This is a genomic window from Rhodanobacteraceae bacterium (genome assembly GCA_024234055.1).
Classification (GTDB): domain Bacteria; phylum Pseudomonadota; class Gammaproteobacteria; order Xanthomonadales; family SZUA-5; genus JADKFD01.
Window position 1 is genome coordinate 1 of record JACKOW010000010.1, and the last position, 57,671, is coordinate 57,671.

Annotated in this window: 44 protein-coding genes; 25 read left to right on the forward strand and 19 right to left on the reverse strand. The window is 65.3% G+C overall.

Annotated features, from left to right (window positions below):
• Positions 1-398: 398 nt before the first annotated feature.
• Positions 399-1,031, forward strand: coding sequence for a glutathione S-transferase family protein (locus tag H7A19_15415; protein MCP5476219.1), 633 nt, complete (start codon positions 399-401; stop codon positions 1,029-1,031).
• A 308-nt stretch (positions 1,032-1,339) separates the two neighbouring features.
• Here the strand turns inward: H7A19_15415 and H7A19_15420 are convergent, their stop codons facing one another.
• Positions 1,340-2,578 (reverse strand): A1 family peptidase, encoded by a 1,239-nt coding sequence (locus H7A19_15420; protein ID MCP5476220.1) that lies wholly within the window; start codon positions 2,576-2,578, stop codon positions 1,340-1,342.
• Between the two features lie 163 nt (positions 2,579-2,741).
• Here H7A19_15420 and H7A19_15425 point away from each other — a divergent pair, with 163 nt between their 5' ends.
• Positions 2,742-3,482: a DUF1223 domain-containing protein gene (locus H7A19_15425; GenBank protein ID MCP5476221.1), complete on the forward strand. Its 741-nt coding sequence runs from the start codon at positions 2,742-2,744 to the stop codon at positions 3,480-3,482.
• Positions 3,483-3,576: 94 nt separating this feature from the next.
• Here H7A19_15425 and H7A19_15430 read toward each other — a convergent pair whose 3' ends face one another.
• Both H7A19_15430 and H7A19_15435 read right to left on the reverse strand, forming a co-directional pair.
• Entirely contained in the window at positions 3,577-5,712 is a 2,136-nt protein-coding gene (locus H7A19_15430; protein ID MCP5476222.1) for a winged helix-turn-helix domain-containing protein, read from the reverse strand.
• Positions 5,713-6,161: 449 nt separating this feature from the next.
• Complete coding sequence (locus tag H7A19_15435; protein MCP5476223.1) at positions 6,162-6,878, reverse strand: DsbC family protein; 717 nt, start codon at positions 6,876-6,878, stop codon at positions 6,162-6,164.
• Positions 6,879-7,140: 262 nt separating this feature from the next.
• Between H7A19_15435 and H7A19_15440 the strand changes: the two genes are divergently transcribed.
• On the forward strand, positions 7,141-8,382 hold the full coding sequence (locus tag H7A19_15440; GenBank protein ID MCP5476224.1) for a hypothetical protein: 1,242 nt from the start codon (positions 7,141-7,143) through the stop codon (positions 8,380-8,382).
• 289 nt (positions 8,383-8,671) lie between these two features.
• On the forward strand, positions 8,672-8,947 hold the full coding sequence (locus H7A19_15445; GenBank protein MCP5476225.1) for a hypothetical protein: 276 nt from the start codon (positions 8,672-8,674) through the stop codon (positions 8,945-8,947).
• Positions 8,948-9,119: 172 nt separating this feature from the next.
• Here H7A19_15445 and H7A19_15450 read toward each other — a convergent pair whose 3' ends face one another.
• The gene (locus H7A19_15450; GenBank protein ID MCP5476226.1) at positions 9,120-10,658 is read right to left on the reverse strand and encodes an amidase; all 1,539 of its coding nucleotides are present in this window, start codon (positions 10,656-10,658) and stop codon (positions 9,120-9,122) included.
• Positions 10,659-10,838: 180 nt separating this feature from the next.
• Between H7A19_15450 and H7A19_15455 the strand changes: the two genes are divergently transcribed.
• The 5 genes from H7A19_15455 to H7A19_15475 all read left to right on the forward strand — a co-directional run bounded on the left by H7A19_15455 (position 10,839) and on the right by H7A19_15475 (position 16,229).
• Positions 10,839-12,422 (forward strand): glycosyltransferase family 39 protein, encoded by a 1,584-nt coding sequence (locus tag H7A19_15455; GenBank protein MCP5476227.1) that lies wholly within the window; start codon positions 10,839-10,841, stop codon positions 12,420-12,422.
• Positions 12,397-13,098, forward strand: coding sequence for a phosphatase PAP2 family protein (locus H7A19_15460; GenBank protein MCP5476228.1), 702 nt, complete (start codon positions 12,397-12,399; stop codon positions 13,096-13,098). Before H7A19_15455 ends, H7A19_15460 begins: the two co-directional genes overlap by 26 nt.
• Before the next feature lie 97 nt (positions 13,099-13,195).
• The gene (locus H7A19_15465; protein MCP5476229.1) at positions 13,196-13,798 is read left to right on the forward strand and encodes a hypothetical protein; all 603 of its coding nucleotides are present in this window, start codon (positions 13,196-13,198) and stop codon (positions 13,796-13,798) included.
• A gap of 28 nt (positions 13,799-13,826) precedes the next feature.
• Entirely contained in the window at positions 13,827-14,657 is an 831-nt protein-coding gene (locus H7A19_15470) for a hypothetical protein (protein MCP5476230.1), read from the forward strand.
• A 618-nt stretch (positions 14,658-15,275) separates the two neighbouring features.
• Positions 15,276-16,229, forward strand: a complete 954-nt coding sequence (locus H7A19_15475) for an acyl-CoA desaturase (protein ID MCP5476231.1) — start codon at positions 15,276-15,278, stop codon at positions 16,227-16,229.
• Between the two features lie 77 nt (positions 16,230-16,306).
• Here the strand turns inward: H7A19_15475 and H7A19_15480 are convergent, their stop codons facing one another.
• A complete protein-coding gene (locus H7A19_15480; GenBank protein ID MCP5476232.1) occupies positions 16,307-18,019 on the reverse strand; it encodes a carboxypeptidase regulatory-like domain-containing protein in 1,713 nt (570 codons plus the stop codon).
• 130 nt (positions 18,020-18,149) lie between these two features.
• Positions 18,150-19,082, reverse strand: a complete 933-nt coding sequence (locus H7A19_15485; GenBank protein ID MCP5476233.1) for a hypothetical protein — start codon at positions 19,080-19,082, stop codon at positions 18,150-18,152.
• Between the two features lie 154 nt (positions 19,083-19,236).
• Here H7A19_15485 and H7A19_15490 point away from each other — a divergent pair, with 154 nt between their 5' ends.
• The 4 genes from H7A19_15490 to H7A19_15505 all read left to right on the forward strand — a co-directional run bounded on the left by H7A19_15490 (position 19,237) and on the right by H7A19_15505 (position 23,961).
• Positions 19,237-20,640 carry a peptidase M64 gene (locus H7A19_15490; GenBank protein MCP5476234.1) on the forward strand — a complete coding sequence of 468 codons (1,404 nt, stop codon included), beginning with the start codon at positions 19,237-19,239 and terminating at the stop codon, positions 20,638-20,640.
• A complete protein-coding gene (locus H7A19_15495; protein MCP5476235.1) occupies positions 20,640-21,029 on the forward strand; it encodes a DUF2721 domain-containing protein in 390 nt (129 codons plus the stop codon). The genes H7A19_15490 and H7A19_15495 overlap by 1 nt, the downstream gene beginning before the upstream one ends.
• A 241-nt stretch (positions 21,030-21,270) precedes the next feature.
• Positions 21,271-22,422 (forward strand): D-2-hydroxyacid dehydrogenase, encoded by a 1,152-nt coding sequence (locus tag H7A19_15500; protein ID MCP5476236.1) that lies wholly within the window; start codon positions 21,271-21,273, stop codon positions 22,420-22,422.
• 234 nt (positions 22,423-22,656) lie between these two features.
• Entirely contained in the window at positions 22,657-23,961 is a 1,305-nt protein-coding gene (locus H7A19_15505) for an MFS transporter (protein MCP5476237.1), read from the forward strand.
• A gap of 190 nt (positions 23,962-24,151) precedes the next feature.
• Here the strand turns inward: H7A19_15505 and H7A19_15510 are convergent, their stop codons facing one another.
• A complete protein-coding gene (locus tag H7A19_15510) occupies positions 24,152-25,198 on the reverse strand; it encodes a COX15/CtaA family protein (protein MCP5476238.1) in 1,047 nt (348 codons plus the stop codon).
• Positions 25,199-25,418: 220 nt separating this feature from the next.
• Here H7A19_15510 and deoC point away from each other — a divergent pair, with 220 nt between their 5' ends.
• The gene (deoC, locus tag H7A19_15515) at positions 25,419-26,177 is read left to right on the forward strand and encodes a deoxyribose-phosphate aldolase (GenBank protein ID MCP5476239.1); all 759 of its coding nucleotides are present in this window, start codon (positions 25,419-25,421) and stop codon (positions 26,175-26,177) included.
• 277 nt (positions 26,178-26,454) lie between these two features.
• Here deoC and H7A19_15520 read toward each other — a convergent pair whose 3' ends face one another.
• Both H7A19_15520 and H7A19_15525 read right to left on the reverse strand, forming a co-directional pair.
• On the reverse strand, positions 26,455-27,108 hold the full coding sequence (locus tag H7A19_15520; GenBank protein ID MCP5476240.1) for a response regulator transcription factor: 654 nt from the start codon (positions 27,106-27,108) through the stop codon (positions 26,455-26,457).
• A complete protein-coding gene (locus H7A19_15525; GenBank protein MCP5476241.1) occupies positions 27,101-28,258 on the reverse strand; it encodes a sensor histidine kinase in 1,158 nt (385 codons plus the stop codon). Before H7A19_15525 ends, H7A19_15520 begins: the two co-directional genes overlap by 8 nt.
• A gap of 150 nt (positions 28,259-28,408) precedes the next feature.
• Between H7A19_15525 and H7A19_15530 the strand changes: the two genes are divergently transcribed.
• The 5 genes from H7A19_15530 (at position 28,409) to H7A19_15550 (ending at position 34,088) form a co-directional block, all read left to right on the forward strand.
• Positions 28,409-28,840, forward strand: a complete 432-nt coding sequence (locus H7A19_15530; protein ID MCP5476242.1) for a DUF2141 domain-containing protein — start codon at positions 28,409-28,411, stop codon at positions 28,838-28,840.
• 16 nt (positions 28,841-28,856) lie between these two features.
• Positions 28,857-29,585, forward strand: a complete 729-nt coding sequence (locus H7A19_15535) for a hypothetical protein (GenBank protein MCP5476243.1) — start codon at positions 28,857-28,859, stop codon at positions 29,583-29,585.
• 426 nt (positions 29,586-30,011) lie between these two features.
• Positions 30,012-30,908: a glycine--tRNA ligase subunit alpha gene (glyQ, locus tag H7A19_15540; protein ID MCP5476244.1), complete on the forward strand. Its 897-nt coding sequence runs from the start codon at positions 30,012-30,014 to the stop codon at positions 30,906-30,908.
• 146 nt (positions 30,909-31,054) lie between these two features.
• On the forward strand, positions 31,055-33,223 hold the full coding sequence (locus tag H7A19_15545; GenBank protein MCP5476245.1) for a glycine--tRNA ligase subunit beta: 2,169 nt from the start codon (positions 31,055-31,057) through the stop codon (positions 33,221-33,223).
• 166 nt (positions 33,224-33,389) lie between these two features.
• Entirely contained in the window at positions 33,390-34,088 is a 699-nt protein-coding gene (locus H7A19_15550) for a peptidoglycan-binding protein (protein MCP5476246.1), read from the forward strand.
• A 472-nt stretch (positions 34,089-34,560) separates the two neighbouring features.
• Here H7A19_15550 and H7A19_15555 read toward each other — a convergent pair whose 3' ends face one another.
• Positions 34,561-36,216 carry a tetratricopeptide repeat protein gene (locus tag H7A19_15555; GenBank protein ID MCP5476247.1) on the reverse strand — a complete coding sequence of 552 codons (1,656 nt, stop codon included), beginning with the start codon at positions 36,214-36,216 and terminating at the stop codon, positions 34,561-34,563.
• A gap of 170 nt (positions 36,217-36,386) precedes the next feature.
• Here H7A19_15555 and H7A19_15560 point away from each other — a divergent pair, with 170 nt between their 5' ends.
• Positions 36,387-37,592, forward strand: a complete 1,206-nt coding sequence (locus tag H7A19_15560; GenBank protein ID MCP5476248.1) for an acyl-CoA dehydrogenase family protein — start codon at positions 36,387-36,389, stop codon at positions 37,590-37,592.
• A 189-nt stretch (positions 37,593-37,781) separates the two neighbouring features.
• On the opposite strand, the gene H7A19_15565 is transcribed toward H7A19_15560, so the two are convergent.
• Positions 37,782-41,177 carry a hypothetical protein gene (locus H7A19_15565; GenBank protein MCP5476249.1) on the reverse strand — a complete coding sequence of 1,132 codons (3,396 nt, stop codon included), beginning with the start codon at positions 41,175-41,177 and terminating at the stop codon, positions 37,782-37,784.
• A gap of 280 nt (positions 41,178-41,457) precedes the next feature.
• On the opposite strand from H7A19_15565, the gene H7A19_15570 reads away from it, so the two are divergent.
• Entirely contained in the window at positions 41,458-41,955 is a 498-nt protein-coding gene (locus H7A19_15570; GenBank protein ID MCP5476250.1) for a DNA-deoxyinosine glycosylase, read from the forward strand.
• 285 nt (positions 41,956-42,240) lie between these two features.
• Here H7A19_15570 and H7A19_15575 read toward each other — a convergent pair whose 3' ends face one another.
• Complete coding sequence (locus H7A19_15575; GenBank protein ID MCP5476251.1) at positions 42,241-43,722, reverse strand: RimK family protein; 1,482 nt, start codon at positions 43,720-43,722, stop codon at positions 42,241-42,243.
• A gap of 239 nt (positions 43,723-43,961) precedes the next feature.
• On the opposite strand from H7A19_15575, the gene rimI reads away from it, so the two are divergent.
• Both rimI and H7A19_15585 read left to right on the forward strand, forming a co-directional pair.
• Complete coding sequence (gene rimI / locus H7A19_15580) at positions 43,962-44,450, forward strand: ribosomal protein S18-alanine N-acetyltransferase (GenBank protein ID MCP5476252.1); 489 nt, start codon at positions 43,962-43,964, stop codon at positions 44,448-44,450.
• A gap of 411 nt (positions 44,451-44,861) precedes the next feature.
• Entirely contained in the window at positions 44,862-45,260 is a 399-nt protein-coding gene (locus tag H7A19_15585) for a DUF4345 family protein (protein ID MCP5476253.1), read from the forward strand.
• A 230-nt stretch (positions 45,261-45,490) separates the two neighbouring features.
• Here H7A19_15585 and H7A19_15590 read toward each other — a convergent pair whose 3' ends face one another.
• From H7A19_15590 to gspE, 4 genes are all read right to left on the reverse strand, one after another.
• Positions 45,491-45,643, reverse strand: coding sequence for a hypothetical protein (locus H7A19_15590; GenBank protein MCP5476254.1), 153 nt, complete (start codon positions 45,641-45,643; stop codon positions 45,491-45,493).
• A 33-nt stretch (positions 45,644-45,676) separates the two neighbouring features.
• Positions 45,677-47,851, reverse strand: a complete 2,175-nt coding sequence (locus H7A19_15595) for a hypothetical protein (GenBank protein MCP5476255.1) — start codon at positions 47,849-47,851, stop codon at positions 45,677-45,679.
• The gene (locus H7A19_15600; GenBank protein MCP5476256.1) at positions 47,848-49,179 is read right to left on the reverse strand and encodes a DUF3142 domain-containing protein; all 1,332 of its coding nucleotides are present in this window, start codon (positions 49,177-49,179) and stop codon (positions 47,848-47,850) included. The genes H7A19_15595 and H7A19_15600 overlap by 4 nt, the downstream gene beginning before the upstream one ends.
• A 125-nt stretch (positions 49,180-49,304) precedes the next feature.
• Entirely contained in the window at positions 49,305-50,780 is a 1,476-nt protein-coding gene (gene gspE, locus H7A19_15605) for a type II secretion system ATPase GspE (GenBank protein ID MCP5476257.1), read from the reverse strand.
• 412 nt (positions 50,781-51,192) lie between these two features.
• Between gspE and H7A19_15610 the strand changes: the two genes are divergently transcribed.
• The gene (locus H7A19_15610; protein MCP5476258.1) at positions 51,193-51,627 is read left to right on the forward strand and encodes a universal stress protein; all 435 of its coding nucleotides are present in this window, start codon (positions 51,193-51,195) and stop codon (positions 51,625-51,627) included.
• A 644-nt stretch (positions 51,628-52,271) separates the two neighbouring features.
• Here the strand turns inward: H7A19_15610 and gspD are convergent.
• From gspD to H7A19_15625, 3 genes are all read right to left on the reverse strand, one after another.
• Positions 52,272-54,281 carry a type II secretion system secretin GspD gene (gene gspD, locus H7A19_15615; GenBank protein MCP5476259.1) on the reverse strand — a complete coding sequence of 670 codons (2,010 nt, stop codon included), beginning with the start codon at positions 54,279-54,281 and terminating at the stop codon, positions 52,272-52,274.
• Positions 54,282-54,490: 209 nt separating this feature from the next.
• Complete coding sequence (locus tag H7A19_15620; GenBank protein MCP5476260.1) at positions 54,491-55,417, reverse strand: PDZ domain-containing protein; 927 nt, start codon at positions 55,415-55,417, stop codon at positions 54,491-54,493.
• Between the two features lie 3 nt (positions 55,418-55,420).
• Positions 55,421-56,809 carry a DEAD/DEAH box helicase gene (locus tag H7A19_15625; GenBank protein MCP5476261.1) on the reverse strand — a complete coding sequence of 463 codons (1,389 nt, stop codon included), beginning with the start codon at positions 56,807-56,809 and terminating at the stop codon, positions 55,421-55,423.
• 317 nt (positions 56,810-57,126) lie between these two features.
• Between H7A19_15625 and trxA the strand changes: the two genes are divergently transcribed.
• Positions 57,127-57,453, forward strand: a complete 327-nt coding sequence (gene trxA / locus H7A19_15630; GenBank protein ID MCP5476262.1) for a thioredoxin — start codon at positions 57,127-57,129, stop codon at positions 57,451-57,453.
• The last annotated feature ends 218 nt before the right edge of the window (positions 57,454-57,671 follow it).

The window sequence follows — 57,671 nt, forward strand, 5'->3', positions numbered from 1 at the left end:
AGCAATCCAGTCGCTTGCGCGTGTGCATCTGGATTGCTTCGCTGCGCTCTCCATGAACGCGTCATTCCCGCGAAAAGCCTGCCCCCGCGAAGGCGTGGGGCGGGAATCCAGATAAAGCGGACTGGATCCCCGCCTTCGCGGAGATGACGGTGGAGGTTCATGGCTTGTGGGCATTTGAGCGAAGGAACTGATGGCTCTCAATGACGCCGATTTCGGTCTGTTGTAGGTCCAGACGAGTCTGGACCCACAAAGCCCATCGCCTTTCCCGTGCCCCGTGCCCCGTGCCCCGTGCCCCGTGCCCCGTGCCCCGTGCCCCGACAACCGACAACCGACAACCGACAACCGACAACCGGCGTTATTCTGCGCTGGTCCTCATGCCGAATTCTGGAGCCAAGCCCATGTACACCCTCTACTACGCCCCAGGTGCCGCCAGTCTGGTGGTGCATTGGTTGTTGCTCGAAGTCGGCGCCGAACACGCCTTGAAGAAGGTCGATCTGCAAGCCGGGGAACAGCGTTCGGCGGACTATCTCAAGCTCAATCCGAATGGCGTGGTACCGACGCTGATCGTCGATGGCGCGCCGGTGGCCGAATGCGCTGCCCTGGTGCTGCTGCTGGCCGAGCGTCATCCCGAGGCCAATCTGGCGCCGGCACCGGGCAGTGCGCAGCGCGCGACCTATCTGCAATGGACCCTGTATCTGGCCAACACCCTGCAACCCGCTTTTCGGACCTGGTTCTATCCCGGCGAGGCGGCCGGCGAGAGCCATGCCGATCTGGCCAAAGCCTCGGCGCAGGCGCGCATCGAGCAGGTCTTCGAGCGCCTGGACGCGCATCTGCGTGAGCACGGTCCGTATTTCTGCGGGGAGCAACTCACGGCGCTGGACTTCTACGCCACGATGTTGATGCGCTGGTCCCGCAACATGCCCAAACCCGCCACTGATTGGCCGGCGCTGACCGCGCTGGCGGCGCGCATGAAGGCCCGACCCAGTTTCAAGCGCTTGTATGAGAGCGAGGGCTTGACCGAGTGGGCCTGAGCTTGCCGCAGGCCCTGCCGAGCAAGCTCGGCACGTGACAGCCTCGTACGGCCTTGCCTTTCGTAGAGCGGAGCTTGCTCCGCTGCTTTGGCTGGGCTTGTGCTCTTCCATCCCGGCCGAAGAGCCGCAGACCCTGCCGAGCAAGCTCGGCACGTGACAGCCTCGTACGGCATTGCCTATCGTAGAGCGGAGCTTGCTCCGCTGCTTTGGCTGGGCTTGTGCTCTTCCATCCCGGCCGAAGAGCCGCAGGCCCTGCCGAGCAAGCTCGGCACGTGACAGCCTCGTACGTCGTCGCTCTGTCGGCTGCTTCACTCCCGCGCCTTGGCGACCTTCAGGGCGCCCAAGCCAACGATGCGACGGTCGAAGATGCAGTAACGGCCGGCCAGCAAGGGCAGTCCGAGCAGGCTTTGATCGGGCCAGTTCGGCAGCTGCGACATCAGCAGAAAGATGGATTGCCCGGCTTTGAGCGCGTTGTGCGGCCAATAGTCTTCCGGATCGCAGCGCAGGTGCACCTCGCCACCGCTCGATGACTCCAGAAAGAAGTGCAACTCCGGCCAGTCGCGGTGCTTGATCTGACTGTTGGGCAAGCCCTCTTCGCTCTGGAAGGCCTGCTGAAAGCGTTCGATCAGCACGGACAAATTGGGATCGTGAGCGTGGAAGGCCTTCAGTACTTCGCTGTAGAGCGTCTGCTGCAGGACGACAAAGCTGCAGCCAGTGTCGAAAATGGCATTGCTGCCGGCGCGGCTGAGGTCCTTTTCCGCCAGGGGTGGGGCCTCGATGCGCGGGCCGGATCCCACCTGGATGGCGATCAGATGGGCGTTGTAATAGAGATCATGGACGATGCGAATGCTCTGCACCGGGCCTTGATAGAGGGATTGGCATTGCTCGCCGCCGCCCAGCACCAACAAGCCGCTGTTCAGCGAATCACCCAGCAGCTGTGTCGCACTCGATCGCTCGTGCAGCACATGTACCAACGCCCGTCGAATGACCATCGCGAACACATTGGGCAGCACGCCTTCCTGCTCCAGGGCCGTGAAGCAAGGGGTCACTTCGACCCGGGGCTGCTGTCGCGCCAGCGTACGAAAGGCCGTCAGATCGTCATCGAAGGGCCAGGGCCAGGTGCTCGCCGGCGTCACCCCGGTCTGGGTGAGGTAGGCGTCGAAATCGTAGGCACCGTCCAGCCCGCGGTAGGCCAGTCCGAACAGGCCGTCAGCGTCGCGAAAATTCTGTGCCGCTGATTCCACCAGCGCCAGCGGCGTGGCGCCGATCACGCGCTCGTGCTGGCCATCGCCCAGCGTGATCTGCGAGTGCAGCACCGGCCCGGCCCAGCTGCCCTGGCCGTAGCGGATGGTTTGCGCCAGGCTGGTCAATCCGCGTGCTTCATCGGCATGGGGATCATAGGCATGGGGCAGGACCACCAGCGTGCTGCTGCCGGTATCCAGCAGCAGGTTGGCAATGCGTTGCTGGCTGCCCAGCTTGACCGCAACGCTGTAGGCGCCCTGGGCGTAGGCCAGAGTGGTGCGCAGTTCCACGGTACGAGCAGCCATCGTCAACTCCTGCCTGTGTCGGCGGAATTGTCGCTGTTGCCGAGCATCCGTGGAACCGATCGTGGCTGAAAGACAGCGCGCATCGCCCCGCCGCGACCGGGACCGCCTCCGAAAGCCGTGTGCCCCGAACACGGTCTGCTTCTGCAACTCGGGAGTCGATCGCATGCGCATTCTTGCTCTGGCCGTTCTGTCCACACTGACCGCTGCAGATCTGGCGGCCGAACCCTTGAGCTGCGAGCTCAGCGCCAAGGGCGCACCGCCGCAGCGGGTCGAGCTCTACACCAGCGAGGGCTGCAGTTCATGCCCCGCCGCGGATCGCTGGCTATCTGGAATGCCGACCGTCGACGAACGCCTGCTGCTGGCCTTCCATGTCGACTACTGGGACGATCTGGGCTGGCCCGATCGCTTCGCCGACGGCCGCCATGCGCAGCGCCAGCGCGAGATTGCCGCACGGGCGCGCAGTCGCACCGTCTACACGCCGGAGATCGCCGTGGAAGGTCGTGAGTTCCGCGGCTGGCGCCAGGGGCTGCCGGAACCGGTGGCGGTGGCCGGGCCAAGCCTGTCGGCGCGGATTCGCATGGACGCCGGCCTGGCCGTGGACCTGCTGCCGGGCGCCGGCTTTCCAGCCGACGCCAAGGCCCATCTGGCGATTACCGAGGACGCTTTGTACACCGAAGTGCGCGCCGGCGAAAACCGCGGCCAGCGATTGCGCCACGATCACGTCGTCCGCGCCTTTGCCCAGGCCGGGCCTTTGTCGCGACGAATCAGCGTGAATTTGCCGGCCGACCTGGACCGCGCTCGGGCACGCCTGAATCTGTGGATCGAGGATGCGCAGGGGCGAACCGTGCAAGGGCTCAGCGTCGCCCTCGACCAGTGCGCCGCAGCGGCCGAGGGCGGCGGCTGACCGGGAACCTGCGACGCCTGGACAGCCGGCGTTACCCTGCACCCCGGCAAGGGCCAATTCGGCGGCTCAGCACGGAGGCCGCCGCCGGCTGGATTCAGTCGTCATTGCGGCTCAAGATCGTGATCGGACTGACCTCAGCGTCTTCGACATCCCGCGTGGACGCGATCCAGACCGGCGTCGGCAGGCTTCTTTCGCCCGCCAGCGCGGCCGCCTTCTGCTGGACGCTGGAGATGTCGTCAGCATCTCCCCGGGCCATGGCCAGTCGCAGGGCCATCGACCGGGCCTCGAAACTCTGTTCGATGCGGACCGGGTCATGAGCCTTCAATTCGTCCAGCACCCTGGTCGCTGCCGCCAAATCACCGCGCTCAATCAACAAGTCCAGCAGGGACTCGGCAGCCAGCTGCATGCGATAGAGCTGATTGGCTTGGCGCGCTTGCCGGAACCCTGCGCGCAGCTCGGATTCGGCATCAACAGCCTTGCCCTGCATCCACAACCAGCGGCCACGCGCGATGTGGGCCAGAGGCAATTGAGCTTGCTCCAGAATCGCCAGTTGATCGGCGGCTGGATCGGGTGCCAGTCGGCCGGCCGACGCCAGCTTGTGCGCGGCGGTTACCCACAGCAGCAAGGCGCCGTCGCGGTTCTCCAGCAACAGATTGCTCGGACAGTTCAGCACATCGTTGTGAAATTCCTCGTTGGCAGCGGCCAGCGCCTGATCGTACTCGCCGGCTGCAAGGTGGTAGATCGCCGGAATCACCTTGCCGCGCTCGCCGCCTTGGGCGTCGGCCTCTTCCAGCAGGGAGGCGGCTTCGCGCAACCGGCCCAGGCCGGTCATGACCAGCGCCCGCAGTTGCAGGGTGGCGCCCCGGCGCTCGCTGTCGGGGGCATCCTGCAACAGCTGAATGCTCCGGTCACTGCTGGCCAGGGCATCATTCCATCGCAGCAGTTCGATCTGAATCTTGGTCGCGGTGTTGCGGGCGAACAGCTCCCGTATCGGATCCTGGAAGGTGTGATACAGGCCGGCAATCTCGTCGATCTGCTCCAGCGCTTCGCTCATCCGCCCCATGCGCATCCACACCCGAGCCAGGCTGACCCGCAGGTCGGCTGCAAGAGCGTCATCACCGATGCTCTGGTACAGATTTCGGGCGCGACTGATGTCCACCAGCGCTGCATCCAACTGATCGGTTTGTACCAGCGCGTTGCCGCGCACGCGCAAGGCGTGGGCCAGCACCGTGGCCGGAACGTTCCGACCGTCCCTGTCGGCAGCGTCCAGCAAATCCATCGCCTGCTGGGCTGGCGCCAGGATGTCACTACCGGGCTTGCGCATGCGGTAGCGCAGCGTGCTGCGCAAGCCGAGCAGCTGGGCCTGCCAGACCCGATCAGCGGCGAGCTCGGCCTGCTTCAGCTGTTGATTCAGTAGTTCTTCTGCGCGCGGGAAGCGTCCTCGAGCGATCGCCAGCTCGATGGCCAGAATGTGCGCCTCAGGTGCACTGGCCCACAACGCCGGCAAGCGTGCCAGGCCTTCGCGGACGTATTCGTACCGGGCCTGACGGAAAGCGACCTTGAGATCCTGCAGCGGATCGTTCACTGCAATCCGTGTCGTGGATTCAGACATCGTGGATCTGGACACCTGGTAAGGCGGGTAGTCACGCAAGTGCAGGGCGAGCGCAGCCAATATCAGGAGCATCAGGGCGCCGCCGATGAGCCAAACCGGCCGTGGCCAGCCAGCCGACGTGGGCCGCCGGCTAGCCGCTCGGTCGGGTTGAGCGTGCGTCGAGGCCGCCGCCGCTGCTGTCGTCGACAACTCCACCAGGGCGGCGCTGGGTGGGATGACCGCCGGTTCCGGTGCCGGACTCGGCGCCATCAGCTCAGGCTCCGGCAATGGGCTCTGGAACACGGCTCCGGGCTGTGGGACGCTGCAATCGATTTCCACCACCGGACCCGTCCAGTGGTATCCCATGCCAGGCACTGTGCGGATGAATCGCTGCCTTGCGCCGTCGTCTGCCAACAAGCGCCTGGCGGCGAGGACCACCTGGGCCAATTGATTGTCGGAGACATTGGGACGCCCCCAGAGCTTGAGGATCAACTCATCGCGACCTATGGCGCGCTCGCGGTGCTCCACCAGATAGCGGATGCACTCGAAGACCCGGCGCGGCACTTCCGTCGGCAAGCCCTGCCGGGTCAACATCATCGCCGCCGGATCCAGCGTGTAATCGTCAAAGCAGTAACGCATCACTTCCCCCCAACGGTCATGTCAGAAGCACCGGCGCGAGCCCCCACTCGCCGGGTGTATTGGGAACCAGGAGCGGGTCTGAGCGCCATGGTGGCGCGTCCCGATTCGCTGATATTCGAGAGGATTCCAGGAAAATGTCGACAAGCCCCGTGACCACAGGGATCGCGGCTTGAGATAGGGATTCAAGCGATCTCGATGGGACTCGTTCTTGTAGGAATGCAATCAATCACCCAACGGGCGTTGCCTGCCCGTGGGTAGGAGCGACCTTGCGTCGCGACCACGGACCCACGTGATCGCGTCACTGGTCGCGCCGCGAGGGCGCTCCTACGGAAGACGGGTATCGCCTGCGGTAGGAGCGACCTTGCGTCGCGATCACGGACCCACGTGATTGCGTCACCGGTCGCGCCGCGAGGGTGCTCCTACGGGAGTCGGGCTAGACCAGCGTATCGCTACGGCGCGGCTTCCAGCTGCGCCAACAGCTGTTCGGGCGGCACATATCCGAGCAGCATGGCACCTGATTCGGTGACGATGGTGGGCGTGCTGCCCACGCCAATGCGTTGGCCCAGCTGGAATTCCTCGCGGACGGGATTGGGGCAGATCTTCGGCGGCGGCAACTGCCCCTGCTTGGCCAGGGTCAGCGCCTTCTGCTGGTCGTCGGCGCACCACACTGACACCGCGTTGTCGTAGGAAGGTGAATCCAGGCCGCCACGCGGGAACAGCAGGTATTCCACGCTGATGCCGACCGCGTTGTAGTCGGCCATCTGCTCGTGCAGCTTGCGGCAATAGCCACAGTCCAGATCGGTGAACACGGTGATGGTGTGCTTGGGCTCTGCCGCCGGGAAGGCGATGCGTTGTTCGGGACCAATGCTTGCCAATGCCTGCTGGCGGCGTACCGATCGCGCCACTTCGGTGAGATTCTTGCGACCGTCGACATCCCAGAGCACGCCGCTCATCAGAAACTTGCCGTCGGCGCTGACGTAGACATCGTTGCCGGCGACCACGGCCTGATAAATCCCCGGCATCGGCGCCGGTTGCACCGACTCGATCACGGCATCGGGTGCCAACCGGGCGATGGCTTTTCGAACCTGATCTTCATCGGCGGTGCCGGCCCAGCATGCGGCCCCACTGGTCGCCAGGACCATCGCCACTGTCACGCGCGTCATCATGCTCGTCTCCATTTTGTGCAGCTGCCCCATCGGCAGTGCGGCAAAGAGCCCAGGAATGCGAATGAAGTTTCAGCCGGCGGGCGCCAGAGACCTGCGTATGCGCTGAAACGAGGCCCTGGCACGCCGGAGCGTGTCCACCGTGAGCTCGATCACAGCCTGGGGAAAGTGCGGGTTTTCTCCACAATTGCTGCAAACCGGCTGCGCAATTGGCCTTGATGGTGGGCTAGCCGGGCTGTTCCGGCGACCGCTGGCGAGGTGCGTGATGCGTTATCGACGATCCTGGATAGTGGCCGGTCTGTGCGCCAGCGCACTCGCTGTGAGCGCCGCAGCCTGGGCGCAGAACCCCGGACAGCGCCCCGCCGAACGCCCGCGCGGTGATCCGGCGCAGGCCGACGCCCGTGGCGGTGGCACACGATTCGGCGATGCGCTGCCGGGCCTCAGCGCCGCCGAGTTCGCTGAATTTGCCGCAGGCAAGGCCGAGTTCATCAATGTCGAGGACGTCGAAGGCGGGCTCGGGCCGATCTTCAACAACAGCTCCTGCGTGTCCTGTCACGGCATTCCTGCGGTCGGCGGCAGCAGCTCGGCGCTCGTGACCCGATTTGGCCTCAGCAGTGCCAACGGTTTCGATCCACTGGCATCCCTCGGCGGTTCGCTGCTGCAGGCCATGGCGATTGATCCCGCCGTGCAGGAGATCGTGCCTCCGTCGGCCAATGTCATTGCTGAACGGCAGTCGACGCCGCTGTTTGGCCTGGGACTGATCGAGGCGATTCCGGACCGCGCCATCGTCGACGGTGCGCGTCGGATCAAGCCCTTCGGCGTCCGCGGTCGCCCTGCTGAGGTCGTGGACGTGGCGACTGGCCAGGCCCGCATCGGCCACTTTGGCTGGAAGGCGCAACTGGCGACCCTGCTCGACTTTGCCGGCGATGCGTATCTGAACGAGATGGGCGTGACCAGTCGTCTGTTTCCGCACGAGAACGCGCCCAACGGCGACCTGGCGCTGTTGGCGCAGTACGATCTGGTGGCCGACCCCGAGGACGAGGTTGATCCGGTCAGCGGCAAGGGCGATATCGATTTTGCCGCCGATTTCATGCGTCTGCTGGCGCCACCACCGCCAGGTCGGTCGTCGGGGTCGGCCAGCCGGGGTGAATTCGTGTTCGAGCAGGTGGGCTGCGCGCTCTGCCACACCCCCGTGTTGATGAGTGGTCCGAGCCCGATCCGGGCGCTGGATCGCAAGCCGGTGGCCTTGTATTCGGATCTGCTGCTGCACGATATGGGCGCGCTCGGCGACGGCATTGCCCAGGGTGATGCCGGACCCACGGAAATGAAGACGCCTCCTCTGTGGGGCGCACGGGTCAGCGCACCCTATCTGCATGATGGTCGCGCAGGCACGCTGGACCAGGCCATCCGCCTGCACGACGGCGAGGCCCGGGTGGTGCGCGACCGCTATCTGCAACTCAACCGTGACGCACAGCGACAGCTCGTCGATTTCGTCGAAACCCTGTGAAAAGCGCCCAATTTCACCGACCAAGGTGACGCGCAAACCGATCTCCGTGCTATCACAGGCACTCTCAGGGAATCGGACTCGAGTCATGGTCAAGGCCAAATCCAACGCTGCGCCTGGCGCACCGAAATCGACGGCAAGCAAACCGGTCAGGCGAACAGCCGCAGTGCGCCCCGCCAGAATCACCCAGGCCAGCAAGTCCGGACCGGCCGCGGCACCAAAGCCGAAGAAGGCTGCGGTGAATCGGGAGTCGACGCCGCACGCAGCGGCGGCGCCGAAGATCAGCGTCAAATTGGCGCGCGGCCGCTTCACCATGCCTGAGGCCGATTTCGACCGCATCGCATTGCTGAAGAATCGCGCCCGCGAACTGGGTAGACCGGCCAAAAAGAACGAGCTGCTGCGCGCCGGCCTGCGCGCACTGGTGATGCTCTCCGACGAATCGCTGATGATCGCGCTGGACCAGCTGGAAGCCACCAAACCGGCCAAGGCGCCAAAGCCGGTCAAGGCGCCCAAGGCTCCAAAAGCAAGCAAGCCGGCCAAGGCGGCGAAGGCGAAGCCAGCGGGCTGAGGGCGATCGCGTCGTCACGGATGCCGGCAGGCCCCTGTGGGAGCGGCTTCAGCCGCGATCGGCTGCTGGTATCGATCCAGACTTGTCTGGACGCGTTTCCATGTTTGGAAGGAGCGTCGCGGCTGAAGCCGCTCCCACGGAGGCGAAGGCCTGGACGGCGACTGCACCAGTATCAGGGCAGCTGCGGCGGTCGTCGTGCCTTCGTCGCCTGTTCGAAGGCGTAGGCGATCTCGATCAGGCGACGCTCCTGCCAGGCACCGGCGATGAAAGACAGACCCACCGGCAGTCCGTGCACCAGTCCCGCCGGCACGGTGATGCTCGGATAACCGGCGACCGCCGCCAGCGTTGAGCTGCCGCCACCGAAATGATCACCGTTGACCCAGTCGGTCTTCCACGCGGGGCCGTTGGTGGGCGCGATCAAGGCGTCCAGTTGGTGTTTCTTCATCGCGGCATCGATGCCCTGTGCCCCGGCCAGCCGCCTGGACAGCGCCCGGGCCTTTCGATAGGCGCGATCGCTCAGCGGACCCTTGGACAGTGAACGCTCCAGCAGTTCCTGATCGAACCATTCCAGCTCCTGCTCGGCCTTGTCCTCGTTGAGTCTTACCAGCGCCGAGAGACTGGCCACCGGGGCGCCGCCTTGCTGAAGGTAGCGATTCAATCCGTCCTTGAACTCGTACTGCAGCACCTCGAATTCGGCATCGCCCAAGGTATCCGGCACCTCGATCACCACCGGATCGATCAGCACGGCGCCGGCCCGGCGCAGATCCTCCAGGCGCTGTTCCAGCAGGGCATCGACCTGATCGTGAAAACCGAAATCCTGGCGCAGCACACCGATACGCACGCCCTGCAGGCTGGCTTGATCCAGCACTTCGCGGTAGTCGACACGATGGCGGTCGGCATCCACGGTCGCCGGGTCATCCGGATCGGTGCCAGCGATCACGCTGAGCACGGCGGCGGCATCGGCAACGCTGCGGGCCATCGGCCCGGCCGTGTCCTGGCTGGCCGAGATCGGGATGATGCCGCTGCGGCTGACCAGTCCCACCGTGGGCTTGATGCCGACCAGCCCGTTGACGCCAGAGGGGCACATGATCGAGCCGTCGGTTTCGGTGCCGATACCGACGACGGCGAAGTCGGCGGCGATGGCCGCGCCGGTGCCGGAACTGGAGCCACAGGGATTGCGGGTGGGATCGTAGGGGTTGCGGGTCTGGCCACCGAGTCCGCTCCAGCCTGAGCTCGAGCGGTTCGAGCGGAAATTGGCCCATTCGCTGAGATTGGTCTTGCCCAGGATCAGCGCCCCGGCCGCGCGCAGCCGGGCGACGATGAAGGCATCCTGGGCCGGACGATGACCCGCCATGGCCCTGGCACCCGCCGTGGTGGGCATGTCCGCGGTATCGATATTGTCCTTGATCAGCATCGGCAAGCCATGCAGCGGCCCGCGCACCTCGTCCTGCTGGCGCTCCCGGTCCAGTGCCTCGGCCTGGGCCAGCGCTTCGGGCTGCAAGGCCAGCACCGCGTTGATGGCCGGTCCGTCGTGATCGAGTCTGGCGATGCGCTCCAGGTAGTGCTGCACCAGTTGCCGCGAGGTATAGCGCCCGGCGGCCAGATCCTCCTGGGCCTGGGCGATGTCGGGTTCGGAGGGAACGGGCGCGGCGCTGGTTGCGGCCGTCGACAGCGCGATCCATGCGGCGATCGTGATCCAGCTGATATCCATGACCATCAGGGCCCTTGGCCGGGCGCTTGCGCGCAGGCCACCGAGCATAGCGTTGCTGCTTGCTGAAGGCCGCTCTGCCCATGACTTCGACCCGATCGCCGCCGCGAAGCAGTCCTGATTGCAAGGATCGTGTCATCTTCCCCACCAAAAATTTTCGCATTGTCTTCCGATCATTCGGGCATGACGGCGATTCCCCTGCCCAAGACCGTTGCCGCCAACCAGTGGGTGCCGCACGCGCTGCTGGCTTGCGTACTGCTGGTGTCCTTCGGGCTGCCATTCGCGATCCCGCGCGATCTTTGGGTTCAGGACGAGGCCCGATACGGTGCCGTGGTGCAAGAGATGCTGGCTACCGGGCAATACCTGGTACCGCATCTCAATGGCCACGTCTATCCGGACAAGCCGCCCTTGTACTTCTGGTTGGTGCTGCTGTTCGGAAAGATCCTGGGACACAGCGAATGGGCCTTTCGGGCGCTCACTCTGGTTTCCGGCTTGCTTGCCGTGGAAGCGGTTCGGCGGCTGGCGATCCTGGTGATCGGTACCGAGTGGGGCCTGCGAGCCGCGCTGGTCTACGCCACCTTCGCACTCAGCTTGATCGTTGGCGGCATCGTGCGCATGGACATGCTGCTGGCCGCCAGCGTGGGTTGGACTCTGCTGGCACTGGTGCACCTGCGCGCGGGCGCGCCTCGTGCCTGGATCGGATTCTGGCTGGGCGTGTGTGCCGGTGTGGCCATCAAGGGTCCGATTGCGCTGGCATTTACGCTGGTGCCGGCGATCCTGGCCCAATCGTGGGATCAGGGTTGGGAGGGATTGCGCGCCCTGCGCATCTGGCCGGGGATTTGCGCACTGCCGATCCTGTTGTTGAGCTGGATCGGGTTGGTGCTGGGCGCCGGCCATGGCGACTACCTGCAACAGATCTGGCAGGAGCAGTTGCTCGGCCGCGCGGTGCACTCCTGGAGTCATGCCCAACCGGTCTGGTACTACCTGACCTTGCTTCCGCTGATCCTGTTTCCGTGGAGCGCGCTGGTGGCGACAGGTGTCTGGCGCTGGCTGCAAGCGCCGGGTCCATCCGGGCGCCTGGTGTTGACCTTCTGTCTGTCGCCCTTGCTGCTGATTTCGCTGGCTTCAGGCAAACTGGTGATCTACCTGCAACCCCTGCTGCCGGCGAGCGCGCTGGCAGCCTGCCATGCCTGGCAGCAATGGCAGATGCTCGGCAGAACACCGTTGCCGGCACGCCTGGGCACCGCCTTGATCGGCCTGTTGCTTCTGGCTGGGCTGTCCTGGGCAGTGCTGCGCCTGCAGGCTGCCCCCATCGCTGGCTGGCTGCTGGCGCCGCTGCTGTTCTTGCTGGTGCTGGCCGGCGTCGCCATGCCCGAGCTGCGCCGCTGGTCCCAGCTCCAGATCGCCTGCGCCATCTGCCTGAGTTTGGCGCTCTGGTTGGGTCTGGCGCCGCTGGCCGCCAGCCAATACTCGGCTCGTCACGCGGGCGAGATTCTGCGAGACGCGACCTCCTCCGGCGCGACCCTGGCCATCGTCGACACCACCCGCGGCATTCTCAATTACTACGCCGGTACCGGGCCGATGGTCGAACTCGATCGCGACAACGCGGCTGCCTGGTGGCGCAATCACCGCCGGGCTGTGCTGGCGATCAAGCGCCGCGATCTGGGTTTCATCCTGGATTCGCCAGCTGCTCTGGCGCGCTGCGAATTCCATAGGCAGTTCGAACTGGAGGGGAAGGCCTATGACGTCCTCGCTCGCTGCTGGTGATTGGCGTCGCCGTCTTGCGGATATCCAGAGCGGCTGGATCTGGGCCGTACTCGCCTGGTGGGTGGTGGTACTGGCCTGGGGCGATCAACTGCCGATCCAGTGCTTTGACCACTACTGGAGCCACGCCGCCAATCAGGGCCTGAAGCTGCTCTCTGACGGCTCCCTTTGGATCGGGTATCTGGCGATGCTGGCCGTGCTGGTTCGCGGCTACGCCCTCGGTGATCTCGCCATGCGCGCGTACGCCTGGAGCTATTTCGCCACTCAGATGATCATCTCCGGTGGTGTCGTGCAACTGTTGAAGATGACCATCGGGCGGGCTCGCCCGGGCCTGGAGGACCTGAACGGGGCGCTTCACCCGGATCTGCTCGTTGCCAGCCCCAATTTTCACTCCTTTCCCTCGGGACATACCACCGATCTGATGATCAGCGCCGTGTTCATTGCCGGTCTGTTGCCGCGCCCGGAGCAGCGTCGTTGCTGTCTGATCATCGCTGCCGGGCTGGTGGCCTTGCGGGTACTGCTGGTGAAGCACTGGCCCACGGATGTGCTCGCTGGTGTAGTGCTGGGCGGCGGTGGTGCTCTGCTGGTGATCGGTCTGGTCATCGGCGCAGCGACTGACGTCGCCCGGCCAGAAACGGCTGCTGTTCCTCTTGCCGGCGCAGAATTTGGCAAAGTCTAGGGGGAAAACGGGCTTCCACGCCGACCCCCTGATGCCAGATGATGGTCCCAGAGGGCGTGCGCTGTGCGCGCCCCCTGGACGTCGGAGCCACGAGCGTATGCACACCTTCAAGGGACTGACGCTGGTCGCCTGCGCCTTGCTGTTTCAGTCCACGGTGGTGTCGGCGGCGAATGCCGTGGGTACCTGGGAAGCCACCCAGGAGGGCAGCACCCGCTTTCTGGTTTGGTCCGGACAGGTCGAATTGCTGGGCAAGCCGACCCAGATCGGTCTGAACTTCAACAGCGATCCCACGCACACGGCCGAGCTCAGCGGCGTGATCGGCTTTGATCTGTATCTGGCCTCGAAGTCGGCCCTGGCGCCGTTTTCCTTCGACGACTTCGAGGGGCCTGATGCCGTGTCCGCCGATCGCCTGCTGATGCACATCTCGGTGACGGGCAAGAAGTCGACCGAGTTTGCCGCGGATGCCTCCCCGTCTGGCTGGAGCCCGAGCGGCAGCAACTTTGCCTTCGGGCTGGCGGCGCCTAGCTTCGAACCAGACAGTCGCGAACGCCAACTGGTGGCGGCCCTGGCTGCCGAGGGCGCGGAGCAGTTGCACATCCGTATCAGCGATTACCGCGACCCCACGCTCAAGCTCGAATTCGCCTTGCCGGTGGCAGGTCAGCAAAAGGCCTTCGCCGACCTGCTGGCTCACCTGCCTTGAACCCCTCCTTGCCTCTGGACCTCAACCGATGAACATCCGCTTGCGGCTGCTGCCGCCGCTGTCACTGCTGCTGGCATGCCTGGCTGCGCCGCTGGTGGCGCAGGATCGGGTCGAGATCGATGGTCAGAGCAAGCCCGCCTACGGCCGACTGCTGGCCCTGGAGTCCGGGGACATCGCCTGCTACCTGTCGCTACGCGGCGATGACGGCGCGGAATTCCAGGAAATGGCCAGCTTCGAAATCTGCGAGGGCGGCGAGGAACTGATCGGCTCGCGTCTGGTGCTGCGCTACGAGTTGCAATCGGTGCAATCGGCCGAGTGCCAGGGCGATCCGGAATGCCAGCTGTCGGACCTGGTGCCGCTGGTAGTGTCGGCCAGGGTGGCCGATGACGAGGAGGGCCTGGCCGAGGGCGCAATCGACTCCTTCTGCACGCCGCAGGAAACCGTGGTCTTTGATTGCCGTGTGGGCAGCAAGCGGGTGTCGGTGTGCGGCTCAGGGCCCGACCGGCTGCAGTACCGGTTCGGCAGGGCTGATGCGCGAGCAGCGTTGGAATTGACCCTGCCCGAGGGCCCGGTGCCGGCCCGCCGCGCGGCCAGCGGCGAAACCGTCCCCTTTTCCGGCGGTGGCGGCAGCTGGCTGCGTTTCCGCAACGGCGACTACCGCTATGTGGTCTACAGCGGTATCGGCCGATGGGGCGAGAACGGCGAGACCGTGGAAAAGCAGGGCGTGGTGGTGGAGCGCGGTGGCCGAGTGGTCGCCGACCTGCCCTGCACCGGACCCTTGACGAGCGAACTCGGCCCCGACTGGTTTGAACAGACCGGCGTCAGCGGCGACGATGAGGGCTTTGATTTTCCGGACTGATCGATTCGCCGGGGCGCCCGTTTGGCGTAGCCCGATGTGCGGCGCAGCCGCTCACCGGGGCATGTTGGCGTCACCGCCCGAACAGCGCTGCGCGCAGTTCGGGCTACAAGAGCCGCCTTTCGTAGCCCGTTGTGCCGCGCAGCGGCTCAGCGGGGCTCTTCCGCGTCACCGCCCGGACAGCGCTGCGCGCAGTGCGGGCTACAAGAGCCGGCTTTCGTAGCCCGTTGTGCCGCGCAGCGGCTCAGCGGGGCTTGGTCGCGTCACCGCCCGGACAGCGCTGCGCGCAGTGCGGGCTACAAGAGCCGGCGCTCCTGCTCTTCGTAGCCCGTTGTGCCGCGCAGCGGCTCAGCGGGGCTCTGTCGCGCCAGTGGAGGAGCCGTCCTGCCGACGCAGCAGTGAGCTGGTGCAGTTGCAGAATGATCAAACTACGCTCGTCATAAGCATTTGATTTAGGGACATCATCGACTAGCCAGCACTTTTTCTGTTGCAACATGAGCAATCTGGAAGCCTGCGCCGTAACCCGAGCATCAAGCTCCGTCCCGGCCGTGGCTCCCAACTTTTCCGGGTGACAACGGTCCCTCCAAGACTGCCAAGGATCCACCCGTGAAAACCGATGCCATGCGCTTCAGCGATGCCACTTCTGGCCCATTTCGCGTCAACTCATTGACCATCACCACCGACTCCGACGCGCTGAGCGGCGCGGTTCGGTGGGATCCGCTGCGCTCCTTCTGGAATGCCGGAATGCTCGCCATCACCCTGTTCGTTGCGCCCTGGCAGTTCACCTGGAGTGCCCTGGCCGTGTTCGCGGTGCTGCTGTTTGCGACCATGTGCGGTGGACACTCGGTGGGATTTCATCGCCGCCTGATCCATCGCAGCTTCAAGTGCGCCAAGTGGGTCGAACGCCTGCTGGTATGGTCAGGCACGCTGGTCGGAATGCAGGGTCCGTTCTGGGTTATCCATTCGCATGATCTTCGCGATTGGGCGCAGCGACAGTTGGATTGCCACCCCTATCTGCGCCACGGTGGGGGCCTGTGGAAAGACGCCATCTGGAGTTTGCACTGCCGTCTGCAGCTGGCACGGCCCCCGCAGTTCGATCCTGGCCCAGGCATCGCCGATGACCGCTGGTACCGGTGGCTGCAGCGCACCTGGATGTTGCAGCAGTTGCCGCTGGCCTTGCTGCTTTGGGTTCTGGGTGGGTGGCCATGGGTCGTGTGGGGCATCTGCGTGCGCGTCTGCGTGGGTGTATCCATGCATTGGTTCGTTGGCTATCTCTGCCATACCCATGGTCCGCAGGACTGGCTGGTAGACGACGGCGCCGTGCAGGCCCACAACGTCCCCTGGGCAGCGATTCCGTCAATGGGCGAGAGCTGGCACAACAACCATCATGCCTTTCCGGCATCAGCTCGTCACGGGCTCTATCCCGGCCAGATCGATCTCGGGTACCGTTTCGTGCAGCTGCTGGAACGCCTGGGGCTGGCCTGGGAGGTGCAGATTCCACAGAATCTGCCGCCGCGCCCGGGCATCAGTCCGGTGCCTGCGGCGCGTCTCGAGCCGCGGAGCTTTGCCCGATAGCGAGGCTCGCCGACGAGGCAGATCGCCGTTGCTGGCTTCCTGGCAATTCTATCGAGCGCCGCGCCGGACTCTGGCAGCTACTCAAACCCGCTGCCGGATATGAACTCCTGGGTATCGAATTCAAAATCGATGCCGGGTGTAATCGCTCCGGGCATGACCGTGATCGGTGTGGCCAGGGTGAAGTTGCACAGATGCAGGCCGCCTTGGCATTCGATGCCTTGAAATGCCTGAAACAAGGGCATGTACGTGCTGGTTCGAGCCCCTGCAGCTGCCCAGTAGTTGCCTGCGGGCAAATTGCCGCTGGCCCAAGTATCGCCAGAGTAGCAAAAGTGGTTAACGGATTCTGACGGAACCGGCAGCGACGCGGGATAGACACGAAGGTAGGAATTGGGCGCGCATTGGGCGGGAAGCTGGGGATCTTCGACGGTACCGGAAATCCGCCCGCCCAGCTCCAGCGTGAAGTCGATGTCCGCGATGTTCTGATCGAGTATCAGCGGTATACGCTGCTGGCCCGGTTGTCCGCAGTAGGGTCGGTCCGTCTCGGCACAACGTATCTCGGGCCATTGTTCGGTAATCCACAATTGATTCCCGCTCGCACTCGCCTGCAGGAAATAGGTTTCGGGACCGACACCGAAAAGGGTGTAGCGGCCATCAGCATCCGTCAGCGATTGCGACAGGTTCAACAGACCGCTAATGAAAATCATGGGGATTGAGGCGCTGACCGTGACGCCTGCGATGGCGCTCCCGGTCGAGGCCGAGGTCACCCTGCCACTGATGGTCTGGCGAGCATTGATATCTGTTGTCAGTCCAGTCAGATCGTCGCCTGATTCAAGGACCAGTGGCAAGCCGAGTTCCGGTCCGCAGGGCCCCGACGTGCATTCAGGGCCACCAAACCAATGCGCGAGCCAGAGCGGGTCGTCGGGCACGCTGACCAACAGCTTGTAGACACCGGCGCGCAGGCCAGTCTGAACCGCCGACCAGGCTGCTGCCAGATGGATCGTTGTGGCTGAGCCTTCTCGCCACAGGCCGATCAATGGGGGCCCTGAATGGACCCAACCTGCCGGCGGCTGAACGGTGATGCCTATGCGTGCTTCGGGCTGAAGGATGATGTCGGGCAGGTCCGAGATCTGGCCTGGTTCCACAGTAACGGTAGCCAGGGGTACGGACGACCCGAACACATCAGTCTCGACACCGTTGGGGTCCCGGCAGACTTTCCCATCGGCACAGCCGAAGATCACGTATTCGCCCGGCGGCACATGGTCGACGTCAAAGGTATCGGTTACAGCCAGCGAATTTTCACTCGGACCCAAGCGGAAACGGACCTCCGCTCCATTGAGCCCGCCCGGCGTCGAGGACAGCAGTCGCCCGCGAACCCGGCCAGCACCTGAGGTTTCCATCGGTATCGTCAGTGCCGTGGCCGTCGTATCGAATTGGATCAGGGCTGCTCCGCCGCCAAGAAAGCAGGTTCCCGTATTGTACGGCGCCGGGCAGTCTCGCCCGATCAGATCTCTGCCGTAAGAACGAGCGACATAACCTTCGGCCACGACCTGGACCATGTAAGAGCCGATGGCAAGATCATCAATGACGAAAGCGCCATTTACGTCAGTGGAAGCGGTTCGAACTGACGGCGCGCCTGAGACGCTGGTTATGAGCAGGAAGGCAGATACCGTGGCCCCGGCGATGGGCTGCTGAGTTCCCGCTTCCACCAAAGTGCCGTCAATACGGTTGGCGGCACTTGCCTGGCAGGTGGTCAGAATTGTCCAGCACAACAAAATCAACAAGAATCGCACGGCCGCTCCTGGCGCAAAGGATTCGACAGGGAAGCCCAAGTCGATATTTGCGAATTGTAACCCAACGCATTGGCGATGCCGACCGAGAAATCGTCCGCCGGGTCAACGCCGGAGAATCCCTCGGCGGCTGTTAGCGCGCGTACATCTCCTTCGGCACGGCATACACGCTGCCATCCTTGGCCACCAGCACGGCACGCTCGCCCTGGTCTTCCAGCAACTGGCCTTTGCCGCGGGCATCGAATTTGGCGCTGAAACGCTGCGCTTTACCTTCACCCTGCAGACGCTCGGGCGTAGCCAGCTGCAGTTTCACCCACCGGGCGGTCTCGGCAATGCCCTGCTCGATCGCCTGTGCAAACATCGCCGGATCCTGAGCCGCCCAGCGCAGCGTGCGCTTCTTCTGGCTCAGACCCACGTCCTCAGGCAGCCGGATGAGATATTCCACATAGACTTTCCGATGCGGGATCCGCTCCATCTGCAGGCGCAGCGTGCTGTCGCGAACCACGCGCCGATCTTCCACCGCACCCGTGACGAAGATCCGGATTACCCGCAACTTGGGGCTGAAAGCGACATAGCCGCGCAGCTGACCCAATGCACGCCCCGGTTTGTCGAAGGTCTTGGCACCCACGCGAACCCTGGGCATCTCTTCACTGTAGCTGAAGCCGGTGCCGAGCCCGTCGGCGGACAGCTCACGCTGCAGGGCTTCACGCAGACGTGCGCCCCAGGGATGCCGGCCCAGCGCAGCCTCGATCTGCTCCAGTCGCTTGCGGTCATTGCGGGCCTTGATCATGGACACGCCCTCGGAGATCGCAGTGACCGCGAGGCCCGCGCCCACCGACAGCACCGAGGCATTCGGCATCATCAGATCGACGCTGGTCTGCATGCCGGCCGGCAGCCGATCTTCCTGTTCCACGAACAGATCGGGCTCGAACACCATCGCCATCGGGATGTCCCGCTCCACCGGCAACACGGTCGGCGTCATCGGCTTGGGCTTTGCGGCAAATGCGGGTGCTGCGCACAGACCGGCGAGCAGCACGAGGCCAAGCAGGCATCGGATCGAATTCATGGATGTTCACGATCTGGCGGGGCCGGGATTCTACCTGTCCACAGCCCTTGCCCGGCAAGCACCCTGCGATCGGCTACGCTGGCCGATCCTCGCGCTGCTGTGGCCCCAGGGCGGGTTCTGCGCGAACATGGGCCATCGCCCACCGGAGACAACCATGCTGCGCCATGCCACCGGAATCTTGCTGCTCTGCGCTTCAGCCTGCCTGTGGGCCGCCCAACCCGGCACCCTGCGCGTGGACTTCGTGCACTCGGGCAATGCGCTGACCGAGATGTACAGCCTCGATCGGGTGCTGCTGGAGCCGCTGCCGTGGCCGGGCAGCCTGGATCAGCGCATCGATACGCTTCGCCGAGGCGCCTATTTCTTCGATGTGGTCGAGCCGGGCACCGGCAAGGTGCTGTATTCGCGTGGCTTCAGCTCGATCTTCGGTGAGTGGCGTACCACCGAGGAGGCGCAGAAGGGCAACCGCGCCTTTGGCGAATCGCTGCGCTTTCCGCTGCCGGAGGCGCCGGTGCGGGTGCGACTGTATGCGCGCGACGATGCCAATGAGTTCTCGATGGTCTGGACGCTGGATGTGGATCCGGCCGCGCCCGGCGTGATCCGCAAGCATCGGCCCATGGCCACCGAAGCGGTGGCCATCCGCCAGAGCGGTCCGCCCGAGCGGAAGGTGGATCTGCTGATGCTCGGCGATGGCTACACCGAGGCCGAGCGGCCGAAGTTTCTGGCCGACGCCAGACGCATGAGTGAGGCACTGTTCAAGGTCTCGCCGTACCGCGAACGCGCCGACGACTTCAATGTCTGGGCGCTGATGGTGGCGGCGCCGGAATCGGGCATCTCACGCCCGTCGACCGAGAGCTACCGCTGGACCCCGCTGGGCGCGCAATACGACGCCTTTGGCAGCGAGCGCTATGTGCTCAGCTTCGACAATGCCAGCTTCCGCGACATCGCCCAGCATGCGCCCTACGAATTCGTCGAACTGCTGGTCAACAACCAGACCTACGGCGGTGGTGGCATTTACGGCCTGTACGCCACGGCTGCCGCCGGCAGCGAATGGGCCGATTACCTGTTCGTGCACGAGTTCGGCCACCATTTTGCCGCGCTGGCGGACGAGTACTTCACCTCCGATGTCAGCTACGCCAAGGCGGTGGAAAGACGCGAGCCCTGGGAGCCCAACGTCACCGCGCTGCACGATCCAGCCGCGCTAAAATGGGCCAGCCTGGTGAGCCCGGGCACGACGCTGCCGACGCCCTGGCCCAAGGCCGAGTACGAGGCCTATCAGCGCGACAATCAGGCGCGCCGACGGCAGCTGCGCGAGGAACGCCGGCCCGAGTCGGAGATGAATGCACTGTTCCACAGCGAGCAGGAGCATGTGGACGCAATGTTCTCGGCGGTGCCGACGCGCGACCGGATCGGTGCCTTCGAGGGGGCGAACTACGAATCCAGCGGCTACTACCGACCCGCGCTCAACTGCCTGATGTTCACCCGAACCGATCATTTCTGCCGTGTCTGTCAGGGCGCGATCAGCGAGGTCATTGACCTCTATTCCAGCGGAGAGCGCTGATGGAGTTATCCCTGACCACGCCAGCGCTGCTGTTCCCGGCCCTGAGCCTGTTGCTGCTGGCCTACACCAACCGCTTTCTGGCGGTGGCCAGTGTCATCCGCCAGCTGCACGCGCAGATCAAGGGCGGCATGCCGCAATACCACGAGGAGCTGGCCAGCCTGCGTCACCGGGTGCGGCTGATCCAGCAGATGCAGGCCATGGGCGTGCTCAGCCTGTTCTTCTGCGTGCTCTGCATGTTCCTGCTGTTTGCCGGCTGGATCTTTCCCGGCAAGATCGCGTTTGCCATCGCCCTGGTGCTGCTGCTGAGCTCACTGGCCCTGTCGGTGCGCGAAATCCAGCTCTCCAGCGATGCGCTGAACCTGCATCTGTCCGATCTGGAGAAGCAGTAGCTGCGCGAGGGCACGAGGGCACGAGGGCACGAGGGCAAGAGGGCAAGAGGGCAAGAGGGCAAGAGGGCAAGAGGGCACGGTAGCAGCGACACCTGTGGGAGCGGATTCATCCGCGACAGATCCTGGCTGGAATGCAAGTCCAGCTCGCGGGCAGAGCCCGCTCCCACAGCAGAGCGGCTCCACCTGAGCCTCACGCCCCTGTAGTAGTCTGCCTGGCAACCTGATTGTCGAGGACTGCGCCATGCGCTCAGCGTTGCGATGCCCCACTCGGCTGCATGCCGGCCTCTTCGGTATGGCCTTGTTGGCCGCTTCTGCGCTGCTGACATCGGCCTCGGCGCTGTCCGGGCCCGATCCGCGCGCGACGGCCCTGATCCAGGAGCTGGGTCTGAAGCAGGCTGAGGTGGCGGCGCGCGATCTGCCCGGCTGGAGCGTGCCAAAGCGCATCGTGCTCGGCTCGCGCAACCCGCAATTGCTGCAGCGACTGCAGGTGGTGGCGCCTGAGGTCGAGATCGTGGTGGCCGATGCCGATCCGGCCCGGCGCGCCGAACAGCTGGCGGGCGCCCAGGCGGTGTTTGGACTGTGCGATCAGGCCACGCTCGATGCCGCGCCGGAGCTGCACTGGATTCAGACGCTGTGGGTGGGCGTGGAGCGCTGCGTGGTGCTGCCGGGCCTGCTGGAACGCCAGATTCTGCTGACCAATATGCAACGCACCAGCGGCATGCCGATCGCCGATCACGCCATCGCCATGACCACCGCGCTGATGCGCGGTTTGCCGCAATTCGTGCGCCAGCAGCAAGCCGGTCACTGGGCAGATGACGAATCGGAACTGCCGGCCATGCGCGAGATTGCAGGCCAGACGCTGCTGGTGGTGGGCCTGGGTGGCATCGGCACCGAGGTCGCACGCCGCGCCCATGGCCTGGGCATGCGCGTCATCGCCATCCGCAACAGCAGCCGCGAAGGTCCGGATTTCGTCGCCCAGGTGGGCTTGTCCGAGGACCTGCTGGCCTACGCCGCGCAGGCTGATGTGGTGGTGAATTCGCTGCCGCTGACGGCCGAGACCACGGGCATCTTCAATGCCGGATTCTTTGCCGCGATGAAGCCGAAGAGCTATTTCATCAGCGTGGGCCGCGGCCAGAGTACGGTCAGCGACGATCTGGTCGCGGCGCTGCGCAGCGGCCACCTCGCCGGCGCCGGCCTGGATGTCACCGATCCCGAGCCGTTGCCGGCCGAGCATCCGCTGTGGGCTTTCCCCAATGTGATCATCACCCCGCACGTGGCCGCGGCCTCCGAGGTCCAGAATCAGCGCTACCTGATCCTGGCCATGGAGAATCTGCGCCGTTATGTGGCCGGTGAGCCGATGTTGAATGTGGTGGACATCGCGCGGGGGTATTGAGTGTGCCCAGCGAGCCGCAGCCACGCACCAGCTTGCTGTTCGTAGCCCGAAGTGCGCGCAGCGCTCTCCCGGCAGTGACGCGGAAAAGCCCCGCTGAGCCGCTGCGCGGCACAACGGGCTACTCTTCCGGATTGCTTCGTCGCTGGACTCCTCGCAATGAAGCCGGTTCCATGTCTACGCCGTGATGCCAGCTAAGAGTCTTCGAACGATTGACGGAACCTGACCAAGGCCAACATGACCATCGACAACGCTGACAACCGCCCCAGTGTGCTGCAGACGCTGATGAAGGTGCGCCCGGAGGAGCGCCGGGTGCTGGCGCTGTCGGCGCTGTACTTCTTTCTGGTCATGGCCAGCTATTTCATCCTGCGCCCGATCCGCGATCAGATGGGCGTGGCCGGTGGCGTGCGCAATCTGCCCTGGCTGTTCACCGGCACCATGATCGCCATGCTGGTGATCAGCCCGCTGTTTGCCGGACTGGTCTCGCGCTGGCCACGGCGGCGCTTTGTCACCTGGAGTTATCGCGCGCTGATGGTCTGTCTGCTGGCCTTCTACGCAGCGCTGGTGACGTTGCCCGAGGATCAGCTGGTCTGGGTGGGTCGCGCCTTCTTCATCTGGGTCAGCGTCTTCAATCTGTTTGCGGTGTCGGTGTTCTGGGCGGTGATGGCCGATGTCTTCCACAGCGAGTCCTCACGCCGGCTCTATGGTGTGATCGCCGCCGGCGGCAGCCTCGGCGCGCTGATGGGCGGGGTCGTGACCAGCGCCATGGTCGAGGCGATCGGCGCGCCGGCGCTGTTGCTGGTCTCCCTGCTGATGCTGGAGCTCGCACTGTGGTGCATGTACGCGATCACCCGCGACCATTCGGTGGATGCCGCCGGCGTCCGCAGCGATGGCGAGCGCGTCATCGGCGGCAACGCCATCGATGGCTTCAAGCTGGCCGCGCGCTCGCCCTATCTGCTCGGCGTGTGCGGCTACATGTTGCTGTACACCATCGGCTCGACCTTTCTGTATTTCCTGCAGGCGCAGATCGTCGACAACACCATCGATGGTCAGGTCGCGCAGACCGCGTACTTCGCCAATGTCGATATATGGGTCAATGGGCTCACCCTGACGCTGCAGCTGTTCCTGACTGGCAGGCTGATGGCGCGCATCGGTGTGGGCCTGACCCTGGCGCTGCTGCCGGTGATCAGCATCATCGGCTTCCTGGGCCTGGGCCTGGTGCCGGTGCTGGGTGCCGTGGTGGTGTTCACCGTGGCCCGACGAGTCACCAATTTCGCGCTGTCGCGCCCGGCGCGCGAGGCGCTGTTCGTGCCGCTCAGTCGCAGCGAGAAGTACAAGGCCAAGAACCTGATCGACACCGCGGTTTATCGCATCGGCGATCAGGTCGGCGCCTGGGCCAACGGCGCCCTGATCTGGCTGGGATTCGGCATCGCCGGCATCGCCTACACCGCCGTGCCGCTGGCGGCGATCTGGCTGGCGCTGTCGCTGTGGCTGGGACGCCGGTACAGGGCACTGCAGGCGGCAGAGCCGAAGAGTGGGTGAGGGTTGGAGCGGTTGTTGGTTGTTCGCACGGGGCACGGGAAAGGCTGGCAGGTTCCGGGCGCGTGTAGGTCCAGACTTGTCTGGACGCTGTTGGCAAGGTGCTGAAGAAGCGTCCAGACTTGTCTGGACCTACCCTTCCCTCAGGTCTCAGACAAGAACCGTCTGGCCTTTGCCCGAGTCCGCGCCCGTCCTACGCCGCCAGACTGCGATGCCTGAACATCAGCGCTGCGCCCAGCAGCAATACCGCACCGCCCTGATGCAAAGTGCCGAGCCAGACCGGCACATGCAGCACCAGCGTGCTGATGCCCAGACTGACCTGCACCAGCACCATGGCCGCGAGCACATTGAGCGCCAGACGCTGACTCGATTCCAGTTCGGCGCGGCGCAGCCGCCACCACAGGCCCAGGCACAAGGCCAGCGTGGTCAGCGCCAGGCAGCGGTGCACAAACTGCACCATCACCGGATTTTCCAGGAAATTGCGCCACCAGGGATCAAAGGCGAGCACGCCAGGGGCGATCCAGTGTGCGCCCATCATCGGCCAGGTATTGAACATCAGACCGGCGCGCATGCCGGCAACGAAGGCGCCGAAAACGATGGTCAAGGCCAGCAATCCCAGCAGCGCATGCACCGCGCCGGTCAACGGTCGTGCCTTGCGGCTGCGAGGCCACAACAGCTTCAGCGCCAGGGCGAACATCGAGGCAAAGATCAGCAATGCCAGCGACAGATGCGCGGCCAGCCGGAAGTGGCTCACCCGTGGCATGTCCACCAGGCCGCTCTTGACCATGTACCAGCCCATGTAGCCCTGCGCCGCGCCCAGACAGAGGATGCCGATCAGCGGCCAGCGCAGACGCGGACTCACCTGGCCGCGTAGCCAGAACCAGAGCAGCGGCAGCGCGAACACCAGCCCGAGCAAGCGCGCCAGCAAGCGGTGCGCCCATTCGTACCAGAAGATGGTCTTGAAATCGCCGAGGCTCATGCCGCGGTTGACCTTGGTGTACTGGGGGCTGTCCTTGTAGCGCGCGAACTCGGCCTGCCAGGCTGCCTCGTTCAGCGGCGGCAGCACACCCGATACCGGTTTCCAGTCGACGATCGACAGGCCCGATTCGGTCAGGCGGGTGGCCCCGCCCAGCATCACCAGGGCCAGCAGCACGCCACAGCAGAACAGCAGCCAGCGACCGATCGCACGATCGTCGTGGGCGGACCTGAGCCCTTCCGGGGCGATGGAGACAGCGGACATCGAATACCTCTGCGGTGCAACAGGATTGCCGGGTTCAGGCGCACAGGAGCAGCGTGGCAACCTGAACGGGCCAGGATTATGGTCGCGACGCAAGGTCGCTCCTACGATTGGCGAAGCATAGCGAGACGGCTGTCAGCGGGCTGTCGCGAACTTCCGCTTGATCGTGGCCACGGAGCGCATTGGCGCGAAAGTCTATGCTCAGGTGCTTGAACCTGATCTGATGATGACGATGCTCACCGATGCCCGAATCGCGCTGGCCTGTCTGGACCTGACTTCACTCGGCGAGGACGACACGCCAGCCACCGCAGCCGCGCTGGCCAAGCGTGCGCACACGCCCTACGGCACGCCGGCGGCGATCTGTGTGTATCCAGAACTGATCCTGGCCACGCGGATGAGCCTGATGCGCGAGGGGATTCCGCAGGTGCGGGTGGCCACCGTGGTCAATTTTCCGGACGGATCGGTGTACGCCGAGCGCGCCGACAACGAGACGCGGCGGGCGCTGGCTGTGGGCGCCGACGAGATCGATCTGGTGTTCCCGTGGCGCGCCTTTCAGGCCGGTGACCGTGCTGCTGCGGTGGCCCTGGTGAAAGGCGTGAAGGCACGCTGCGCCAAGGTCCAGCTCAAGGTGATTCTGGAAAGCTCCGCCTTCGAGGATCTGGAGCAGCTGCGCGCCGCAGCCGATGCTGCCATCGCCGGGGGCGCCGATTTCCTGAAGACCTCGACCGGCAAGGCCGGTGCCGCCGCCAGTCTGGTGGCCGCCCGTTGTCTGGGCGAAGCCATCCGCGCCGCGTCGCGACCGGTGGGCCTGAAGATCTCCGGCGGCGTGCGCACGCTGGCCGATGCCAGCCGCTATCTGGCTGTTGCTTCCGAAATCTACGGCCGCGAGCGCGTGGTCCCGGCGCGATTCCGCATCGGCGCCAGCGCGCTGCTGGACGAATTGCTGCCGGCGCTGGCGCTGGAGCCGGCGGACGAGGATTGAGGGCGCGAGGGCACGAGGGCACGAGGGCAAGAGGGCACGAGGGCAAGAGGGCACGAGGGCAAGAGGGCAAGAGGGCGCGCAAGATCAAGAGCGGCCGCGCAGGCGCGCGTCCTTCCGCAAGACCGCGCTCGTTCAGCGTAGGCGGCTTGCTGCTTTTCCTCTGGGTTCTCCGCGTCGTGCTTCTGACCGCAATTGGCACCGGTGAGCGGGTTTCGCCATGGAAGGCAAAGGTGCATCAGGCAGCAGGAACGGTGGAATCGCCTGCGGCGGTCCCACCCTACAACAGCCTTTGGGTGATGGCCTTGAGCACCGCATGAGTGCGGTCGCGGCAGTCGAGCTTCACCAGGATGTCGGACATGTAATTCTTGACCGTGCCTTCGGACAGATGCAGCGAACGGCCGATTTCCTTGTTGGAATAGCCGCCGGCCACCAGCCTGAGGATGCTGATTTCGCGTTCGGTCAGATGCAGCCTGGGGCCGATTTGCGCTTCGGGGCGACGCAGCGCCCGCACCGGGCCCAGACTCACGGGTTGCAGCAGGGTGTCACCACCAGCGACCTTGACGATGGCCTCGGCCAGGTCCTCAGGCGAGGCATCCTTGAGCAGAAATCCCTGGGCTCCGGCTTCCACCGCGGCCAGCATCAACTCGCTGTCGTCAAAGGTGGTGAGCAGGATCACTGGCGTGGCATCGCCGGCTTCGCGCAGTCCATGGATCAATTCGATGCCACCGACACCGGGCATGCGGATGTCGCTGACAATCACGTCCACCGGGCGCTGCGGCAGCGCGGCCAGCAACTGGGCGCCGTCGCTGGCCTCGATCGCAATCTCGATGCCGGCCAGGCCGTTGAGCAGCGCCGACAGCCCCTTGAGGACCAGCGCCTGATCGTCCACGAGTGCGATGCGGATATTGCTCGCCGGCGCCGATTCAACCATGGGCCGGCAACTCCGCCTTGAGCAGGGCGCCACCACCGCTGAGCGCGGTCAGTGACAGATCGCCGCCGGCCTCGGCCAGCCGTTCGCGCATGCCGCGCAGCCCATTGCCGAATTGGAATGACTTCAGCGGCGCGCCGTCGTTGCGCACGGCCAGCTCGATGCGCTCACCAACGCGTCCGCAGCGCACCTCGATCTCATGAGCACGCCCGTGCCGTAGGGCATTGGTGATGCCTTCCTGAGCGCAGCGCAGCAGGATTTCGGCGCTGTCGAGATCGGCCACCCGCAGCGCCGGATCAATGTCCAGGTGAAATCGGGTACCGGGAATCTGACGGGTCAGGGTGGTGATCGCGGCGGGCAGATCGATGCCATCGTGCTTGCGTAGCTCGCTGACCACGGCGCGAATATCGGCCAGCAACTCATCCGCCAGGGTGGCGGATACCTTGACCTCCTCGCGATCGGCCAGCGCCGGATCGCGCTGCAGCAGGCGCAGGTTGAGCTTGAGCGCGGTGAGCTTGTGACCGGCCACGTCGTGCAGTTCTCGGGATAGTCGCAGGCGCTCGCCGCTGCGGGCGCTGTCTTCCAGCAAGCGCTGGGTGACCAGTAGCTGGGCATGGGTCTGCGCCAGCTGCTCGCGCGCGGATTCCGCGTTCATGGCGTAGTGCACGGTCAGCGCCGCAAAGGTCTGGAATCCCATCATCGGCACCAACGACAGCAGGGCGCTTGTCCACGAGATGCCCTGCACCCAGATCGCCAGCAGCGCCAGATTGCACAGCAACAGGATCAGGATGGCCTGTGCGCGCGGCCACATCGCTACCACCTGTCCAGCCACGATGATCAACAGGATCGCCGGACCGCCATTGCGCAGATACCAGCTGGCCAGCAGCACCAGAGCCGCCTGCGTCAACACCAGAATGCGCTCGCGGCGCAGCTGGCGGCTCTGGGCCAGCCCGCTGCAGACCAGGTAGACGACCAGAACGCCGGTCAAGGCGCCCAGACCCGCCCATTGGCGCGGATCAGCCTCAACCAGGCGGCTCCAGCGGATGGATTGCAGCATCACCGCCAACCAGGTGATGTAGGCGGCCATGTTCAGCGGCGACAGCCAGGAGCCATGCCAGGGCGAGTCGGGCTGGATTCTGTCTTGGGTGCTCATGGCGCCAGTCTATCCCGGCCCGCCCCGGGGTCGGCGCTTGCTGATGCAAGTGGTGACTTTCATCACCCCTCAGGGGTGACGGCTCGCACCTGCCGGCAACGGTCGTTGAAGCGGATGCTGGGCTCACCACCACCCAATGGGGAATCCACGATGAAATCCAGGCTCACCACTCTCCGTCTCCTGGTCCTGCTCGGCGCTGGCAACGTCGCCGACGCCGCTTCCCTGACCGTGGACATCGGCAATCGTGTCAAACCTGGCGAGATGTTGATGGTCGCCGTCTACGATGACGCCAACCACTGGCTGAAGAAGCCGCTTCGGGCCGTTCGCGAGGCCGCGCCGGCTTCGGTCAGTGCCTCCGGCCGGCACCAGTTGACCTTCGATGGCCTGCCGGCGGGTCGCTACGCGCTGTCGGTTTACGTGGACCGCAATGGCAACGGCAAGCTGGATCGCGGGATGTTCGGGATTCCCAGCGAGCCCTACGGCTTCAGTCAGGGTGGCGGCAGCATGGGCCCTCCGGACTTCGGCGACGCCGCGGTCGAGCTGACGGAAACAGATGTCACCATTCCCATCAAGCTGCGCTGAGCAGGAGCAGACCGCCATGGACATGTACCGTTATCTGGTGATTGCGCATATCGCCGCCGGCAGCGTCGCGCTGCTGACCTTCTGGATTGCCGCGATCGCGCGAAAAGGCAGCCCGCTGCACAAGCGCATCGGCAAGTACTACCTTCTGGCCATGATCGGCATCGTCGGCACGGCACTGCCGATGGCGCTGGTGTTCATGGCCCGCGGCCGTTTGGGTACCGGGGTGTTTCTCGCTTATCTGGTGGTGATCACTGCCTCGGGCATGTGGTTGTCCTGGCGCGCGATCCAGCTCAAGCGCGACCGTGCAGCCTATTTCAATGGCCGATTTCGCCAGGTTGGATGGATGAATCTGATCTCTGGACTGATGGTCTTCGGCGTGGGGGTGCAGCTGGGCAGCGCCTTGCTGATGGGCTTCTGCTGGGTCGGCGTGTTCATCGGTATTGGCATGTTGCGGCGCGCTGGCAATCCCCCGGCCATGCCCAACTGGTGGTTGCGTGAGCACTACGGTTCGATGCTGGGCAACGGCGTGGCCACCCATATTGCCTTCCTGGGTATCGGCCTGAAAGGATTTCTGGCCAGTTTCGGCATTCCTTCGCTGATGCTCGTGCCCTGGTTCGCGCCTCTGCTGGTGGCCGGCGTGGCTGCGGTTTATCTGGATCGGCGCTACGGCGGGAAGCGTGCAGTTCGACGACCGAGCACCCCGCTTCCTGTGGGAGCGGGTTCTGCCCACGAACTTTCACCTTGAGGTCCCGGGCACCGACACACGCCTCGTGGAGGGCGCCGCGCTGCGGCGCCGCCTTGCCCCGATCCGGAGATCAAGAGCGGCCGCGCCGGCGCGCGGCCCTCCTCAGAGCCGCTGCGCTCTCAACACATGTCGCAAGTACTTGATGGGTCATTGCGAGGAGCGCAGCGACGAAGCAATCCAGGGTGTCGCCGCACGCCCCTGGATTGCTTCCACCCGGATCAAGTCCGGGGTCGCAATGACGCCGGGCTCTGGTAGGTCCGGACTGCTCCGGGCGCTTCAAGAGCACCTGAGCAAGCGCGTCGAGACCAGTCGGGACCTACAACAGCGCCGAAGCCCGCAGCCTTCCCGTGCCCCATGCCCCGTTTCCCGTGCCCCTTCCAAGCCCCGTATACTCGCCGACCTCCTATCTCCCGCCGACGCCTGCGCATGTCTGCCCCGACCTTTCAGGACATCATCACCCGACTTAACGCCTACTGGGCCAATCAGGGCTGTGTGCTGATCCAGCCGCTGGACACCGAAGTCGGCGCTGGCACCTTTCATCCGGCGACCTTTCTGCGCAGCCTGGGGCCGGAGCCCTGGAACGCGGCCTATGTGCAGCCTTCACGCCGCCCGACCGACGGTCGCTACGGCGAAAATCCCAATCGCCTGCAGCATTACTACCAGTATCAGGTGATCCTGAAGCCCTCGCCAAAGAACATTCTGGAGCTGTATTTCGGCTCGCTGGTGGCGCTGGGCATCGATCCGCTGGTGCACGATCTGCGTCTGGTCGAGGACAACTGGGAGTCGCCGACGCTCGGCGCCTGGGGTCTGGGGTGGGAAGTCTGGCTCAACGGCATGGAAGTCACCCAGTTCACCTATTTCCAGCAGGCCGGCGGCATCGAGTGCAAGCCGGTGTCGGGTGAGATCACCTACGGGCTGGAACGGCTGGCGATGTACCTGCAGAACGTCGAGAACGTCTACGATCTGGTCTGGACCACAGGCCCCCAGGGCGTGGTCAGCTATGGCGATGTGTTTCTGCAGAACGAGATCGAGCAGAGTGCCTACAACTTCGAAGCGGCGAATGTAGCCGAGCTCTTCCACGCCTTCGATGCGCACGAGGCCGAGGCCAAGGCGCTGGTCGAGCGTGGCCTGCCACTGCCGGCCTACGATCAGGTCTGCAAGGCCAGTCACAGCTTCAATCTGCTCGACGCCCGTCGCGCCATCAGCGTGACCGAGCGCCAGCGCTACATCCTGCGCGTGCGCACCATCGCCAAGGCGGTGGCCGAGGCTTATTACGCCCAGCGCGAGAAGCTGGGTTTTCCAGGTGTGAAGAAGGCGGCCTGAGGTCTTGACGCCACGCTGTTGCGGGTCCGGACCCGTCCCGTCGCCGGCCCAGCCACCGTGAGATCAGCCAGAAGCGTCCGGACCAGTCCGGTCCTGCAGAAGCAACCGCCGGGCTCCGCGCCCGCCCCATCAATCTGAGTAATGCCATGACCACCACCGCCGATCTGCTCGTTGAACTGCTCTGCGAAGAGCTCCCCGCCAAGGCCGTGGCCGACCTGGCCCGCGGTCTCGCCGCTGGTTTGGGCGAGCGCCTGGGCAAGGCCGGCATCGAGCATCCGGCCGATCAGGCGCAGGCGCTGTGGACGCCAAGGCGGATTGCCGTACTGATTCCGGGTGTTGCCCTGGCCCAGCCCGAGCAGACCTCCGAACGTCGCGGGCCGGCGCTGGCGGCTGCCACCGCGCCCGATGGCAGCCCGAGCAAGGCGCTGATCGGCTTTGCCGCCTCCTGTGGTGTTCCGGTTGAGGCGCTGGAGAAGCTGGAAACCGACAAGGGCGCCTGGTTTGTCCATCGCAGCACCAAGCCCGGCGCGCTCACTGCCGATGTGTTGCCGGCCATGGTGACCGAGGCCATCGAGGCCTTGCCCCTAGGCAAGCCGATGCGCTGGGGCAACAACGATTTCGCCTTTCTGCGCCCGGTGCATGGATTGATCGTGCTGCTCGGCGAGATGGTGCTGAACGCGCAGGTCTACGGAGTCGCCAGCGGCCGTCGCACCCGCGGACACCGCTTTCACCATGCCGACGAAGTCTCGATTGCCCGTCCCGCCGATTACTCGGCCACCCTTGCAGCGGCTCATGTGCAGGTGGATCCGCAAGCCCGTCGTGAGCGGGTGCGGGCGCAGGTGAGTGCGGCGGCGCAGTCCCTGGGCGGCACGGCACGACTGCCCGAGGATCTGATCGACGAAGTCAGCAATCTGACCGAATGGCCATGCGCCATTGCCTGCTCGATTCCAGCCGAATACATGCGCCTGCCCGAGGCGGTCATCGTGACTACCATCGAAACCCACCAGCGTTTCTTTCCGGTGCTCGATGGTGCCGGCCAGTTGCTGCCCAGTTTCGTCGGTGTCGCCAACATTGACAGCAAGGATCCGAACGAGATCCGCAAGGGCTACGAGCGCGTGGTGCGCCCGCGTCTCGCCGATGCGGCCTTCTTCTTCGATCAGGATCTCAAGCAGCCGCTGGCCGAGCACGTCGAAGCGCTGAAGACCGTCACTTACCAGCAGAAGCTGGGCAGCCTGCATGACAAGACCGAGCGGGTGATCGCCCTGGCTCGGGCCGTGGCCCCGGCCGTGGGCGTGGAGCCGGGTCTGGCCGAGGCCGCAGCGCGGCTGTCCAAGGCCGATCTGCAGACGCGCATGGTCGGCGAGTTCCCGGAACTGCAGGGTCTGATGGGTCGCCACTACGCGCTGGCCCAGGGTCAGCCCGAGGCCGTGGCAGTGGCGCTGGACGAGATCTACGCGCCGCGCCAGTCCGGCGTGCCGATCGCTGCCAGTCCGCTGGGGCGGGTGCTGGCCATCGCTGAACGTCTGGATACCCTGGCCGGCATTTTTGCCGTGGGCCTCAAGCCCACTGGCAACAAGGATCCGTTCGCGCTGCGGCGCGCGGCCTTGGGCCTGGCGCGCACGTTGATCGAAGGCAATATCCGCCTGGATCTGCCGCAGATCCTGGAAAAGGCGGTACTTGGCATTCCGGCGCAGAGTCTCAAGGACTATCTGGCCAAGGTCGCCAACAATGTCTTCCAGGACGACACCCTGCTCGGCAAGCTGGCCGATCAGCTGACCGCACCGGCAGTGAACGAACTCTACGAGTTCATCCTCGAACGCACGCGGGCCTACTACAGCGAGGCGGGCATCACCGCCGATGTGTTCGAAGCCGTGGCCGCACGGCGGCCGCATGATCTGGTCGATTTCGATCAGCGCCTGAAAGCGGTGCTGGCCTTCAAGCAGCTGCCTGCCTGCCAAAGCCTGGCCGCCGCCAACAAGCGCATCCGCAATATCCTGCGCAAGGCCGGCGAGAGCGGTATCGACATCGCGGCTGTGGGCGGGGTGGACGAGAGCCGCCTGCATCATGATGCCGAGCGCGCACTGTACAGCGCCATCCGCTCGGCCGAGAGCGACACCGGCGCGCGCTTCGAGGCCGGCGAGTATGTGCACGGCCTGACCCGACTGGCCGAACTGCAGGCCCCGGTCGATGGCTTCTTCGACGGCGTGATGGTCATGGCCGACGAGGTCGCCGTGCGCAACAACCGACTGGCCTTGCTGGAACGCTTGAGCACGCTGTTCCTGCGGACCGCGGACATCTCGCTGCTGGCCGGATGATCATGGCGCAGGATCTGCGCCGTCCTGGTGCGAGCCGGGGCGTCGCAGATCAGCGTGGATGAGCATGACACTCACAGCGTGACATTCGTTTACCGATAGCGGTGATCGATACTGAGACAAGTGTCGCGATAGCTACTCCATGGAAGAGATTCTCACGGGGGTAGTCATGAATAGATCCGCAGAACAGATACTGGATATTGCCGCCACCCATCTGGGTGAGCCTTACCGGCTCGGCGCCCGGGCGCCGATGCTGGACCCAGCCTGGAAGGGCCCATGGGATTGCGCCGAGTTCGTGTCCTGGTGCGTTTACCGCGCCAGCGGCGTGCTCTACGGCGTCCAGCCTGACAATCCGATGCTGGCCGACGCCTACACGGGCTATTGGTCAGCCCAGGCGCAGCGCGACCACGCCACCATCGCCGTGGCCGAAGCCATGACCATTCCCGGCGCCGTGCTGCTGCGCGCGCCGCAAGCGGGAAAGATCGGACATATCGCGTTTTCGGACGGCACCGGCGGCACCATCGAGGCCCACAGCAGCAACCGCGGCGTGATTCGCCACACCGCCGCCGGCCGGCGCTGGGACTTTGGCGTGCTGGTGCCGGGCATCGAGTATTTCCGCACCGAGCTGACCCCGGCCTATCGCCCGCCGGAGCCGGTGCTGACTGTCACCCGACCGCTGACCCGCGGCCCCACGGTCAAGCGCGTTCAGCAGGCGCTGGCCGATCGACAATTTCCGGTGGGCCCGGTCGACGGCATCTACGGCCCGCAAACCGAACACGCCGTCAGCCTGTTCCAGGCCGCTCACGGCCTGGTCGCTGACGGCGAGGTCGGCGCACTGACACTGGAAGCGCTGGGTCTGGTGGATTAGCGCGGGCGCCGCGCTACGGCTTGGCGCGACGGACTCCAGGAGGGCCGCGCGCCTGCGCGGCCGCTCTTGATCTCGTGTTTGCCAAGGCGGCGCCGCGGCGCCCTCCAAGGCGCGTAGCCCGGCGTGGCTCTCCATGAACCCATGTCGCAAGTTGTTGATGCGTCATTGCGAGGAGCGCAGCGACGAAGCAATCCAGGGTAGCGCCGCACATCCCTGGATTGCTTCCCCCGGATCAAGTCCGGGGTCGCAATGACGCCGGGGGTTCATGGCCCGTGGGCAGTGTCAGGCCGACACAGCTGGCTCGCAATGACGATCTTTTTTCGACATCTCGAAGATCCAAACGCTCTTCTTCGCGTTCTCTCTGCTTTTCCTTTGCCTTCTCTGCGTCCAGCTTCTGGCCGCGAGTTGCGTCAGGACAGGATCGTCGCGTCGCCGATCGCGCCACCAGGGCGCTCCTACAGGCTGCCAGCCCTCAACCCGCCGCCTCGGCCATCTGCCTGAGCTTCTCGCGCACCCGCGGAGCAAGGCGCTCGTAGTGGGTACCGAGCAGCAGGCGCAGCTCGTTTTCCTCGACCAGACCGATGGACTGCCGGAACTGGCACTTGGCCTCGGTGATGCGCTGCTGCATGGCCATGATCTTGTCTTCGGTATCCAGCCGCAGAGCCGTGGCGTGCGGGTGCTCCCGGCGATAGCGCTCGATGCGTTCGCGATGGCGCGAATGCAGCATGGCCGGTGTGATCTCGGCCGCCAGCGCGCTCAGATCAACCTTGCCACGGTAGCCGAAAGGACTGCCGCTGCCGGCGTTGTTGGTGATCAGGAAGCCGCCATCGTCGAAGGCCGTTTCCAGTTCCACTACCGCGGGCCGCTGCCATTTGCCCCGGAGTTTCAGCCAGGCCCAGGCCAGCCAGCCCGGCCATTTGGGTTCGATACGGTAGCTGGCGGCGCAGGTAACGCTATCGGCAGCGGCGTAGATGCGCACCAGCGTCGGGCCGGCGAGCTGCTCGGCCAGATGCTCGGGCTCGTAGTCTCCGATCACCCGAAAGCCCTGGGCTCCCAGTATCCGGGTCACCGATTCGGCGTGCTCGCGCATGAAACGCGGATAGCGCTCGATGGACGTGGTGACATAACAGGGCTCGGCCTCGTGGGCCAGGGCGTGGATCTTGTAGGCCACGTCGATGGCGAGCACATCGTCCGGATCCCCGGAGACAAACTGGGACATCGACTGATCCAGGCTGAGACCACCGCGCACGCCGGCGGCGGCGCTGCGGATCATCGACGCCGCCATGTCGTGGCCCAGGGTCGCCTTTTCCCGCGCGCTGACCTCAAGCAGGCCCTGCTCCAGCAGTCTTGCCATCTGTTCGCGTTCACCGCGACCGCCGTCGAGCGAGCAGGCGCGCATGTCTTCGATGATGGCGCGCTCGGGATCATCGGTGGGCGTGACCGCCAGCACCGCGTCGAAGGCAGCCAGCGCGGCATCATGGGCACCGAGATAGTGCAGCACGTTGGCCAGTTGCAGGCGCACCTGCGGGTTGTTCTTCAGCACCAGCGCCTGTTCGAGATCAACCCGGGTCTGCTCCAGGCCCTGACGCGACCAGCGCTGCCCGGAGACCGTGCGGATCACATCAGGTCCATCCGGCACTTCGTCGCCAAAGCCGAGCATGGCGCCCAGCCGATGCAGTCGGGCGCGTTCGACGTAGGCCTCGGACAGCCGCGGATCCAGCTCCAGCGCGCGATCCAGCGCCGCCGCCGCAGCTTCGCGCTGCTCGCCGCCGTTCAGTAGCCGCGCCAGCATCAGCTGCGCACGTGCCAGTTTCGGATCGAGCTCGATGGCCTTGCGCACATCGGTTTCCGGGTCGTTGCTGCCTTCGCCCTCCAGCGCCAGTTCCGCGCGCAGCAGCCAGGCCTGGGCGTAGTCGGGTTTCAGGGCCAGCACCCGTTGGATCTCCAGCAGCGTCTCGGCCGGGCGTCCGAGCGCCCGCAGGGTGCGCGCACGATGCCAGTGCAGGGGCGCCTGCTCGGGATATTCCTGAATCAGCGCGTCGATCAGTTCCAGCGCTCGATCGATATCGCCGCTGCGCAATTCCAGCGCAAACCGCTCCAGTCGTTCGCGCGCCGTTGTCTGCGCCATGTGCCGCTCCCATGCGATTGCCGACCAAGAATAGCCGCTTGTGTCGGGCAGCGATCGCCGCCCGGACGTAGTGATTGGCTGAACGCTGCAAAATTCCGGACGCCTTGTCCTCGCAAGCTCGGGCTCTGAGCGCTTAGGCTCACGGCTTGCGCTTGATCGAGGAGGCTCGCATGTTCGATTTGTCCGCCCGCGCCAGGGAAATCCACGAACGTCTGCTGGGCTTCATGCGCGAGATAGTGGAACCGGGAGAGCGCGAATACCTGGCCGCCATCGCCCAGCCAGGGCAGCGCTGGGAGATTCCCCCGGCCATGGAGGAGATGAAGCGCAAGGCCAGGGCCGCCGGACTGTGGAATCTGTTCCTGCCCGACAGCCGCCACGGCGCCGGCTTGAGCAATCTCGATTACGCCCGCATGGCCGAGATCATGGGCCGTTCGCTGATTGCTCCGGAGGTCTTCAACTGCTCGGCACCCGATACCGGCAACATGGAAGTACTGCATCTGTACGGCAACGAATTCCAGAAGCGGCAATGGCTGGAACCGCTGCTGGCCGGCGAGATCCGCTCCGGCTTCGCCATGACCGAACCCGATGTCGCTTCGTCGGACGCCACCAACATCCGCTGCCGCATCCTCCGCGACGGCGATCACTACCGCATCAGCGGGCGCAAATGGTGGACCACCGGCGCCATGGATCCGCGCTGCAAGTTCTTCATTGTCATGGGCCAAACCGATCCCGAGGCCAAGCCGCACGCGCGCCACTCGATGGTGATCGTGCCGCGGGATGCCGCCGGCGTGCGCATCGTTCGGTCGCTGCAGCTGTTCGGTTTCGACGACGCCCCCAATGGTCATGCCGAAGTCGCCTTCGAGGACGCGCGGGTGCCGCTCGGCCATCTGATCTACGGCGAGGGCAAGGGCTTCGAGATCGCCCAGGGTCGTTTGGGACCGGGACGCGTGCACCATTGCATGCGCCTGATCGGCCTGGCCGAACGCGCCCTGGAGGCCATGGTCGATCGCGCCAAGTCGCGCATCGTTTTCGGCCAGCCCATCGCTCGCCACGGCATGGCCCAGGAGGCCATCGCCCTCAGCCGCTGCGAGATCGAGCAAGCCCGGCTGCTGACGCTGTCCACCGCGCAGGCCCTCGACAAGCAAGGCACCCGCGGCGCCCGCGACCGGGTGGCCATGATCAAGATCGTGGTACCGCGCATGGCCTGTCAGGTCATCGACCGGGCCATCCAGATCCACGGCGGTGCCGGTCTGTGCGAGGACAGCTTCCTCGGCCACGCCTACGCCGGCGCCCGCTCCCTGCGCATCGCCGACGGCCCCGACGAAGTGCACCTCATGACCCTGGCCCGGATGGAGTGCAGCCGGGGGGAGGGTTGAGAGCTGGTTGTCGGTTGGTGGTTGGTGGTTTCCTGTGAGAGTCCCGGTCGCCCCTGTCGGTGCGCTGGTTCGCACACCAAATACTGGAGGGCACGAGGGCGAGAGGGCACGAGGGCACGCAAGATCGAAAGCTCGCGGCTAGGCTGCCTTTGCGTGCCCTCGCGCCCTCGTGCCCTCTCGCCCTCGCCCCTACTGACACACGCTCTGCGTCGGCCCGGCATAGACCAGGCGTTCGATGCTCTTCTGCTGGTTGATGCCGTCCAGGGTGTAGTTGAAGGTGGCGTGCGCACCGTCGACGAAGCGCAGCGTGGCGCTGCCGACCTCCGGCACCGGGAAGCTGGTGGCGGCAGTGCCGTTGATCTGCAGGAAGGGCGTTCCCGAGCTCGGGCGGTTCAAGGCGCCGCTGAAGCTGCCGTCGGCCTGCTTCTGCAGCACCGCGGTCAACCACATCGGCTGGCGGTCGGTGGCGTAGGTGTACCAGGCGACGAAGATCAGATTCCCGGCCTCGGTCAGATGCATGCCCCAGCCTGATTCGCTGGCGTTCCACCAGAGATCGGTGCGATTGCCAGCGTCGGCGCGACTGCCCTCGACAAACTGGCAGGCCGGGATGGGCCCCGGCGCCACGCGCCCGACGGTCTTGCTCTGGCTGACGCCGTCGACGGTGTAGTCGAAGCGCAGGCGATCATCGGCCTGCGGCGTGAAACGGGCGGTGCCCACCAGCGTGCCCGGGTCGTTGGCGGGTACGCCGCTGATCTGCGCAAAGGGTGTGCCGGTGAAGCGGTAGACCTCGCCGGTATAGCTGCCATCGCCCTGAAGCGCGGCGCCGGAGATCAGCATCCACGCCGGCCGCCCGTTGCCGTCGTAGGTGTACCAGGCCGGCGCCAATACCGTGCCCTGGTGGGCCATGCTCAGGCCCCAGCCGTCTTCACCGGCCGCGGTCCACAGGCCGGTGAGATTGGGCTGTCCCAGCGCCCGCGGCAGCGGCCACACCCAGGCCCCGCGCGAGCGCGTGAACACTGCCAGCGTGGTGAAGCCGCGATCGATGGCCATGTCCCAGACAATCGCCCGCGGCAGCCCGCGGAACAATCGCCAGATCGGTTGCGGCGCTTCCACGTTGTCGGTGTAGTACAAACCCCAGTCGCTACCGGCAAAGACCTGGGTCGGAATCCACGGGTTGACCATCACCGTGTTCACCGGCACGTCCGGCAGATTGCCGCTGACATCGCGCCAGCTGAAGCTGCTGCAATCGGCGTTGCAGCGCACCTGGTAGACATGCCCGGGCGTAGCCGGGGTATTGGCCCCGAAGCCGGCCACGGCGGCATAGCCGATGGTGGGCGTCTGCGGATCGGTGGCCACACCGAGGATTGGCCGGTTCGGCAACACCGCGTTGCCGCCGGTGACATCGCGCCAGCTGGCGAAGCCGGTGCCGAGGCCGAATCCGAACCAGACATTGCCATCCAGGGTGCCGACCATGGCCACGCGCCGGGTGGGTACGGAAAAGCGGATGGACTGGATCACCGAGCGATTGTCGCTGCCGACGATGAGATTGTTCTTGGTCAGATCCGGGCTGATTGGCACCCAGCGCGCGCTGGCGGTGGCGCCGCTGGCGCCGTTGGTGCTTTCCCAGACCCGATAGGTGCCGGCAATCAGATGATTGCAGCCCTGAAAGTTGTCGCAGCCGCTGTCGACGACGTTGACATCGCCGTACTTGTAGAGATCGAAGGGCATCAGGAAGCTCTTGCGATCGCCGCCCTCCTCGCCCGGCGACCAGGGCCCGTTGGCGTTCTGTTCCGGGGCATTGGCGCCATTGGTGCTGGCGACGATGTTGCCGCGCTGGCTGGACATGTAGACGCGCTGGCCAAACACCGGCTCGATCCGGGTGGTGATGCCATCGCCGCCATAGGCGTGCTGCCAGATGTCGGGGCCGGCCTGGCTACCGAACTGGATCAGCGCCGAGGTGCCGTTGTCCTGGGCACCGCCGATGACCACCCGCGGATTGGCGGTATCGAAGTTGGCGATCAGGTCGCCGGAATAGAACTCGATGGTGTTCAGGCTGTTGTTGAGATGAACGAAGTTCGGTGTCGGCAGGGTGGCATTGGCGCTGTAGTAGACGCCGCCATCGTTGCCGATCAGCAGACGATCGGGGTCGCCACCGACGAAGGCCCGGGCGTGCTGGTCGATGTGCACGACCGACTCGTTGTTGTTGCACAGCAGATTGATGAAACTGGCGGCGCCATCGATGGATCGGTAGGTCCACCAGGCGCTCAACACCACATCGTCGATATTGGCCGGAGACACGCTGATGCCGGCGTTGTACCAGTTCTGGGTGCCCGGCGGGCAGCCCTGAAAATTGGCCGGCACCGCGCGCGGCTGCCAGCTGCTGCCGGCGTCGATGCTGCGCCAGAGACCGACAATGGCGAAACCCTGCGAGGCAATGGCCTCGGCGTAAAGCACGTTCGGGCTGCCCGGCGCTGCCGCCAGTTCGATACGGCCGATGGCGCCAAAGCCGACGCCATTGCCGAGCCCGGCCGGCCAACCGTTGTCGGCCCTCGAAATCAGTTCCCAGCCCACCGGACAACCGGCCGCGGGCATCGGCGCCCGGTAGATGCCGTTGGCGCCATTCATGTCCAGGTCCGGCTGCACCGGCGTGGCCGTGCCGCGCGTGCCCACCGCGGTGATCAGCGTGGTGTTGCCGCCGAAACCCAGTGCCAGCAGAGCAGTGATGTCCTGTCGGTGCGGATTGGCGCTGTTCGGGCCATAGGGATTGGTCAGACAGGGCCCGGTCCAGGATTCGCCGGCGTCATAGGAGAGATACAGACCGGTCTTGGTACCGACGATCAGTCGACTGGACTGGTTCGGATCAACCACGACCTTGCCCACCGCCTGATATTGCGGAAAGGCCGATAGACTGGGTGGGTAATTGGGCACGAACTGTTCGCGCCCCAGCACCCGCCAGCTGTTGCCACCGTCGCTGCTCTTCAGGACACCGGCTGAGCCGAAGGACCAGGAGCCAAAACGCAGATCGCCGGTGCCGGCGTAGATCACATCCGGGTTGTTGGGGTCGATCTCCAGATCGCCGATGGCGATCGACTGGATCTCGGGCGAGTCGGTGACCGGCTCGAAGGTGGTCGCCGCGCTGCAGCAGTTGTCGCTGCGCCAGACACCACCACCATCACTGGCAATGAAGGCGCGATAGGAATTCGGATCACCGGCGATCAGCGGCTGCGCCGAGACCACGATGTCGTTGACCCGACCGGAGTTGTTGTCCAGGCCGTTCTGGATGGGCCGCGGCCCCAACGGCGTGAACGCGTCCGGATTCAGAGAAGTGCCGGCCTTCAGGTGAGAGAACTGTCCCGAAGGCAGATCAGACGCCACCTTGGCATCGCTGACACGCGCCGCTTCCAGCCAGCGCGGATCGAAGCGCCCGGTGGGATAGCTGTAGACCGTGGCCATGAACTCGCCGATGGGCACCGCGTCCGGATCCTTGATCGGCGCCGGCGCCGGGCTGTCATCGAGCCTGGGCGCACTCGCACAGCCGCCCAGCAGGAGCAAGGTCAGCAGAGGGAGCAAACAACGACCGGACATGCCATCACCTTGTGAACTCGGATAGCCCGAGTTTCGCATTGGTGGCGGTATGGGAAAAGTGTAGTGCCTGTGGGAGCGGCTTCAGCCGCGATGCTTTGCGCCAAGCACCTGCAATCCCGGATCGCGGACGAAGTCCGCTCCCACAGCGAAACGCGCTGGCGCGCCACCCGATTCGTCGTGCGCCGGAGCCGCGCTACGCTCGACCCCGGCCGATACCGTGTCTTCCGCGCACTAGCCAGGCCTGCGACCATGCGCGCTCCTGTTCCTATCGCCTCCCATGATGCACGAGCCCCGCATATCCAGCTTCCCGCCGCTGCTGGGCCGCCGGCCGCGGCTGCTGATCCTGGGCAGCATGCCCGGGGTGGCTTCGCTTGAGGCACAGCAGTACTACGCCCATCCGCGCAATGCCTTCTGGCCCATCCTGTGCAGCTGGTGCGGCATCGCCTGCGAGTCAGCGTATGCACAGCGCGTCGAGGCCTTGCTGCAGGCAGGCATCGCGGTCTGGGACGTACTGGCCCACTGCCAGCGCCCGGGCAGTCTGGATTCGGCCATCGACCTGAAGACCGCGCAGCCCAATGCCATCGCTGAGTTGCTGCAGGCGCAACCGGGCATCACGCGCATCTGTTTCAACGGTACCGCCGCCGCCGATCTCTATCGCCGCCACCGCTTGCCCGCAGCTCCACTGGAGCTGATCCGCCTGCCGTCGACCAGCCCAGCCCACGCCGGCATGGCGCTGGCGGAGAAGATGCGGCGCTGGCATCAGGCGCTGGTGGGGTAAAGCGGGGGCCGGTTGCTGGTTGCTGGTTGCTGGTTGCTGGTTGTCGGTTGCACGGAAAGTCAGAGGCACGGGCGCTGGTGGGTCCAGACTTGTCTGGACGCTCCTGCGGCATCGTAGCCCTGATCCGCGGCCATGCTACTGGTCCCAAGGGCACCGTCAATTTGAAAGCGTCCGGACAAGTCCGGACCTACGGACTTCTCCGCGGCCTCCGCGCCTCCGCGTGAGCCCGCTCTTGCCGGCAACCGAGAACCAGCAACCGACAACCGCGTTAAAGGCAACCAGCAACTAATCACCGACACCCAGGCGCTTGCGCTCCAGCCGGCGCAGGAATTCGCCCATGATCCGCCGATACAGGTCCTGACCGAGATAGGCGTCTTCCACGCCCCAGTCGATGTTGGGGTTGTCGTTGACCTCGATGATGACGATGCGATCACCGACCTGCTTCAGATCGACACCGTAAAGGCCGTCGCCAATCGCCTGGGTGGCGCGCAGCGCCAGCTTCACCACCTCGCTGGGCACTTCGCGTACCGGCAGGGTCTTGAAGCTGCCGGTGCGGGCGTCGCCCTTGGCCGAGTGGTTGTAGATCTGCCAGTGGCCACGCGACATGAAGTACTGGCAGGCAAAGATGGCCTCGCGATTGAGCACGCCGATGCGCCAGTCGAAATCGGTGGGCATGTATTCCTGTGCCAGCACCAGCGCGCTCTGCTGGAACAGCTCATCGGCGGCGCGCTTGAGCGATTCCGGATCACTGGCCTTTACCACGCCGCGCGAGAAGGAACCGTCGGGCACCTTGAGAACGATCGGAAAGCCGAGCAGATCACCGAGTTCGGCAATGCGCTTGGCCTCGTCGCGGAACAGGATTTCGGTGCGTGGCGTGGGCAGCTTGCGGCTCTTCAGCAGATCCGACAGAAAGATCTTGTTGGTGCAGCGCAGGATCGAGGTCGGATCGTCGATCACCACCATGTCTTCCTTCTCGGCCTTGTTGGCGAAGCGGTAGGTGTGGTGATCGAGCGCGGTGGTTTCGCGGATGAACAGGGCGTCGTACTCGGCCAGTCGGGCGTAATCATCGCGCTCGATGGGATCGACCTCGATGCCGAGCTCCTTGCCGGCAGCCACGAAGGCCTTGAGCGCCTTCTTGTTGGACGGCGGGAACTGCTCGGCCGGATCCTGCAGCATGGCGATGTCGTAGCGATACTTCTTCGGCGTGCGCCTGCTGCGCCAGAGCTTGGTGCTGAAGCGGTTCAGCGCCGCGGCAAAGGCGTCCTCCTGGGCATCGCTGAGCGTGTGCATGCCGGCTGGCTTGACCGCATTGATCTGCCAGACACTGTCGCGCTCGAATTCGATCCGCAGGATCGGGCAGGGGAAGGCCTCGAACACCTGTCGGGCCAGATCCTTGAGCGGCTCCGACGCGGTTTCGCCGAAATACACCAGGATGCCGAAATCGGTGGTGTCACGATCCTGCGCCAGCGAGCGCGAGAGCTTGACGTTGAGATCTTCGATGTCCAGACCGTAGAGCGAGCGCCGGCGCAGATCATTGATCGCGCGCACCGAGGGAATCACCTTGTGCCCACGGGCCTCGGCCAGCAGCGAAACGTAATAGCCCGCGCCCAGGTACTTGTAGCTGCGGCAGAGATTGATGACCTGCGTGCGCTCCTCGTCGGGCCGGATCGGCTCCTTCAAGTAGTCCATCGCAGTAACCACATTGTCCGAGGGGTGATAGCTACCCCAGTCGGAGGCTTTCTCGACAACGATGACCAGGCGACTCATGTGGTCCTGAACCTGCGCACTCGCAGCAGCCGCGACGCGGCCATGCAGAGGGCTTGGGGCGACGGCAACCGGCCGTCGCGGTGGCGCCGACTGGCAGTCATCCGGGCGCGCGGCGCATAGTCTGGCACAGGATTCATGGACGGAAACAGCAAGTGAGCACACACCTGTTCAGCCGCCGGGGCGCATCTGCGCGGCGCCCGGCGGGCACTGCCAAACGCAGCCCCAAGCGCGCACCGGGACTGCGTCTGCGGAGGGCCGGCGTTGCCGATGTGGATGCGCTGGATGCGCTGGAGCAAGCCGTGTTCAGCGGTGACCGCATGCGTCGGCGCCAGTTCCTGCATCATGTGCAGGCTCAAAGCAGCGATCTCATCGTGGCCGTGAGTCAGGGACAAGTGCTCGGCTATGCGCTGTTGCTGCGCCGTCGCGGCATCCGCAGCTGCCGCGTCTATTCGATCGCCGTCTCGTCCGCTGCTCGCGGTCAGGGTCTGGGCGCCTTGCTGCTGCAGCGACTGGAGCGCATTGCCCGGGCCAATGGCCTCGGCGAGATCCGCCTGGAAGTGCGTCAGGACAACACCACCGCGCTGGCCCTGTACGAGAGCCGCGGCTACCGCCGTTTTGGCGCCCACAGTGGCTATTACGAAGACGGCGCCGACGCCTGGCGGCTGGCCAAGTCGCTGACGCCCAAACCCCGCCGCCGCAGCAGCCGCAGCGGACCCGGTTCCACGTAGGAGCGCCTTCACGGCGCGACCGGCGACGCCGCAACCTATGACCATAGTCGCGACGCAAGGTCGCTCCTGCCAGAGGTCCGGCTTCTCGTAGGAGCGCCTTCACGGCGCGACCGCGGACATCGGCAGACCTTCTCGCCTTGTTGCAGGCAGGAGCTTCAACGCGGAGAACGCTGAGAAAGGCTCTTTGAAGTCCGCTCGACTTCTCTCCGTGTTCTCTGCGCTTCTCTGCGTACTCCGCGTTCTGCTTTTGGCACCAGCTCACTTGAGTCCCGATCTTCGCCACGGCGGTGCGCTCTACGGTCGCGACGCAAGGTCGCTCCTACGGTAGACCGGACCATTCCTTCGCGCCGGGGACTCCCGCTGCACATCCGGGGGCGTAGTCTTCAATCGCCAGAACGGGGGAGAGAGGCGATGCGGATCGACAAGGCCAGCTTGCTGGTGGGTGGATTGGGTTTTCTGGGCTTCGGGATATTGATGACGGTGGCGCCGCAGGCGGCTATGGCCAGCCTCGGTCTGGCCGTGCCCGATGGCGTACCGACCACCGAGATCCGGGCCTTCTACGGTGGTCTGGAATTGGCGCTGGGTGGTTTGCTGCTGGCGGCGATGGTGCAGCCGGCCTATCGCCGGGCGGGTCTGTGGCTGGGCTGCATCAGCTACGGTGCGGTCGCCGTGACCCGGGCCCTGGGCATGCTCATCGACAGCAGCGGCGGCAGCTTCCTGCTCGGCGCACTGGCGGTGGAATCGGTGCTGGCGCTGTGGTTTGCGCTGGCCTTGCGCGCCTCTCCAACGGCTAGCCCGCATATTTCATGAGGGAACGCGGATGATCGCGAAGGGCTTTGCGCCGGAGTCGAGACGAGAGGAGGAGTAATGGTTGTTCCATTGCGACGACGAGCAACGAAGAGTCCGGCGTAAAGAACGAGCGAGGGCCGCGTTAGCGAGGCAATGGCAGCGAACAGTTTGTCATTTCAACCCATTCGAGGATTTCCGCGTCGTTCCAACGAAGTCGGGCGATTTCATCGCGACCTCATGAAATGTGCGGGCTAACCGCTGAGCCGCACCACCACGATCGCCAGGATCAGCAGCAGCGCCAGCGCCACCGCAGCCGGCATCAACAAGCCCCAGCGCTCCTTGGGCAGGTTGTCGGGCAGAAAGCTGTCGCGATGGCCGGACTTGCGTTCAGGGAATCGGGACATGGCTGACCACCGGGCTTCGATGAATGGGCGCCATTATCCCGCAATCGGGCGACGACGACGTGACCAGCGCCAACCCAGCGCCAGCAACAAGACCAGCGGCACGCCGATCGCGGCGATCCGCGCGCCCTGACGCATCCAGATCTCGCGCTGCTCACGCTCGACCTTGTCGAAATCCGGCACCGGGCATTGGCGGCCGAAGTCCTCGCCCCAGGGCACGAAGGCACCCTCACGCAGATAGCGCCTGTAGATCTGCGTGGCCTGCTCGTTGTGGCGGTCAATCAACCAGTGCGTGGCCTCGCAGAGCACGGCGGCAAAGGCCTGCGAACGCGGCGGCAGCGCATCGGCGGCCTTGCCGGCCAGACCCGCGGCGGTCAGCCGATAGTGGAAGCGCTCCAGCGGCTGCGCCCGGCTGGCAGCCAGCCGCTGACGCTCGCCGTCGCTGGTGTAGGGTCCTTCGACCTTGAGGTCGCTGCGTGGGTTGAAGACCGGGTTGTAATTCTCGTCCCAGGTGATCGGGCTGTTGAGATCAAAGCTGCCGCCCCAGATGAAGTAATCCGGATCACCCTCGTAGCCCAGCAGTTCCATGCCATACCAGCGCGCGATCTGGGCGGCATCAAACCAGGCGCGGGCCTGACCGACACGGGTCCAGGCCGAGCTGCGGTCCAGAGCCTCCAGATAGCGTTGCGCCTCGCCGCGCGTGACCGGATCGTCGAAGTAGCCCAGCGCAAGCTGACCCTGGCCCTCGCGCAGCAGGCGCCGGGCCAGCAGCCAGCGCAATTGCGCGGCCGGCGACGTCGAGGAACGCTCGCTGTAGTCCTCATCCTCGTTGGGTGCAGTCGCGGCCGGCGGTTCGGCCTGCGGCGCGACCCGGTCCACAAAGCGGCGCAACTCGTCGACCGTGACCACGCGCTCGGCAATGTAGGCGGTATCAGGCCAGTAGGTGTCGGCTGCGGCGTACAGCAGTTCCAGCGCCTGCAGATAGTCACCGCGAGAGAGAGCCAGCGTGCCGGCCTCGGCCTGCACCCGGCAACGCGGCTTCAGCTGCTCGCTCAGATAGTCCTCGCGCGACAGCAGCACCTGGCCCCATATCTCATCGGCTGGAAAGCCCTTGGCCGCCTGCGCATAGGCCTGCGCCGCCGCATCCAGGTCGCCCGCCCGCAGGGCCAGCTTGGCGCGCACCCAGGCCGCCAGCGGCGTGTCCGAACGCGGCGCCAGCGCTGCGGCCTGCTCGAATCGACCAGCGCGATAAGCCACGGCTGCCAGCCGGTCCGAGTTGGGAACCTGGGCGAGGCTGGAAACACGGTCCAGCAGCGACAGCAGGCGCGGACCATCGGCGGGCGCATCGAAGCTGGGATATTCCTCGTCCGGGTCGACGTCGCTCAGCTCGTTGTAGCGGGTGTAGAGATAGGCCAACAGCAAGCGCGTGCCAACCTCATCGGCGAGCAGGGCATCGACGGACGCCGAGTCGCGGATCGCGGCGCGGACCACGAACAGCAACGAGTTGTTGCCCGAGGTCGAGCCATGGGCGGCCTGCTCGGCGTATAGCCGCACCGCCGCCGCCAGACGCCCGGCCGCCAGCTCGATGCGCGCCTGCTCACCCAGGCTGGCGACCGCCAGGCCGTCTGGATCGGCGGCACCGTTCTGCACCCAGACCCGGGTCTGCTCAAAGGCGGCGATGGCCTGCGCGGACTGGCCGTTCAGGGCCAGCGCCCGCCCGAGCATGTAGCTGGCCCAGACGCCGCGCAAGGTCCGCTGCTCCGCCGGTAGCTGCACGACTTGCTGGAACAAGCTCCGGGCGCGCTCGACGTCGCCCTTTTGCCAGGCCACGGCGCCAGCCGTATAGCCCGCCAGCTCCGCCGGCAGCTCGGCACCCAGCGCCAGTGCGGCATCAGCCGATTCACTCAGGCGCATGGCCGCCACGGCCTCGATCTGGGCATCGCTCAATCCGGCTTTCTCGGCGCTGAGCCGGGATTCTTCCGGGTCTGACCAGGGGTCGGACTCGACCACCTTGAAAGCGGTGGTGCCGGGTTCCACCAATCGCCGCGCCTCGAACCCGAAACTGCCTTCGGGCAAGGTGTCCATCACCAGTCCGCGGTGATCGAGCAGGGTCATCGGAAAATCCGGGCCACAGGCCAATGCCGGACTGAGCATCAGCACGGACAAGGCCAGTGTCAGCGTGCGCAACAGCGGTTTTCGTGGCTGGGTCATGGCAGGTCCCAAGTGGGTGTCAAAGGGCTATTGCAGCGGGTCCAGCCGACCAGAAGGCTGTGGCCGGATCGCAACCAGGCATCAGCCGCCGGCTGGAACTGCAGATGGTCGCCATCATCGCCCAATCGATAGCCTCCGAGCGCATCGCCATGGCGACAATCGCTCGGCAGATCGATGATCGGTGCGGGACCATCCCAGGGACCCGGATTCACCAGACGCAGATCGAAACTGCCTTGCGCCGTGGCAGACGCCTGAACCTGGAAGCGCGGAGCGCCGGACTCGCCTGCCACGACCGCCGCCAGCGTGGTGGCACTCCAGGCCCGCCGGTCGCCGGGCAGCGGCAGCCGGAACCAGACCAGCCCTTGCAGTTCAGGGATGGCATCGGCAGTGATCCGCTTGAGATAGCGCCCCAGTTCCTGCGGATCGGCACGCAGCTCGCGGCCGCTGGCGCCGCTGGTATCGACATCGGTTTCGGCATCGACACGGTGGACCTGGCCATCGGGCATGCTGCCCACGCGTACCCCATAGGCCGGGAGTGCCACTGCAAAGGGCCGCCCAAGAGCGGCATAGGCGCGGGTCCAGGCCAGCGCCGTCTCGACAGCGAACAGCGCGGCATCCGGGCGCTCCACCGCGTGTACCTGGAGCACACTGGCATCCACCGCGGCCAATACCTTGTCCAGATCCGGGCTGGCCATCCAGGTCGGCAAGGCTGTGATCGACAGCTCCAGCCCGGCCGGCAGCAACGCCCGCAGCTGTTGCAACCAGGCGGCGTAGTCGGCCAGCGCCGCGGTCGCACAATCGTGATCGATCTCGATGCCGAGCGGCACCAGGCCTGCGGCTTTCCAGCGCTCGATCATGGGCAGCAGGTGCGCCGCCAGTTCGGTCGCCGGCAAGGGCTCGCGCGCGCCCTCGATGCGCACCACCCAGCGCAGCGGTCTGGCCGACGCCGCCAGTGCTGCTGGATTCGGCTCGATATCGATCAGCCGATCCCCAACTACCTGCAGCAGCAACACCCGCCAGCCGGCGAAGCTGGCGCCCTGTTGCTTGATGGCATCTGCCAGCTCCGGCGTCCACAGTCGCTGCCAGATGTAGGCCTCGTGCGGCAGCGGTGGCGGCGGGGCAGGGGCGCAGGCGCCGAGGAGCAGGGCGAGGAGCAGCGCGCCTGCGGCGCGCCGGTTGTTGGTTGTCGGTTGTGGGTTGCCGGTGGAGCAGTTGCTGGTTGTCGGTTGTTGGTTGTTGGAAAACTCAGAGGCTCGGGCTGTGGTAGGTCCAGACTTGTCTGGACGCTTCTGCGACCTCTGTGCGCAAGCGTCCAACGGGACCGTCAAGCCAAGAGCGTCCAGACAAGTCTGGACCCACAACAGCTGGCGCCCGCTTTTCTCCGCGTCCTCCGCGCCTCCGCGCAAGCCCGCTCTTGCCAACAACCAACAAGCCGCAACCGGCAAGCGCTTCATCAGTCCTCGCGGGTCACCTTGAGCACTTCCTCGACCGAGGTGATGCCGGCGATGCATTTGCGCCAGCCGTCTTCGAGGATGCCGGGGCTGCTGCGACGGGCGATGCGTTCCAGTTCCTGTTCGCCGGCCTTGTCGTGGATGGCCTGGCGCAGTACCTCATCGATGGCGACCAGTTCGTAGACGCCGGTACGGCCCTTGTAGCCGGTGGATTTCTGGAACAGATCGCGGCCCGGACGCCAGAGCATCTGGCCGCGCGCCTGTGGATGGCCGAGCGCGGCCAGTTCGGCCGGTGTGGCCGGATACTCTTCGCGCACCAGCGGATCCAGGGTGCGCACCAGGCGTTGGGCGAGCACGCCGATCAGGCTGGAGGAGAGCAGAAAGGGCTCGATGCCCATGTCGCGCAGGCGGGTGACCGCACCTACCGCGGTATTGGTGTGCAGCGTGGACAGCACCAGATGGCCGGTGAGCGAGGATTGCACCGCGATTTCGGCGGTTTCCAGATCGCGGATTTCGCCGACCATGACCACATCCGGGTCCTGGCGCAGGATTGCCCGCAGGCCGCGGGCAAAGGTCATGTCGACCTTGGTGTTGACCTGCATCTGGCCGATGCCGTCGATGTAGTACTCGATCGGATCCTCGACCGTCATGATGTTGCGGCTCTTGTCGTTGAGCTGCATCAGCGCGGCATAGAGCGTGGTGGTCTTGCCCGAGCCGGTCGGGCCGGTGACCAGCAGGATGCCGTGTGGCCGGTGGATCAGTTCGTTCAGACGACCGCGCGTGGCTTCGTCCATGCCGAGTTCGGTGAGATTGAGGCGCCCGGCCTGCTTGTCGAGCAGACGCAGCACCACGCGCTCGCCGAAACTCGCGGGAATGGTCGACACGCGCACATCGACCGGACGCCCGGCGATGCGCAAGCCGATACGGCCATCCTGCGGCAAACGCTTCTCGGCGATATCGAGCTTGGCCATGACCTTGATACGACTGACCACCGGCGAAGCGATCGATTTCTGCGGGGACAGCACTTCGCGCAGCACGCCATCGACGCGGAAACGCACCACCAGTCGGTTCTCGTAGGGCTCGATATGGATGTCGGAGGCGTTCTCGCGCACCGCTTCGGACAACAGCGCGTTGATCAGACGGATGATCGGGGCGTCGTCCTCGCTCTCCATCAGATCAGTGGGCTCGGGCAACTCGTCGGCCAGCTGCTTCAGATCGAGCTTCTGGTCGATGTCGGCCGCCATGCTGCGCGAATCTTCACCCCCGCCTTCGTACAACTCCTGCAACAGTGCCTCGAAGCGCTCCGGGGCCACCTTCTCGGGCGCCAACGGCGTACCCAGAAAGCGTCGCAGCTCCAGCATGGCTTCGGGTTTGACGTCGGGCCGGCACGCCACCCGAGCCTTGCCGTGGGCGAGTCCGAGCACGGCCACGCCGTGTTTGCGCGCGAATCCAAAGGGCAGTCGGGGAAGTGCGGTCATCCTGGAAACCTCAGTTGGACGGGGCAGAGTGTGCGGTTGTGGGGGTGCAAGGGCCAGGCGCAATGAGGAGGAATAGCTGGCTCTTCCGACGAGTTGCAACGCCGCCATGCGCCGCCACAACCGTGCAATCTGCCCTGTAGCGAACTCAGCCGCTGGGTGAACGCGCCCAGCAGCGCCATGGCCCTGAGAATCAAGATGCTATGCGTGCCGAGAAGCGGTCAGCTGAGGTTTCCAGGGTCATTGCCAGCAGACGGGTGAGCCAGGCGTGGATTCTCCACTATCGGGCGCGTCGACGCTAAGGTCCGGGCGTTGCTCGCCAGGCTGCGGCGCACCAGAGCAGCTGACGGCGATCATGTTGCAGTCGCGGATCAGGCGTTAAGCTGGGAATGTCGCAAACGGAAGGGAGAAGGCCATGAACAGTCCCATTCTCGTTGGATTCGATGGCAGCGATGGTGCCGAGCGCGCGCTGGCCTTTGCCGTGGCTCAGGCCCGTAGGGGCCAATGCGCCCTGCGACTGGTGGCGGTGGTCGAATGGCAGTTCTTCGGCGTGCAGAACCCGATGGAACTGGCCGCGGTGGAGGAAAACGTCGGCGCCGACATCGAGCGCTATCGCAGCGAAGTGCTGGGGCCCCGTTGCAACACCTTGCGCGCTGAAGGCATCGAAGCCAGTTTCGAGGTTGCCACCGGCGCGGTGGTACCGGCGCTGGAAAATGCGGCCGAAGACTGCGGCGCCGGACACATCGTCGTCGGCCGCCGCGGCCGTTCGCGCCTGAGCAAACTGCTGCTTGGCAGCGTCTCCAGCGCGCTGGTTCAATCGGCCTCGGTGCCGGTCACGGTGGTGCCCTGAAGCCGAGAGAGTAGGTCACCTAGCCCGCATTTCTCACACCTGCGCGAGCAGATGCCCCCAATCTTCTAGTGACAAAAGGCGATTCCGAGGCGCGCAGCAGTCACAGAGTGTTTGGCTGCATCTGCCCGCTTTGCGGACCTCGCTGGTTCTTTGCGACTATCGCTGCGTTGCTCCTCCTCGCAATGGAATCACCATTCCTCGTCGTCGCGCCTTGCGCTAGTCGCAAAGCCCTGCGCGATCTTCCGCAACAGGTGTGAGAAATGCGGGCTAGCCCCGCAGGGGCTACGTGACAAGGGTGCTGCCTAGAACACAGGTTCACGCGGAGACGCGGAGCCCGCGGAGAAAAGCGGGGGGCAGGGGGCACGGGGCAGGGGACCCACGTCGCGGCATGGTCAGATCATGCGTCGAGGTTGGACCCCTGCCCCTTCTCTTCATGACAGATAAATCAATGACCTGCGGCATATTTGCTGGAAGCGGACTCTGTCCGCAATCTGGGCCGCCATCGCCGACAAAGTCCCCTCGAAATTGACGACGACTTGCCCTTCTCCGCGTTCTCCGCGCCTCCGCGTGAGACAGGCGGTTCAGGCAAGTGGTCACGAGCGCCCAATCGCGGACGAAGTCCGCCCCCACAGAGGCTTGGCGGCTCAGCGGCCGGCCGGCGGCGGTTCGGCGGCGGGCATGCCCTTCTTGAGGAAGTCCTCGTACTGGGGCAACACCGGGATCTGGTCCTTGCGGATCAGACCATCGCTTTCTTCCCGGGAACGCAGCTGCTCGGAGCGGATGTAGTTGTATTTCTCGCTGCTGATCGAGGCTTCCATGATGCCGTCGCGGGCGATCGTGGGCTTGAGGAAGACCAGCAGATTGCGGCGCTCCTTGGTGGTGCTGCGGCTCTTGAACAGATTGCCGAGCAGCGGGATATCGCCCAGACCCGGCACCTTCTGCACCGACTCGCGCAGCTCCTCGCTGGTCAGGCCGCCGAGCACCAGCAGGCCGCCGTCGGGTACCAGCACGCGGGTGCTGAGCTTGCGGTTGTTGGTGATCAGATCGACCGCGCCGGCGGTGTTGGGCGCCAGACTGGAGGCTTCCAGATCGATGTCGATGATGACCGAATCGCCCTCGTTGATATGCGGGGTCACGCGCAGCTTCAGCCCGACTTCCTTGCGGTCGATGGTCTGGAAGGGATTGACCACGCCGCTCTGGTTGCTGCCGCTGGAGGTGTTGGCACCGGTGGAAGCGTACTGGCCGGTGAGGAAGGGCACTTCCTGGCCCACGCTCAGGATCGCTTCCTGATGATCCAGCGTGATCGTCGACGGCGTCGACAGGATGTTGGTGTTGGTGTTGCCGGTCAGGGCCTTGGCCAGCGCGCCGATGCGCACGAACTCGTTGTCGGTGCCGGGCAAGGTGGCGGTGCCGACGATGTAGCCGATATTGAGGCCACTGGAAGCACCCAGCAGGCGCGGATCCTGACTGACACCGAAGATGCCGCCGGTGCCGCTGCTGCCCTGGAAATTGGTGCCGCCGATGAAGCCGCGATCGGTGAAATCGTCGGTGGTGGCCTGCCACTGGATGCCGAGCTCGCGCGCGGTCTGGTCATTGACCTCGGCGACGATGGCCTCGATCAGCACCTGGGCGCGACGGATGTCGAGCTGGCGGATGACATTGCGCAGTTCGCGGGTGACCGCCGGTGGCGCGGTGATGATCAGCGCGTTGGTGTCCTTGTGGGCGCGGATGAAGCTGGTGCTCTCACCTTCCTTGCCGGCCGCCGCCTGCTGACCGAGCATGCTCGACAGCGAGGCTTCCAGAATCGGCACCATCTCGGCGGCATCGGCGTAGCGCAGGTACACCACCTGGGTGGAATCGCCCTCGCCCAGCGGCGTATCCAGATTGGCGACCAGCGCCTTCAGACGCAGACGCCGACCCTTGTCGCCAGCAATCAGCACTGAATTGGTGCGTTCGTCGGCGGCGATCTTGTTGCCCGCAGCATCGTTCGCCGGTTGCAGCAGCGTCAGCGTGCGCACCACTTCCGAGGCATTGGCGTGGCTCAGCGGGACCACATCGATCTCGCTCTCGCTGGCCTGATCCAGGCGGCGGATGATGCTTTCGATACGGGCGACATTGCCGGCGCGGTCGGTGATGATCAGGCTCGATGAACTCGGGTGCGGGATCAGGTTGGCACCCTGCGGCAGCAAGGGTCGCAGCGCCTGGGCCATGTCGGCCGGGGTCACGTGCTTGACGGTGATGACCCGGGTGACCAGGGCATCGCTGTTGCCGGCATCGATGCCGCCGTCCTGACCAGCCACCGTTTCCGGGACGATCTTGATGATCTTGCCCGCCTGCACCGCGGCAAATCCATTCACGCGCAGCACCGACAGGAACACCTCGTAGAGCTCGTCCTCGCCCATTGGCGACTGCGAGATCACCGTGACCTTGCCGGTCACGCGCGGATCGACGACGAAGTTCTTGCCGGTGGCTTCAGACACCAGGCCGATGAAGCTGTTGATGTCGGCATCCTTCAGGTTCAGCACCTGAGTGCCCGGCTGCGCCGGCGCCGGCTCGCCGGCGTCGTAGGCGGGCGATTGGGCAAAGGTGGGGGCCGTCGCGAAGATCGCAGCAGCCGCCAGCATTCGAGCAAAACGTAAGACGTCAAACGTCAATTTGGTGGCTCCAGACTTCGCGCTGTGCAGTGGAGCCGAGGATTCCCGAGCGCAGCGCGGCGCGCAAGAAGTCGGAACATGTTGAGCATCCATGGCAGTAGCTCCCTGCTCTTCTTGTTGACGTTTTACGTTTGACGTTTTACATCCACCATCGGGCCCCGCAATTCGCGCACCCGAGGATTCACTGCGTGCAGCCCAGCCTGTCAGGTTCATTGCGGCATCCGTATTGCCGGCAGGGTCTTTTCCGCGCCGTCACGACGGACGGTCAGGGTCACGGCCCCAGCAGTTCTCAGGGATTCCAGCGTGGAGTAACCGGCTTCAATGCTGTCGAGGCGGCTACCGTTGACGGCGGTGACGATGTCGTCGGGCTGTAAGCCAGCTTCCGCCAGCTGCGCGCCGTAGGTATTGGAGCTGACTCGGAAGCCGGCGAGCTTGCCGTCGATCATCACCGGCAGCACGCTGAAGGACTTGGCGATGCTGCTGGGGTCGGCGATGGCCTGCTGGCGCACGGCCTCCCAGTCGATCGGCGCGGTCACCATGGCCATGGGATTGACGCTGCCCGGGGCCGAGGGCGTCAGCGCGTTCAGGCCGACCAGACCGTTGGCGCCGGGCGTGACCACCGAGCGTGGATCGGGCTGGCGGCTGCTGCTCGCGGCCATGCCGGTCCCCGGCTGGCGCAGACGCAGCACCTCGATGCGGCCGGCGGCGTTCAGGACCACCCGATCCGGGTAGATGGCCTGCACGTTGACGCCATTACCGAACTGGTCGCCAACCTTGTAGATCTTCTCGTTCTGCTGCTCGTCGGCAATGACGGCGCGCGCGAGTTGCTGATCATGATGCGAGTTAGTGCCGCGCAGCGTCAGCTTCAACGCGGTGTCCGGAGCATCGGCGTAGGCCCCGCCGGCCGGATCGACCACGCTGCCGAACAGCCGGAACTGCGCCAGCGACAAGCGCGAGTCGGCGCCGGTGATGGCGCCCTTGGCCGGCAACTCCGGCACATATTCGGTGTCCGGGGTGAGCCATTGCCACAGCAGCCGGGTCACGCTGAGCAGCATCCACAGCGCCGCCAGTGCAATGACCAGCGCCGGCAGCCAGCGGCTCGTGGTCAGTCGCGGCAGGCTGAGGACAGCGCTCATGGCTCAGGACTCGCTGCTGCGGTCTGCAGTCGGCGTTGCCGCAGGCGCAGCACTGGCGCCCTCGGCCGCGGCCGGTTTGGGGCCGCGCCGGGAACCGCCGCCGGAACCGCTGCGGCCACGACCGCCGTCACGACTCTTGCCACCGCTGCGGCCACCGTCGCGACGCGGCCCACCGGGCTTGCCGGAACCGCGCGGCCGGGTCATCTTCAGCGGCGGCACATCGGCCAGCAACTCGTTGGTGATCGGTTCCACCGGGATGCGCTGGCCGATGAAGGCCTCGATATCCGGCAGCCCGATGGCGTAGCGCTCGCAGGCGAAACTGATGGCATCGCCACTGGCACCGAAGCGGGCCGTTCGGCCGATGCGGTGCACGTAGTCCTCGGCGTCCTGCGGCAGATCGTAGTTGAAGACGTGGCTGACATCCGGGATGTGCAGGCCGCGCGCGGCGACATCGGTCGCGACCAGGATCGCCACCTCGCTGCGCTGGAAGCGTCCCAGCAGCGATTGCCGCTTGTGCTGCGGCACATCGCCGGACAGGATCGCACTGGGCAAGCCGTGCTTCTCAAGACGCTCGTGGATCTGCTCGGCCGCGAACTTGGTGTTGACGAAGACGATGGTGCGCGGAGCGTCCATGCGCGACAGCAGACCCAGCAGCAGCGGCAGCTTCTCGTCGGTGGCCGGGAAGTACACGCACTGACTGACGCGCGCGGTGGTCACCGTGTCGGTTTCCACCTTCAGCGTCTTCGGGCTGTTCATGTGCTCGTAGGCCAGCTCCAGCACGCGGTGCGAGAGCGTGGCCGAGAACAGCAGGCCCTGACGTTCGGCGGGCGGCGGCATCTTGCGCATCAGATAGCGGATGTCCTTGATGAAACCGAGATCGAACATGCGATCGGCTTCGTCGAGCACCACCACCTCGATGGCCCGCAGGCTGAAAACGTGTTGCTTGAGATAATCCATCAAGCGACCTGGGGTACCGATCAGCACATCGCAGCCTTCGGCAAACTGGGCGCGCTGCTTTTCATAATCGACACCGCCATAGACCAGCCCCAGGCGCAAACCGGTCTGACCGCCGAGCAGCACGGCATCCTTGTGAATCTGGATGGCCAACTCGCGGGTCGGGGCCAGAATCACCGCGCGCGGATCCTGGATGCGACGCTCGGGGCGCGCCTCGGAGGTCAGCAGCCTCTGCATCAGGGTGACCAGAAAGGCCGCGGTCTTGCCGGTACCGGTCTGGGCCTGACCGGCGACATCCAGATGTTTGAGCGTTTCGGGGAGCGTCAGCGCCTGAATCGGCGTCAGGCGGGTAAAGCCGGCGTCGTGCAGGCCTTGAGACAGGGTCGGGTGCAAGCCCAGGCTGTCGAAATCGAGATCAGTCAGTGTGCGTTCGGTCATCTATCCATGCAGTCCATGTCGTGAAGCCGACACTGCGCGCGGATCAGCGCGTCTGCATGCCGGCGTGGTCAGGCCTGTCGGAATGTGCCTCGACAAGGCCATGAAATCCTTTTCGATCAACACCTTGCCCCTATCCTCCTGGACTGCGTACAGTCCGCAAGTGGAACATCATGGGTTGAAAACGAACGAAGGAGTCACCACACTTCGCTCGCCCCAGCGAGCTTTGACGCTGGATCCGCCGATAGCGGATCCATCGCTGCAGACACTGGCCGGTGCGAGTTTATCCCAATACACCCCTGTATAGCTGGAGTAGCGCAGTGAGCGAAGCCATTTCCCAACTGGGCAGCAGTGATTTCGATGCGTCGGTGTTGCAATCCGATATGCCGGTGCTGGTGGATTTCTGGGCCGAGTGGTGCGAACCGTGCAAACGCATGGATCCCTTGCTGAAGGAACTGGCGAGCGAACTCGAAGGCAAGGTCAAGGTGGCCAAGGTCAATGTCGAGGCCTTTCCTGCCATTGCCAACCAGTTTCGCGTGCGCGGCCTGCCGACTTTCATGATGTTCAAGAACGGCCAGGTGCATTCCACCCAGATCGGCGCCATCAGCAAGAGCCAGCTGGCGCAGTTTGTGGCCAAGGCGATCTGAGGCTGGTTGGTGCCGGGTGGCAGCGGGCAACTGGCAACTGGCGATCAGGGCGCGCTGCTTTGGCACTGAGGCAAAAGCCGTGCGCTCGTTCTGAGGGCCCTGCCTCGGCATCGGTGTCGCCTCTGCTGCCCTTTGCGACCCGCCATCTCACACCCGATGCGCGCTAATCGCTAGCCGCCAGTTGCCAGTTGCTGCTCTCAACGCTATCCCGCATTTCT

Coding starts and splice junctions, on each gene's coding strand:
- H7A19_15415 (MCP5476219.1), top strand. CDS start 399: ATGTACACCCTCTACTACGCCCCAGGTGCCGCCAGTCTGGTGGTGCAT.
- H7A19_15420 (MCP5476220.1), bottom strand. CDS start 2,578: ATGGCTGCTCGTACCGTGGAACTGCGCACCACTCTGGCCTACGCCCAG.
- H7A19_15425 (MCP5476221.1), top strand. CDS start 2,742: ATGCGCATTCTTGCTCTGGCCGTTCTGTCCACACTGACCGCTGCAGAT.
- H7A19_15430 (MCP5476222.1), bottom strand. CDS start 5,712: ATGCGTTACTGCTTTGACGATTACACGCTGGATCCGGCGGCGATGATG.
- H7A19_15435 (MCP5476223.1), bottom strand. CDS start 6,878: ATGATGACGCGCGTGACAGTGGCGATGGTCCTGGCGACCAGTGGGGCC.
- H7A19_15440 (MCP5476224.1), top strand. CDS start 7,141: ATGCGTTATCGACGATCCTGGATAGTGGCCGGTCTGTGCGCCAGCGCA.
- H7A19_15450 (MCP5476226.1), bottom strand. CDS start 10,658: ATGGATATCAGCTGGATCACGATCGCCGCATGGATCGCGCTGTCGACG.
- H7A19_15455 (MCP5476227.1), top strand. CDS start 10,839: ATGACGGCGATTCCCCTGCCCAAGACCGTTGCCGCCAACCAGTGGGTG.
- H7A19_15460 (MCP5476228.1), top strand. CDS start 12,397: ATGACGTCCTCGCTCGCTGCTGGTGATTGGCGTCGCCGTCTTGCGGAT.
- H7A19_15465 (MCP5476229.1), top strand. CDS start 13,196: ATGCACACCTTCAAGGGACTGACGCTGGTCGCCTGCGCCTTGCTGTTT.
- H7A19_15470 (MCP5476230.1), top strand. CDS start 13,827: ATGAACATCCGCTTGCGGCTGCTGCCGCCGCTGTCACTGCTGCTGGCA.
- H7A19_15475 (MCP5476231.1), top strand. CDS start 15,276: ATGCGCTTCAGCGATGCCACTTCTGGCCCATTTCGCGTCAACTCATTG.
- H7A19_15485 (MCP5476233.1), bottom strand. CDS start 19,082: ATGAATTCGATCCGATGCCTGCTTGGCCTCGTGCTGCTCGCCGGTCTG.
- H7A19_15490 (MCP5476234.1), top strand. CDS start 19,237: ATGCTGCGCCATGCCACCGGAATCTTGCTGCTCTGCGCTTCAGCCTGC.
- H7A19_15495 (MCP5476235.1), top strand. CDS start 20,640: ATGGAGTTATCCCTGACCACGCCAGCGCTGCTGTTCCCGGCCCTGAGC.
- H7A19_15500 (MCP5476236.1), top strand. CDS start 21,271: ATGCGCTCAGCGTTGCGATGCCCCACTCGGCTGCATGCCGGCCTCTTC.
- H7A19_15505 (MCP5476237.1), top strand. CDS start 22,657: ATGACCATCGACAACGCTGACAACCGCCCCAGTGTGCTGCAGACGCTG.
- H7A19_15510 (MCP5476238.1), bottom strand. CDS start 25,198: ATGTCCGCTGTCTCCATCGCCCCGGAAGGGCTCAGGTCCGCCCACGAC.
- deoC (MCP5476239.1), top strand. CDS start 25,419: ATGATGACGATGCTCACCGATGCCCGAATCGCGCTGGCCTGTCTGGAC.
- H7A19_15520 (MCP5476240.1), bottom strand. CDS start 27,108: ATGGTTGAATCGGCGCCGGCGAGCAATATCCGCATCGCACTCGTGGAC.
- H7A19_15525 (MCP5476241.1), bottom strand. CDS start 28,258: ATGAGCACCCAAGACAGAATCCAGCCCGACTCGCCCTGGCATGGCTCC.
- H7A19_15530 (MCP5476242.1), top strand. CDS start 28,409: ATGAAATCCAGGCTCACCACTCTCCGTCTCCTGGTCCTGCTCGGCGCT.
- H7A19_15535 (MCP5476243.1), top strand. CDS start 28,857: ATGGACATGTACCGTTATCTGGTGATTGCGCATATCGCCGCCGGCAGC.
- glyQ (MCP5476244.1), top strand. CDS start 30,012: ATGTCTGCCCCGACCTTTCAGGACATCATCACCCGACTTAACGCCTAC.
- H7A19_15545 (MCP5476245.1), top strand. CDS start 31,055: ATGACCACCACCGCCGATCTGCTCGTTGAACTGCTCTGCGAAGAGCTC.
- H7A19_15550 (MCP5476246.1), top strand. CDS start 33,390: ATGAATAGATCCGCAGAACAGATACTGGATATTGCCGCCACCCATCTG.
- H7A19_15555 (MCP5476247.1), bottom strand. CDS start 36,216: ATGGCGCAGACAACGGCGCGCGAACGACTGGAGCGGTTTGCGCTGGAA.
- H7A19_15560 (MCP5476248.1), top strand. CDS start 36,387: ATGTTCGATTTGTCCGCCCGCGCCAGGGAAATCCACGAACGTCTGCTG.
- H7A19_15565 (MCP5476249.1), bottom strand. CDS start 41,177: ATGTCCGGTCGTTGTTTGCTCCCTCTGCTGACCTTGCTCCTGCTGGGC.
- H7A19_15570 (MCP5476250.1), top strand. CDS start 41,458: ATGCACGAGCCCCGCATATCCAGCTTCCCGCCGCTGCTGGGCCGCCGG.
- H7A19_15575 (MCP5476251.1), bottom strand. CDS start 43,722: ATGAGTCGCCTGGTCATCGTTGTCGAGAAAGCCTCCGACTGGGGTAGC.
- H7A19_15585 (MCP5476253.1), top strand. CDS start 44,862: ATGCGGATCGACAAGGCCAGCTTGCTGGTGGGTGGATTGGGTTTTCTG.
- H7A19_15590 (MCP5476254.1), bottom strand. CDS start 45,643: ATGTCCCGATTCCCTGAACGCAAGTCCGGCCATCGCGACAGCTTTCTG.
- H7A19_15595 (MCP5476255.1), bottom strand. CDS start 47,851: ATGACCCAGCCACGAAAACCGCTGTTGCGCACGCTGACACTGGCCTTG.
- gspE (MCP5476257.1), bottom strand. CDS start 50,780: ATGACCGCACTTCCCCGACTGCCCTTTGGATTCGCGCGCAAACACGGC.
- H7A19_15610 (MCP5476258.1), top strand. CDS start 51,193: ATGAACAGTCCCATTCTCGTTGGATTCGATGGCAGCGATGGTGCCGAG.
- H7A19_15620 (MCP5476260.1), bottom strand. CDS start 55,417: ATGAGCGCTGTCCTCAGCCTGCCGCGACTGACCACGAGCCGCTGGCTG.
- H7A19_15625 (MCP5476261.1), bottom strand. CDS start 56,809: ATGACCGAACGCACACTGACTGATCTCGATTTCGACAGCCTGGGCTTG.